55 protein-coding genes are annotated in these 57,671 nt (G+C 61.7%); 34 read left to right on the top strand and 21 right to left on the bottom strand.

Annotation, left to right across the window (positions count from 1 at the left end; all coding sequences use genetic code 11):
- Positions 1–150: 150 nt before the first annotated feature.
- Complete coding sequence (locus tag V2B23_RS24435) at positions 151–1,146, bottom strand: helix-turn-helix domain-containing protein (RefSeq protein WP_430952665.1); 996 nt, start codon at positions 1,144–1,146, stop codon at positions 151–153.
- Positions 1,147–1,359: 213 nt separating this feature from the next.
- Between V2B23_RS24435 and V2B23_RS24430 the strand changes: the two genes are divergently transcribed.
- Positions 1,360–2,289 (top strand): DMT family transporter, encoded by a 930-nt coding sequence (locus V2B23_RS24430; RefSeq protein ID WP_430952664.1) that lies wholly within the window; start codon positions 1,360–1,362, stop codon positions 2,287–2,289.
- Here the strand turns inward: V2B23_RS24430 and V2B23_RS24425 are convergent.
- Positions 2,234–2,755, bottom strand: a complete 522-nt coding sequence (locus V2B23_RS24425; protein WP_430952663.1) for a 2'-5' RNA ligase family protein — start codon at positions 2,753–2,755, stop codon at positions 2,234–2,236. The two genes, V2B23_RS24430 and V2B23_RS24425, sit on opposite strands and share 56 nt — an antisense overlap.
- A 19-nt stretch (positions 2,756–2,774) precedes the next feature.
- On the opposite strand from V2B23_RS24425, the gene V2B23_RS24420 reads away from it, so the two are divergent.
- The 4 genes from V2B23_RS24420 (at position 2,775) to V2B23_RS24405 (ending at position 6,646) form a co-directional block, all read left to right on the top strand.
- Complete coding sequence (locus V2B23_RS24420) at positions 2,775–3,872, top strand: isocitrate/isopropylmalate dehydrogenase family protein (RefSeq protein WP_430952662.1); 1,098 nt, start codon at positions 2,775–2,777, stop codon at positions 3,870–3,872.
- Between the two features lie 181 nt (positions 3,873–4,053).
- A complete protein-coding gene (locus V2B23_RS24415; protein ID WP_430952661.1) occupies positions 4,054–4,932 on the top strand; it encodes an ABC transporter substrate-binding protein in 879 nt (292 codons plus the stop codon).
- Entirely contained in the window at positions 4,932–5,888 is a 957-nt protein-coding gene (locus tag V2B23_RS24410; RefSeq protein WP_430952660.1) for an amino acid ABC transporter permease, read from the top strand. The genes V2B23_RS24415 and V2B23_RS24410 overlap by 1 nt, the downstream gene beginning before the upstream one ends.
- Positions 5,885–6,646: an amino acid ABC transporter ATP-binding protein gene (locus V2B23_RS24405; protein WP_430952659.1), complete on the top strand. Its 762-nt coding sequence runs from the start codon at positions 5,885–5,887 to the stop codon at positions 6,644–6,646. The genes V2B23_RS24410 and V2B23_RS24405 overlap by 4 nt, the downstream gene beginning before the upstream one ends.
- A gap of 3 nt (positions 6,647–6,649) precedes the next feature.
- On the opposite strand, the gene V2B23_RS24400 is transcribed toward V2B23_RS24405, so the two are convergent.
- A complete protein-coding gene (locus tag V2B23_RS24400) occupies positions 6,650–7,495 on the bottom strand; it encodes a class I SAM-dependent methyltransferase (protein ID WP_430952658.1) in 846 nt (281 codons plus the stop codon).
- Between the two features lie 306 nt (positions 7,496–7,801).
- Here V2B23_RS24400 and rpsA point away from each other — a divergent pair, with 306 nt between their 5' ends.
- Complete coding sequence (gene rpsA, locus V2B23_RS24395) at positions 7,802–9,289, top strand: 30S ribosomal protein S1 (RefSeq protein ID WP_033230824.1); 1,488 nt, start codon at positions 7,802–7,804, stop codon at positions 9,287–9,289.
- A 186-nt stretch (positions 9,290–9,475) separates the two neighbouring features.
- On the opposite strand, the gene V2B23_RS24390 is transcribed toward rpsA, so the two are convergent.
- Positions 9,476–9,697: a hypothetical protein gene (locus tag V2B23_RS24390; protein WP_033230823.1), complete on the bottom strand. Its 222-nt coding sequence runs from the start codon at positions 9,695–9,697 to the stop codon at positions 9,476–9,478.
- A 152-nt stretch (positions 9,698–9,849) separates the two neighbouring features.
- Between V2B23_RS24390 and coaE the strand changes: the two genes are divergently transcribed.
- Entirely contained in the window at positions 9,850–11,064 is a 1,215-nt protein-coding gene (gene coaE, locus V2B23_RS24385) for a dephospho-CoA kinase (RefSeq protein WP_430952809.1), read from the top strand.
- A gap of 3 nt (positions 11,065–11,067) precedes the next feature.
- Here coaE and V2B23_RS24380 read toward each other — a convergent pair whose 3' ends face one another.
- Positions 11,068–11,586 (bottom strand): DUF402 domain-containing protein, encoded by a 519-nt coding sequence (locus V2B23_RS24380; RefSeq protein WP_430952657.1) that lies wholly within the window; start codon positions 11,584–11,586, stop codon positions 11,068–11,070.
- Positions 11,587–11,658: 72 nt separating this feature from the next.
- Here V2B23_RS24380 and uvrB point away from each other — a divergent pair, with 72 nt between their 5' ends.
- The 3 genes from uvrB to V2B23_RS24365 all read left to right on the top strand — a co-directional run bounded on the left by uvrB (position 11,659) and on the right by V2B23_RS24365 (position 15,355).
- Positions 11,659–13,821 carry an excinuclease ABC subunit UvrB gene (uvrB, locus tag V2B23_RS24375; RefSeq protein ID WP_430952656.1) on the top strand — a complete coding sequence of 721 codons (2,163 nt, stop codon included), beginning with the start codon at positions 11,659–11,661 and terminating at the stop codon, positions 13,819–13,821.
- 46 nt (positions 13,822–13,867) lie between these two features.
- The gene (locus V2B23_RS24370) at positions 13,868–14,743 is read left to right on the top strand and encodes an SCO6745 family protein (RefSeq protein ID WP_430952655.1); all 876 of its coding nucleotides are present in this window, start codon (positions 13,868–13,870) and stop codon (positions 14,741–14,743) included.
- A 159-nt stretch (positions 14,744–14,902) separates the two neighbouring features.
- Positions 14,903–15,355 (top strand): universal stress protein, encoded by a 453-nt coding sequence (locus V2B23_RS24365; protein ID WP_033230819.1) that lies wholly within the window; start codon positions 14,903–14,905, stop codon positions 15,353–15,355.
- A gap of 6 nt (positions 15,356–15,361) precedes the next feature.
- Here the strand turns inward: V2B23_RS24365 and V2B23_RS24360 are convergent, their stop codons facing one another.
- The 9 genes from V2B23_RS24360 to V2B23_RS24320 form a co-directional block, all read right to left on the bottom strand.
- Entirely contained in the window at positions 15,362–15,844 is a 483-nt protein-coding gene (locus tag V2B23_RS24360) for a hypothetical protein (RefSeq protein WP_430952654.1), read from the bottom strand.
- Between the two features lie 50 nt (positions 15,845–15,894).
- Positions 15,895–18,177 carry a HelD family protein gene (locus V2B23_RS24355; RefSeq protein WP_430952653.1) on the bottom strand — a complete coding sequence of 761 codons (2,283 nt, stop codon included), beginning with the start codon at positions 18,175–18,177 and terminating at the stop codon, positions 15,895–15,897.
- Between the two features lie 134 nt (positions 18,178–18,311).
- Positions 18,312–19,181, bottom strand: coding sequence for a DoxX family membrane protein (locus V2B23_RS24350; protein WP_430952652.1), 870 nt, complete (start codon positions 19,179–19,181; stop codon positions 18,312–18,314).
- 352 nt (positions 19,182–19,533) lie between these two features.
- Positions 19,534–20,472, bottom strand: coding sequence for a DUF5996 family protein (locus tag V2B23_RS24345; protein WP_430952651.1), 939 nt, complete (start codon positions 20,470–20,472; stop codon positions 19,534–19,536).
- A gap of 179 nt (positions 20,473–20,651) precedes the next feature.
- A complete protein-coding gene (locus V2B23_RS24340) occupies positions 20,652–21,089 on the bottom strand; it encodes a hypothetical protein (RefSeq protein WP_430952650.1) in 438 nt (145 codons plus the stop codon).
- 100 nt (positions 21,090–21,189) lie between these two features.
- On the bottom strand, positions 21,190–21,558 hold the full coding sequence (locus V2B23_RS24335; RefSeq protein ID WP_430952649.1) for a nuclear transport factor 2 family protein: 369 nt from the start codon (positions 21,556–21,558) through the stop codon (positions 21,190–21,192).
- Positions 21,559–21,736: 178 nt separating this feature from the next.
- Entirely contained in the window at positions 21,737–23,179 is a 1,443-nt protein-coding gene (locus tag V2B23_RS24330; RefSeq protein ID WP_430952648.1) for a phospholipase D-like domain-containing protein, read from the bottom strand.
- On the bottom strand, positions 23,176–23,415 hold the full coding sequence (locus V2B23_RS24325) for a hypothetical protein (protein ID WP_430952647.1): 240 nt from the start codon (positions 23,413–23,415) through the stop codon (positions 23,176–23,178). The genes V2B23_RS24330 and V2B23_RS24325 overlap by 4 nt, the downstream gene beginning before the upstream one ends.
- A gap of 298 nt (positions 23,416–23,713) precedes the next feature.
- Positions 23,714–24,400: an MBL fold metallo-hydrolase gene (locus tag V2B23_RS24320; protein WP_430952646.1), complete on the bottom strand. Its 687-nt coding sequence runs from the start codon at positions 24,398–24,400 to the stop codon at positions 23,714–23,716.
- Between the two features lie 180 nt (positions 24,401–24,580).
- Here V2B23_RS24320 and uvrA point away from each other — a divergent pair, with 180 nt between their 5' ends.
- Entirely contained in the window at positions 24,581–27,541 is a 2,961-nt protein-coding gene (uvrA, locus tag V2B23_RS24315) for an excinuclease ABC subunit UvrA (RefSeq protein ID WP_430952808.1), read from the top strand.
- An 80-nt stretch (positions 27,542–27,621) separates the two neighbouring features.
- Here uvrA and V2B23_RS24310 read toward each other — a convergent pair whose 3' ends face one another.
- A complete protein-coding gene (locus V2B23_RS24310; RefSeq protein ID WP_430952645.1) occupies positions 27,622–28,329 on the bottom strand; it encodes an alpha/beta fold hydrolase in 708 nt (235 codons plus the stop codon).
- 86 nt (positions 28,330–28,415) lie between these two features.
- Between V2B23_RS24310 and V2B23_RS24305 the strand changes: the two genes are divergently transcribed.
- Complete coding sequence (locus V2B23_RS24305) at positions 28,416–29,120, top strand: helix-turn-helix transcriptional regulator (protein WP_430952644.1); 705 nt, start codon at positions 28,416–28,418, stop codon at positions 29,118–29,120.
- 4 nt (positions 29,121–29,124) lie between these two features.
- Here the strand turns inward: V2B23_RS24305 and V2B23_RS24300 are convergent, their stop codons facing one another.
- Both V2B23_RS24300 and V2B23_RS24295 read right to left on the bottom strand, forming a co-directional pair.
- Positions 29,125–29,544 carry a DUF1801 domain-containing protein gene (locus V2B23_RS24300; RefSeq protein WP_430952643.1) on the bottom strand — a complete coding sequence of 140 codons (420 nt, stop codon included), beginning with the start codon at positions 29,542–29,544 and terminating at the stop codon, positions 29,125–29,127.
- A 22-nt stretch (positions 29,545–29,566) separates the two neighbouring features.
- A complete protein-coding gene (locus V2B23_RS24295; RefSeq protein ID WP_033230796.1) occupies positions 29,567–29,932 on the bottom strand; it encodes a DUF1844 domain-containing protein in 366 nt (121 codons plus the stop codon).
- A gap of 386 nt (positions 29,933–30,318) precedes the next feature.
- Here V2B23_RS24295 and infC point away from each other — a divergent pair, with 386 nt between their 5' ends.
- The 6 genes from infC (at position 30,319) to pheT (ending at position 36,261) form a co-directional block, all read left to right on the top strand.
- Complete coding sequence (infC, locus tag V2B23_RS24290; RefSeq protein WP_430952807.1) at positions 30,319–30,966, top strand: translation initiation factor IF-3; 648 nt, start codon at positions 30,319–30,321, stop codon at positions 30,964–30,966.
- Between the two features lie 44 nt (positions 30,967–31,010).
- Positions 31,011–31,205, top strand: coding sequence for a 50S ribosomal protein L35 (rpmI, locus tag V2B23_RS24285; RefSeq protein WP_033230795.1), 195 nt, complete (start codon positions 31,011–31,013; stop codon positions 31,203–31,205).
- 62 nt (positions 31,206–31,267) lie between these two features.
- Positions 31,268–31,657, top strand: a complete 390-nt coding sequence (gene rplT, locus V2B23_RS24280) for a 50S ribosomal protein L20 (protein ID WP_033230794.1) — start codon at positions 31,268–31,270, stop codon at positions 31,655–31,657.
- A gap of 23 nt (positions 31,658–31,680) precedes the next feature.
- Positions 31,681–32,505 carry a TrmH family RNA methyltransferase gene (locus tag V2B23_RS24275; protein ID WP_430952642.1) on the top strand — a complete coding sequence of 275 codons (825 nt, stop codon included), beginning with the start codon at positions 31,681–31,683 and terminating at the stop codon, positions 32,503–32,505.
- 133 nt (positions 32,506–32,638) lie between these two features.
- The gene (gene pheS, locus V2B23_RS24270) at positions 32,639–33,709 is read left to right on the top strand and encodes a phenylalanine--tRNA ligase subunit alpha (protein ID WP_033230792.1); all 1,071 of its coding nucleotides are present in this window, start codon (positions 32,639–32,641) and stop codon (positions 33,707–33,709) included.
- Between the two features lie 65 nt (positions 33,710–33,774).
- A complete protein-coding gene (pheT, locus tag V2B23_RS24265) occupies positions 33,775–36,261 on the top strand; it encodes a phenylalanine--tRNA ligase subunit beta (RefSeq protein WP_430952641.1) in 2,487 nt (828 codons plus the stop codon).
- A gap of 76 nt (positions 36,262–36,337) precedes the next feature.
- Here the strand turns inward: pheT and V2B23_RS24260 are convergent, their stop codons facing one another.
- Positions 36,338–37,387 (bottom strand): Lrp/AsnC family transcriptional regulator, encoded by a 1,050-nt coding sequence (locus V2B23_RS24260; protein WP_430952640.1) that lies wholly within the window; start codon positions 37,385–37,387, stop codon positions 36,338–36,340.
- A gap of 102 nt (positions 37,388–37,489) precedes the next feature.
- Here V2B23_RS24260 and V2B23_RS24255 point away from each other — a divergent pair, with 102 nt between their 5' ends.
- From V2B23_RS24255 to V2B23_RS24190, 14 genes are all read left to right on the top strand, one after another.
- On the top strand, positions 37,490–38,809 hold the full coding sequence (locus V2B23_RS24255; RefSeq protein WP_430952639.1) for a flavin-containing monooxygenase: 1,320 nt from the start codon (positions 37,490–37,492) through the stop codon (positions 38,807–38,809).
- Positions 38,809–39,720, top strand: a complete 912-nt coding sequence (locus tag V2B23_RS24250; RefSeq protein ID WP_430952638.1) for a bile acid:sodium symporter family protein — start codon at positions 38,809–38,811, stop codon at positions 39,718–39,720. The genes V2B23_RS24255 and V2B23_RS24250 overlap by 1 nt, the downstream gene beginning before the upstream one ends.
- Positions 39,717–40,652 carry an SDR family oxidoreductase gene (locus V2B23_RS24245; RefSeq protein WP_430952637.1) on the top strand — a complete coding sequence of 312 codons (936 nt, stop codon included), beginning with the start codon at positions 39,717–39,719 and terminating at the stop codon, positions 40,650–40,652. Before V2B23_RS24250 ends, V2B23_RS24245 begins: the two co-directional genes overlap by 4 nt.
- A gap of 32 nt (positions 40,653–40,684) precedes the next feature.
- A complete protein-coding gene (locus V2B23_RS24240; RefSeq protein WP_430952636.1) occupies positions 40,685–41,230 on the top strand; it encodes a hypothetical protein in 546 nt (181 codons plus the stop codon).
- A gap of 54 nt (positions 41,231–41,284) precedes the next feature.
- Entirely contained in the window at positions 41,285–42,340 is a 1,056-nt protein-coding gene (argC, locus tag V2B23_RS24235) for an N-acetyl-gamma-glutamyl-phosphate reductase (protein WP_430952635.1), read from the top strand.
- Entirely contained in the window at positions 42,337–43,596 is a 1,260-nt protein-coding gene (gene argJ, locus V2B23_RS24230; RefSeq protein ID WP_430952634.1) for a bifunctional glutamate N-acetyltransferase/amino-acid acetyltransferase ArgJ, read from the top strand. Before argC ends, argJ begins: the two co-directional genes overlap by 4 nt.
- Positions 43,593–44,507, top strand: a complete 915-nt coding sequence (argB, locus tag V2B23_RS24225; protein ID WP_430952633.1) for an acetylglutamate kinase — start codon at positions 43,593–43,595, stop codon at positions 44,505–44,507. Before argJ ends, argB begins: the two co-directional genes overlap by 4 nt.
- Positions 44,504–45,703 carry an acetylornithine transaminase gene (locus tag V2B23_RS24220; RefSeq protein WP_430952632.1) on the top strand — a complete coding sequence of 400 codons (1,200 nt, stop codon included), beginning with the start codon at positions 44,504–44,506 and terminating at the stop codon, positions 45,701–45,703. Before argB ends, V2B23_RS24220 begins: the two co-directional genes overlap by 4 nt.
- Positions 45,704–45,708: 5 nt before the next feature.
- Positions 45,709–46,647 carry an ornithine carbamoyltransferase gene (argF, locus tag V2B23_RS24215; RefSeq protein ID WP_430952631.1) on the top strand — a complete coding sequence of 313 codons (939 nt, stop codon included), beginning with the start codon at positions 45,709–45,711 and terminating at the stop codon, positions 46,645–46,647.
- Positions 46,644–47,123, top strand: coding sequence for an arginine repressor (locus V2B23_RS24210; protein ID WP_033230782.1), 480 nt, complete (start codon positions 46,644–46,646; stop codon positions 47,121–47,123). Before argF ends, V2B23_RS24210 begins: the two co-directional genes overlap by 4 nt.
- A 47-nt stretch (positions 47,124–47,170) precedes the next feature.
- Positions 47,171–48,370: an argininosuccinate synthase gene (locus V2B23_RS24205; RefSeq protein WP_033230781.1), complete on the top strand. Its 1,200-nt coding sequence runs from the start codon at positions 47,171–47,173 to the stop codon at positions 48,368–48,370.
- Positions 48,371–48,372: 2 nt separating this feature from the next.
- Positions 48,373–49,791, top strand: a complete 1,419-nt coding sequence (gene argH / locus V2B23_RS24200) for an argininosuccinate lyase (RefSeq protein ID WP_430952630.1) — start codon at positions 48,373–48,375, stop codon at positions 49,789–49,791.
- 145 nt (positions 49,792–49,936) lie between these two features.
- The gene (locus tag V2B23_RS24195; protein WP_430952629.1) at positions 49,937–52,918 is read left to right on the top strand and encodes an acyl-CoA synthetase; all 2,982 of its coding nucleotides are present in this window, start codon (positions 49,937–49,939) and stop codon (positions 52,916–52,918) included.
- A gap of 60 nt (positions 52,919–52,978) precedes the next feature.
- Positions 52,979–53,185: a Trm112 family protein gene (locus V2B23_RS24190; protein WP_430952628.1), complete on the top strand. Its 207-nt coding sequence runs from the start codon at positions 52,979–52,981 to the stop codon at positions 53,183–53,185.
- Here the strand turns inward: V2B23_RS24190 and V2B23_RS24185 are convergent.
- From V2B23_RS24185 to V2B23_RS24175, 3 genes are read right to left on the bottom strand one after another with little or no spacing between them, the layout of a single operon-like run.
- Positions 53,182–53,808 carry a TetR family transcriptional regulator gene (locus V2B23_RS24185; RefSeq protein ID WP_430952627.1) on the bottom strand — a complete coding sequence of 209 codons (627 nt, stop codon included), beginning with the start codon at positions 53,806–53,808 and terminating at the stop codon, positions 53,182–53,184. The genes V2B23_RS24190 and V2B23_RS24185 overlap by 4 nt on opposite strands.
- A complete protein-coding gene (locus V2B23_RS24180; protein WP_430952626.1) occupies positions 53,805–54,560 on the bottom strand; it encodes an ABC transporter permease in 756 nt (251 codons plus the stop codon). Before V2B23_RS24180 ends, V2B23_RS24185 begins: the two co-directional genes overlap by 4 nt.
- On the bottom strand, positions 54,557–55,291 hold the full coding sequence (locus tag V2B23_RS24175) for an ABC transporter ATP-binding protein (protein ID WP_430952625.1): 735 nt from the start codon (positions 55,289–55,291) through the stop codon (positions 54,557–54,559). Before V2B23_RS24175 ends, V2B23_RS24180 begins: the two co-directional genes overlap by 4 nt.
- Positions 55,292–55,375: 84 nt before the next feature.
- Between V2B23_RS24175 and V2B23_RS24170 the strand changes: the two genes are divergently transcribed.
- Both V2B23_RS24170 and tyrS read left to right on the top strand, forming a co-directional pair.
- Positions 55,376–55,987, top strand: coding sequence for a DNA-3-methyladenine glycosylase (locus tag V2B23_RS24170; protein ID WP_430952624.1), 612 nt, complete (start codon positions 55,376–55,378; stop codon positions 55,985–55,987).
- 19 nt (positions 55,988–56,006) lie between these two features.
- Positions 56,007–57,284, top strand: coding sequence for a tyrosine--tRNA ligase (gene tyrS / locus V2B23_RS24165; RefSeq protein WP_430952623.1), 1,278 nt, complete (start codon positions 56,007–56,009; stop codon positions 57,282–57,284).
- Positions 57,285–57,671 lie beyond the last annotated feature (387 nt).

The following is a 57,671-nucleotide window of genomic DNA, read 5'->3' as shown; positions in this document are numbered from 1 at the left end:
ATGGCTTTCGGTGTGTAAAGGTCACCGAGAAAGCCTCGAGCAGACCGCGGCGCGGTCGCTTGAACATGCACACGTCACTTCTCGGCGAGTATCTACAGGGTAACTCTGCGCGCGAATTGTGGGGAAAGTCTTATATGGGGAGATTGTCCGTCAGTTAAGTTGCGTGGCGGCCCGGAACGTTCGGCGGTACGCCTGCGGTGTCGTGCACCGCAGCCGGAGAAAGTGTTGGCGAAGGACTGCGCCACCGCCGAAACCCACCCGCTCGGCTATGACGTCGATGGGCAGATCACTGTTTTCGAGTAATTGCTGCGCCGCGAGGACGCGCTGATCGCTGAGCCAGCGAGCCGGGGTTGCACCTGTTTCTGATTGGAAACGGCGGGCGAAGGTTCGAGGCGACATATTGGCGCGCGCCGCGACCCGCGTCACTGTGAGGTTCTCGGCAAGGTGTGCCGTCATCCAGTCGAGTAACGGACTCAGCGTTGTATCGGGAACTGTGGCAAGGGGACTGGCGACGTACTGAGCTTGTCCACCGTCGCGGTGTGGCGGAACAACCATGCGTCTGGCGATCCCGTTCGCGACGCGACTGCCCTGCTCTTTCCGGACTATATGCAGACACAGGTCGATTCCCGCAGCCGTTCCGGCGCTCGTGAAAACAGGATCCTCGTCGACGTACAACACGTCGGGATCGACCTTGGCGTCTGGATAGGCGTCGGCCAATCGCTTGGCGTGGCGCCAATGGGTGGTACACCGCTTTCCGTCAAGTAAGCCTGCTGCTCCCAATATGAAGGCGCCGGTACACAGGCTTGCCACTTTCGCGCCGCGGCTCACCGCTTCCTGGAGTTTGAGAAGGAGCGGATCTGCGCTCGAATCGGGGCGCGGGGCGCACATGTAGTCGTCGTCTGCGGCGTAGGTCCCGCCGGCCGAGACGATGATCAGATCCGCGTCGTCGAGAGTGTCCAGGTTGTACGGAACGTCGATGCCGTATCCGAACCGAGTTCGGATCGGGCTTGGAACTGCCGCGACCAACGAGAAATCGTACGTCGGCAAATTCTCGTCCGAGCGATCGAATCCGAACACCTCGCAGGCCACCCCGAGTTCGAAAGCCTCGGTCATCGGCATGAGTGGAACCACCACTTTTTCGAGCATGTGTCGAGTCTGACAGAAAAATGGCATCATGGCAGAAAATCGTTCAACTATGGCATTTCTGCCACTATTGCGGCATCTCCACGTGCGTCAAGCTTTGTACATGGCAATCATCATCGTCAGTCTGATCGTCCTCATCGCCCTCAACGTTCTGGCTCTGACCGGGCGCACGCCCGACACCCGCCACGACGTGAGCCCCCACGGTGAATTCACCTTGTGAGGGCGAGCCTTCTCTTTCAGTACGTCGCCGCCTCGATGGTGTGGGGCGCAAGCTTCCTTTTTATGAAGATCGGCCTCGAAGGATTGTCCTTCACTCAAGTTGTCTTGTGGCGCTTGGTTTTCGGAGCACTGGCGTTGGCGCTCGTTTCAGCGCTCAATCGGATCGGATTGCCGCGGGACCGTCGCACGTGGAAGCACATGTCATTTCTCGCCGCGATGCAATGTGTGGTTCCATGGCTGTTGTTCAGTTGGGCTGAACAGAGCATGTCGTCGGGGCTCGCCAGCATCTACAACGCCACGACACCGCTCATGACCATGGCGGCGTCCCTCGCATTCCTGCCCGGGGAAACCTTGACGCGATACAAAGCCACCGGCCTCATGCTCGGATTCGTGGGTGTTCTGATTGTGCTGTCCCCGTGGAACATCGGAGTTGGTGGAAGCGTCAGCGCACAGATCGCCTGCCTCGGAGCGACCGCGTCGTATGGCGTTTCGTTTGTCTACCTCCGTCGGTTCGTCCTTCCGCTCGGTGTTGATACCCGCACCATCGCGTTGCTGCAGATCAGCATCGGGGCATTGTTCATGGTGCTCGCGTCACCGGTCATCGCGAACACACCGATGCGCCTGACACCGGCAGTCATCGGGTCGATGATCGCCCTGGGCGCGTTCGGAACGGGATTGGCATTCATCTGGAACACCAATGTCGTGCAGGGGTGGGGCCCGACAGCGGCATCGACTGTCACGTACCTCAGCCCAGTCGTCGGCGTCGCGCTCGGCGCGATAGTGCTCGGCGAGAACATCGGCTGGAATCAACCGCTAGGAGCGCTGATCGTGATCGCGGGAATCCTGGTCACCAGGAGGGCAACTCGATCGCTCACCCAGGGGGAGTCAGCGACCACTCCACTCTCGCATCGCCGTCCCACCGTCTGATCGGTCCGCAATCGCCGGCGATGACGTCCTTGCTCAGTAGGGAGATCGCGCCACCCAGTTGATCCGGCTCGATCCTCCGAGCCAATGTCACATGCGGAGTCCAGGTGCCCGGCTCGATGTGCCCGGGAATACCACTGGACCCGGCTGCGGCGTCGAAGACATCACGGTGAAGTCGCAGGAGAGCTCTCGACGGGATGACCGAACGAGCCAATACGAACTGCCTACCGCCGAACACGATGTAACCACCCAATCTGATCTCGAAGGGTGGTAGCGAGAACCGTCTGGTCAGGACTTCGTCGACCTCAGGTGGAATCGAGCGCGCGACGAACAACGTGATGTGCGGTCGATTGCTCTCGCGCACCATCTTTCCCTGACTCGGGAGACCTGCGTCAGCGAGCGCAGACCACTGACCGCGTATCGCAGACTCGCTCGACTCGCCGAGCAACAACTCCACCGACTGGACCATGATGGGTAATGATTGCCCGATGACAGGTACGAGTGCAATCGGATCGTCGGGCCTGCGGCTGGGACTCATGCGCGGCGACGGAATCGGTCAGGACATCGTCCCAGCCACTCGGGAGATCGTGGACGGCGCAATGTCGTCGGTTCACGCCCAACCGGTGGAGTGGGTGGAACTGCCGCTCGGCTTCGAAGCCATCGACAGTCACGGGACACCGATTCCCGACGAGACCCTCACTGCGCTCGAACAGCTACCCGGCTGGATCCTCGGACCACATGACAGCGCGTCGTACCCGAGCGAGTTTCGTGGACAGCTGACACCTGGCGGTGTGATCCGAAAGAAGTTCGAACTCTTTGCGAACATCCGTCCGGCCGCCGTTCTGAGCGGAGTGAAGGCGACCGTTCCTGACTTGGACTTGGTGATTGTTCGCGAGAACACCGAGGGGCTGTACGCAGACCGCAACATGGCTGTCGGTAGCGGTGAATTCATGCCGACACCGGATCTCGCACTCGCAGTTGGAGTTTTCACCCGCGCAGCGTGCGAGCGAATTGCCCGAACTGCGTTCGCTCTGGCGACACGTCGACGCAATCACGTCACTATCGTCCACAAAGCGAATGTCCTGACCCTCACCACCGGGCTTTTCCGCGACGCCTGCCTCGCTGTGGCCGCCGATTATCCTCACGTTGTTGTCGACGATGAACATGTCGATGCCATGGCCGCACTTCTGGTTCGGCGAGGTGGAGATTTCGATGTCGTGGTCACCGAGAACATGTTCGGCGACATCCTGTCGGACCTCGCAGGAGAGTTGGCCGGCTCGCTCGGGACAGCGCCGTCGATCAATGTGTCGGACACTCAGGTCATGGCGCAGGCTGCGCATGGAGCGGCGCCGGACATAGCGGGCAAGAACCGAGCCAACCCCACAGCCCTGTTTCTTTCGAGCGCGATGATGCTGGACTGGCTTGCAGATGTCCGTCGCGATCACGTGTTGTCGGCTGCGGCGAGTCGAATCAGAAATGCGGTGAACGCCACTATTTCCTCGGGAATCGCGACCGCTGACCTTGGCGGCCTTGCGTCGACCAGCGAATTCGCCGAAGTGGTGTACGCACATACACTTCGTCGCTGATTCTTGTATCGCACGGGTGGGGAAGGAGTTCGGAATCGCTAGTCGTGGAAGTCCTGCCGTACCCTACCGTTCTACTGAATTTCGAATGAACGTTGCTCGATGCGGCGATCGACGAGTGGAGAGCAGAGTCGTGGTCGGTGAAAACGCGCGAGCAAGAGTGTTTCGTCGCGGGGGAGTACGCATGCATCTGGTTCGGCTCCTGTTGGTCGGCGTGATTGTCGCGCTCTGCGGGGGATGTGTGGTCAATGACGAAGGTCTTGTGCCGGAAGGTCCTCCACTCACGGTGCAGAAGGTGCCTGAGATTGCGGCACTGTTGCCGCCGAAGGTCGCTGAATCCGGGAAGCTCCAGATCGGGGTGAACATTCCCTACGCCCCCAACGAATTCAAGGATGCGAACGGCAACATCGTCGGATTCGACGTCGATCTGATGAAAGCTGTTGCGGCAGTGCTCGGAGTCGAGCCGGTCTTCAACCAAGCAGACTTCGACAAGATCATTCCCGCAATCCAATCGGGGAGCTACGACATGGGAATGTCGTCTTTCACCGATTCCAAGGAACGTGAGAAGACTGTCGACTTCGTGACCTACTACAGCGCAGGCATTCAATGGGCGCAGCGCCCGGACAATCCTGTCGACCCGAACAATGCGTGTGGGTTGCGGGTCGCTGTGCAAACCACGACCACCGAGGACATCGACGAAGTGCCTGCGAAGAGCGAGGCATGTGTTGCCGCAGGCAAACCGCCGATCGAGAAGGTCAAATACGACAGCCAGGACGATGCGGCGAATGCGCTCATCCTCGGCCGCGTCGACGCACTGTCCGCGGACTCGCCGGTCACCGGTTACGCGATCAAGCGCAGCAAGGGCCGGATGGAAGCGGCGGGTGAGCCCTTCGATTCGGCACCGTACGGTTGGCCGATCGTCAAGGGCTCGGAGCTGGGTCCCGCTCTGCAGCAGGCCATGCAATACCTGATCGACAACGGCGTCTATCAACAGATCGCTCAGACGTGGAGCGTCGAGGCCGGCGTCATCGAAGTATCCAAGATCAACGGCGCGGAGAGCTGATGAACATGACAACAACCGAGAGTGGCGATCCGGCGCCGATCAAGGCGATTCCACTGCGTAGGCCAGGGCGCTGGATCGCTGCAGTCGTAATCCTTGTGCTGGTGGGGCTGTTTCTCTACGGTTCGGCGACCAATGAACAGTTCGGGTGGGCGACATACCGTCAGTACCTCTTCGACGCGCGCATTTCCAAGGCGGCCTGGGTCACTATTCAATTGACGGTTTTGTCGATGGCGGCGGCGATCCTCCTGGGCATCGTCCTGGCTGTCATGCGACTATCACCGAACCCGGTGTTGAAGTCCGCGGCCTGGGTCTATTTGTGGGTCTTCCGCGGCACCCCCGTTTACGTCCAGCTTGTTTTCTGGGGACTCTTTCCCTCCATCTACAAGAGCATCGATCTCGGTGTTCCGTTCGGGCCCCAGTTCGTGCATTTCGACATGCAGGATCTACAGGCTGCGTTTCTCTTCGCAGTCGTCGGACTTGCGTTGAACGAGGCGGCGTACATGGCCGAAATCGTCCGTGCAGGTATTGCCTCGGTCAATGAAGGTCAGACCGAAGCGTCCGTAGCTTTGGGAATGACGTGGGGCCAGACGATGCGGCGAACGGTTCTTCCCCAGGCCATGCGCGTGATCATCCCGCCGACGGGCAACGAGTTGATCAGCTTGCTCAAGACGACTTCTCTGGTGACAGCTGTGCCCCTGAGTACCGAACTCTACGGTCGCGCGAGAGACATATCCGGTGCAAATTTCGAGCCGATTCCGCTCTTGATGGTTGCGGTGACGTGGTACCTCGCAATGACCAGTGTCCTGATGGTCGGGCAGTACTACGTCGAGCGCCACTACTCGAAGGGTTCGACGCGGACTCTGACCACCCGCCAGCTTCAGGCACTCGCTGACGCGCAGGGTAAAGCAACGGTAGTGGAGACACTCCCCGACATCCCAGGAGGAGAACGCAGATGACACCGATGGTGAAAGCGGACCGAGTCTGCAAGAACTTCGGCGCCCTAGAGGTTCTCAAAGGTGTGTCTCTCGAAATCGATCGCGGGCAAGTACTTTGCCTCGTCGGTCCGTCAGGGTCGGGCAAGTCGACTTTCTTGCGCTGCATCAACCACCTCGAGCAGGTCAATGCGGGACGTCTGTATGTCGACGGCGACCTGGTCGGCTACTCGGAGAAGAACGGCAAGCTTTACGAACTGCACCCACGGGCGGCGGCGAAGCAACGTCAGGACATCGGCATGGTGTTCCAGCACTTCAACCTGTTCCCGCATCGAACAGCGCTGGAGAACATCATCGAAGCGCCCACCCAGGTGAAGCGCGTGAGCAAGAAGAAGGCGATCGAGCGGGCAAAGGATCTGCTCGATCAGGTTGGTTTGAGCGCCAAGGCAAACGCATACCCCGCTCAGTTGTCCGGTGGACAGCAACAGCGCGTAGCCATTGCGCGGGCACTCGCGATGGACCCGAAACTGATGCTCTTCGACGAGCCGACGTCGGCGCTCGACCCGGAACTTGTCGGTGAAGTTCTGACAGTCATGAAACAACTCGCGAAAGACGGAATGACGATGGTCGTCGTCACTCACGAGATGGGCTTTGCTCGTGAGGTTGCCGATCAGCTGGTGTTCATGGATGGCGGAGTTGTCGTCGAATCCGGTGAGCCGCGACAACTTCTGGCCAACCCGCAGCAGGATCGCACCAAGGCATTCCTGTCGAACCTTCTGTAGCCGTCAGGGTTTGACGGCGCTGAATATCGCGGTGCCCGGAAAGAGCTGGCCGCGTAGGGGACTCCACTGTCCCCACTCGCGGTCCAGCCACTCCGGCCACTCCGGTTCGATGATGTCGTGAACCTGCAGGCCGGCTGCCACCAGTTCGCGGACGCGGTCTCCGATCGTGCGGTGGTGTTCGACGTAGGTAGGCACTCCGTTGTCGTCGACCTCGACGTAGGGGGTGCGGTCGAAGTAGGGGAGTGTCGCGGTCAGTCCCTTGGGACCTGGATCGTCGGGGAAGATCCAGCGAATCGGATGGTTGACGGCAAACACCCACTTGCCGCCCGGCCGCAGAACTCGCGCGACCTCGTTCATCACCTGCTGCGAATCGGCCACGAACGGAACGGCTCCGAAGGCGGAGCAGACGATGTCGAAGCTCGCGTCGGCAAACGGTAGCAATTCGGCGCTCGCCTGGATCAGCGGTACGCGTGGTCCGCCTGCAGTCATGGCGTCGACTCCGCGCGTGAGCATGCCCATCGAAATGTCGAGTCCGACGGCGCGGGCGCCGTGACCGGCCAGCCACCGGGCGCAGGGTGCGGATCCGCACCCTACTTCGAGGATGTCCTTGTCGACGATGTCGCCGAGCAGATGGTGATCGCCTTCGTGTAGACCCTCGGGGCACCAGACGAATTCACCGTCTGCGCTGTTCACGCCCAGAAATTCGCCATGAGTGCGGTGATAGTCCTCGGCGTCTGCGTCCCACCATGCGCGGCTGGCGCGGTCGCTCGCATCGGAGTCGACCCTGACCCTGCCGACTCCGCTGGTCCCGAGAATGGAATTGGCGGCGGCGTGGCGATCGTCAGACATATCGAACAGACTAGAGCGCTACCAGCGGCGACAGGGTACCCGGGTTTGCCCGCTCGCACCGCCGACGCGTAGTCTTACCCACGCGAGTGTCTGTCATTCAGTCGAATATCTGTACTAGGCCTTTACCGAGGCCTTGGATCGGCGTGAACGAGAGATCTTGCGGTGCTCCGTTCGGGTGCGGAATGTGTTTCGGTTTCCGGTTGTTAGTTTCTGTGCAACTGGGTACTGCATTTCGGTACCTCAATGTTGCATCTCGTCCGACAAAATCCATCAACCGACCACAACTCGTCCGGAGCAATTCAACATATGCCCTCCACAACCGTCACCTCGCCGCAGGTTGCCATTAACGACATTGGCTCTGCCGAGGACTTCCTCGCCGCCATCGACGCAACGATCAAGTACTTCAACGATGGCGACATCGTCGAAGGCACCATCGTCAAGGTCGACCGCGACGAGGTTCTGCTCGACATCGGTTACAAGACCGAAGGTGTCATCCCTTCTCGTGAGCTCTCCATCAAGCACGACGTCGACCCTAACGAGGTCGTCTCCGTGGGAGATGCGGTCGAGGCTCTCGTCCTCACCAAGGAGGACAAAGAAGGTCGACTGATCCTGTCGAAGAAGCGTGCTCAGTACGAGCGTGCCTGGGGCACCATCGAGGAGCTCAAGGAGAAGGACGAGGCCGTCAAGGGCACCGTCATCGAGGTCGTCAAGGGCGGCCTCATCCTTGACATCGGCCTTCGTGGCTTCCTCCCCGCCTCGCTCGTCGAAATGCGTCGCGTCCGCGACCTCCAGCCGTACGTCGGCAAGGAGATCGAGGCCAAGATCATCGAGCTCGACAAGAACCGCAACAACGTGGTCCTGTCGCGCCGTGCATGGCTCGAGCAGACTCAGTCCGAGGTTCGCAGCGAATTCCTGCACCAGCTCCAGAAGGGCCAGGTCCGCAAGGGCGTCGTGTCCTCCATCGTCAACTTCGGTGCATTCGTGGACCTGGGCGGCGTAGACGGTCTGGTTCACGTTTCCGAGCTGTCTTGGAAGCACATCGATCACCCGTCCGAGGTTGTCGAGGTCGGCACCGAGGTCACCGTCGAGGTTCTCGACGTCGACCTGGACCGCGAGCGCGTCTCCCTGTCGCTCAAGGCAACGCAGGAAGATCCGTGGCGTCAGTTCGCCCGCACGCACGCCATCGGCCAGATCGTGCCCGGCAAGGTCACGAAGCTGGTTCCGTTCGGTGCATTCGTGCGCGTCGAAGAGGGAATCGAAGGCCTCGTTCACATCTCGGAGCTCGCTGAGCGCCACGTCGAGGTTCCGGACCAGGTTGTCGGCGTCGGCGACGATGCACTCGTCAAGGTCATCGACATCGACCTCGAGCGTCGTCGTATCTCGCTGTCGCTGAAGCAGGCCAACGAGGATTACAACGCCGAGTTCGATCCGTCCAAGTACGGCATGGCCGACTCGTACGACGAGCAGGGCAACTACATCTTCCCCGAGGGCTTCGATCCCGAGACCAACGAATGGCTCGAGGGCTTCGACAAGCAGCGCGAAGAGTGGGAGAACCGCTACGCCGAGGCTGAGCGTCGTCACAAGATGCACACCGTTCAGATGGAGAAGACCGCTGCAGACGAGGCCGCTGAAGCTGCCACCGCTGCTGCCGGCTACTCCTCGGAGACGGCTTCTGCAGACGACGAAGAGGCTCCGGCCTCCGCAGGCTCCGCTCCGGCAGAGTCCGCTGGCGGATCGCTTGCAAGCGATGCACAGCTCGCCGCACTTCGTGAGAAGCTGTCGGGCAACGCATAAGGATTACCGCTTGATCTGATCAAGCGAGATCTGTGAAAGAACCCCGCTCCTGCGCAAGCAGGAGCGGGGTTCTTTTGTTGTGTGGCACAAGTATTGGCGTCGCACCGGTTTTGTATCGGAGGAAAATGCGACAGCCACCAGTCTGGCGACTGGTGGCTGTCGGGTGAAAGCTGCGGTGCTGCTACGTCAGGCCGTGGTAGCCGGAGCCGGGACCCAGTACGTCGCGGTGGCTTCGGCTGTGCGCTTGCGCATCGACGCGAAGCTGTGACGGCCCTGGCTCACGAGGACGGTGAACCACGTTCGCCGATGTTCGGCCAACGCAAAGGCAACCTCGGGAAATTCGATACAGTGCACGCCGTTCGGCATTCCGAGGCGATGCTGACCAAGATGGTCACGATCTGCTCGCATGGCGTCCACTTTCTCGAGAAGGTGCAGGGCGTTCGCTAGAACTTAACCACACGGATTGCCTCGATTGTGGTATTTACGTCTCGAGTTGTGTGGCGTGTTCGATTTCAGGACTCGAATCTCGTGCCGTGAGCATAGGTGAGAGACTGTCGGTTGTGTTGAGAGTTGGCCTCACTGGAGGCATCGGAGCCGGCAAGTCGACTGTGTCGAAAATCCTCACCGAACTGGGAGCAGTGATCGTTGATGCCGATCTAATTGCCCGAGAGGTCGTCGAACCCGGCACCCCGGGGTTGGCTGCGTTGGCGCAGGCGTTCGGTGACGGCATCATCGCGTCCGACGGCACCCTCGATCGACCCGCGCTTGCGGCGTTGGCGTTTGCCGACGACGCTTCCCGCGGCACTCTCAATTCGATCCTGCATCCGTTGATCGGCCGTCGTACGGCCGAAGCCCTTGATGCTGCGCCGGCGAATTCTGTTCTGGTACAGGACATCCCGCTGCTGGTTGAGGCAGGAATGGCTCCGGCGTTCAATTTGGTCGTCATCGTGTACGTCGACGCCGAAGAACGCGTCAGGCGGTTGGTCGAGTCGCGGGGGATGCCCGAGAGCGATGCCCGGGCGCGGATCGCGGCGCAAGCGACCGACGATCAGCGCCGCGCCGTTGCGGACGTCTGGCTCGACAACAGCGGTGATCCAGGAGCCCTTGACGCTGTGGTCCGTGAACTGTGGGCCGATCGAATCGCACCGTTCGAAGAGAATCTGCGCACCGGAACAGTGGTTCGTGCGCTTCCTGAGCTGAGCCCCGCGGATCCGCAGTGGCCAGTTCAGGCCGATCGGCTGATCAAGCGGTTGGCGCTGCTGTGCGGTGATCGAGCCACGCGTATCGATCACATCGGTTCCACTGCAGTACCGGGACTCGACGCGAAGGACGTGATCGATCTTCAGATCACTGTCGAACACATCGGGATTGCGGACGACTTGGCCGCTGACCTTGCAACCGGCGGTTTTCCGCGTCTCGAGAGCATCGTCGCGGACGATCCGAAGCCTGCCTATGTCGGGGGTGAAACCGATCCGAGCGTGTGGGCGAAGCGGATTCACGCCAGCGCAGATCCGGGTCGGCCGGCGAACATCCACATTCGCGTCGACGGTTGGCCTGGTCAGCAATTTGCCGTGTTGTTCCGAGACTGGCTGCGGGCGGATGACGAGGCCCGCGCGGAGTATGCCGCGCTGAAGGTCCGGGCCGCGGAGCACGCGTCCGGAATCGATGATTACGACAAGGCGATGGATGCGTACCTCGCGGTCAAGACCCCCTGGTTCGACGCGGCGTTCCACCGTGCGTGGGAATGGGCAGCCAAGTCGGGCTGGACGGCCTGACGCCTAACGCCAGGTGATCGGCATACCCAACGACGACAGCCACGCGCCGAGATCGTGACCGTGGGCGGCGATGCCGTCGATGGTGCGGGCAGCGGTCAGCATTGCCTGTTCGGAAGTCTGGGCGTCGAGTATTCCGGATGCGTGCGCTGCCAGGAGTTCGTCGACGTCGAGGAGTTCGGTGCTGCGGCCGGTCTGCACAATCAGATCGAGATAGTGGTCTTCGGATCTCCATGCATGCTCACCGCGCGTGAATGTGCCGATGTCGATGTAGTGATCCTGGTCCCGTTCGTGCCCCGGCGTGAAGTGGAAGATCGACGCTCGGATTCCGAGGTCGGGGAGCATCCACGACTCCAGATAGTGGAATTGTGGATGGTCTGCGTGTCGGCCCATGTACAGGCCCCATGGCTCTTCGCGGTAGGTTTCGACCTGGCGAACGAAGCCCTTGGGATCGATATTGGTTCGGGCCTCGAGGTCGAATGTTTCGACTTTGGGCGGGTGAATGTGGATGCGCGCTTCGCTCATGATGCATGAACCTACCGCTGCGACGAGCTTGTGCCCACGCATGATGTCGGTGGGTGCGCATACCCTGGTTTCATGGCGTTTGCTTCCGAACATCCAGTCGTCGCACATTCCGAGTTTCGTCCGGTCAGCGACATCGAGCGCTCCGACGGCCGGTTCGAGGTCGTCAGCGAATACGAGCCTGCCGGCGATCAGCCCGCAGCCATCGCCGAGCTCGAGAAACGGCTCGAGGCGGGCGAGAAGGACATAGTGCTTCTCGGTGCCACCGGCACCGGAAAATCTGCGACGACGGCCTGGCTGATCGAACGAGTGCAGCGGCCGACGCTGGTGATGGCGCCGAACAAGACCTTGGCTGCTCAGTTGGCCAACGAGCTTCGCGAGATGTTGCCGAACAACGCGGTTGAATACTTCGTCTCGTACTACGACTACTACCAGCCTGAGGCATATATCGCTCAGACGGATACGTATATCGAGAAAGACTCGTCGGTCAACGACGACGTCGAACGCCTGCGCCACTCCGCGACGTCGAGCCTGCTCTCGCGACGGGACGTTGTTGTGGTTGCGTCCGTGTCGTGCATCTATGGTCTCGGCACGCCGCAGTCTTATCTCGATCGATCCATCTCACTCGACGTGGGCGTCGAGGTTCCGCGTGATGCGTTTCTGCGCCTCCTGGTCGACGTGCAGTACAACCGCAACGATGTTGCGTTCACCCGTGGTTCGTTCCGCGTCCGGGGCGACACGGTGGAAATCATCCCGTCGTACGAAGAGTTGGCGGTTCGGATCGAGTTCTTCGGCGACGAAATCGAGGCGCTGTACTACCTTCATCCGCTCACCGGCGACATCGTCCGGAAAGTGGATACGGTTCGGATCTTCCCCGCAACCCACTATGTTGCCGGACCCGAGCGGCTCGAGCGTGCAGTCAAGGACATTGAGCAAGAGTTGGAGCAACGCCTCGAAGAGTTGGAGGGCAAGGGCAAACTGCTCGAGGCGCAGCGGCTACGGATGCGAACGCAGTACGACCTCGAGATGATCAAACAGGTCGGATTCTGCTCCGGAATCGAGAACTATTCACGGCACATCGACGGTCGTGGACCCGGTACCGCGCCGGCTACGCTGATCGACTACTTCCCCGAGGATTTCCTACTGGTCATCGACGAGTCGCATGTGACCGTTCCGCAGATCGGCGCCATGTACGAGGGTGACATGTCGCGTAAGCGCAACCTGGTGGAGTTCGGTTTCCGGCTACCGTCGGCGACGGATAACCGGCCGCTGACGTGGGAAGAATTCAGTCAGCGGATCGGTCAGACCGTCTACCTGTCTGCAACGCCGGGCAAGTACGAGTTGGGGCAATCTGGCGGTGAGTTCGTCGAGCAGGTGATTCGTCCGACAGGCCTCATCGATCCCGAGGTGATCGTCAAGCCGACCAAGGGGCAGATCGACGACCTGGTTCACGAGATCCAGGAACGCGCGGCAAAGGACGAGCGCGTTCTTGTCACGACCTTGACCAAGAAGATGTCGGAAGACCTCACCGATTATCTGCTCGAACTCGGAATCCGGGTTCGCTATCTGCACTCCGACATCGACACGTTGCGTCGCGTCGAATTGCTGCGGCAGTTGCGACTGGGGGAGTACGACGTCCTGGTCGGCATCAACCTTCTGCGTGAGGGCCTCGACCTTCCCGAGGTGTCGCTTGTTGCCATTCTCGATGCCGACAAGGAGGGGTTCCTGCGGAGTTCCACCAGCCTTATCCAGACCATCGGCCGCGCTGCTCGTAACGTGTCCGGCCAGGTTCACATGTACGCGGACAAGATCACCGCCTCCATGGCGCAGGCAATCGAAGAGACCGAGCGTCGCCGTGAGAAGCAGGTCGAATACAACAAGAAGATGGGGGTTGATCCGCAGCCTCTCCGCAAGAAGATCGCCGACATCCTCGATCAGGTCTACGAGGAAGCCGAGGACACCGCAGCGTCCGTCGACATCGGTGGTTCCGGACGTAACTCGACGCGTGGCCGTCGAGCGCAGGGCGAAGCAGGCCGCGCGGTCAGTGCAGGCGTGTACGAAGGCCGCGACACCAAATCGATGCCCCGGGCCGAATTGGCAGACCTGGTCAAGGAACTCACCGATCAGATGATGAATGCCGCTCGGGACTTGCAGTTCGAGTTGGCCGGTCGTTTGCGTGATGAAATCTCGGATCTCAAGAAGGAGCTTCGAGGCATGGACGCGGCCGGTTTGAAGTAGTTCGGTGGGATGTGTGTGAATCGGGAACGCCCGCTACGGTTCACATATGGATGCACAGACTGCCGGCAAGACCGGCCGTACTCTCGAACTTCTCCATTCGTTGGCTTACTTCGTTCCGGAGACGGAAAAGGAATTGGTTGCGCTCGGGCTCGAACCCGGCCGGATGGTGTACTTCGCGGGTCGAGCTGCGCCCTTGGGTACTCCGCCTGCCACCGTAGTGACGTCGGCGTTCTACAACTTCAATCCGGAGTTGGTCGCCAGCGTGATTCCGCGCGCGTGGGACCTCGCGAAACCGTCGGAGATTGTTGCTGCGCGCTACCGCGCTATCGACGCCGCGTACGTTCGTCTCCTCGGCGAAGAGGTGACGTCCTCACCGGACATGGCTGAAGCTGCCGAGTTGGTTTCCATCGCAGCGCGGAACATCCCCGGCGTCGAGGGGCGTCCGCTGTACGCCGGTTGGGCTTCCGTCGAGTGGCCGACCGTGCCGCACCTCGCATTCTGGCACGCGCTGACTTTGCTGCGGGAGTACCGCGGTGACGGCCACATCGCCGCTCTGCAGACTGCCGGGCTGAACGGGTTGGATGCCTTGATCACCCACACCGCCACCGGTATCGGATTCCAGCAGAAGTTTGCCCAGAGTCGTCGAGGGTGGTCTGCGGAGCAGTGGGCGCAAGGCGTCCAGGATCTTCAGGATCGAGAGTTGCTCGATCGTAAGTCGGGAGCACTGACCGAGGACGGGCAGGAACTGCGCGACGTCGTGGAGGACTTGACGGACGATCTGGCTTTGGCGCCGTGGGACGCCTTGGGCGAATCCGGAGCCGACAGGCTTCTCGAATTGGCGGCGCCGTGGCGTGCTGCGTTGACTGAACAGGACGTGTTTCCCGCCGCGCTTTTCGGTCCGCGATTCGGAAACCTGCGCTGATCCGGAATTCAGTGTAATTTTTTGATGTGACTGCAGATCACATTCACTGCGGTGTTGTGGTGTGTATGGCAAACGGCACTTTTACCGAGTTCTGCCCGCTAATGTCAGCAGCGCTGACTATCCCGTAACCGCTGACTATTTCGTAACCATGGAGGATGAATGAGTGCCTACCGGACCGTTGTCGTAGGAACCGATGGCTCCGAGTCGTCACTGAAAGCAGTCGACCGGGCCGCAAGCATTGCCGCCGACGCCAGTGCACAGTTGATCATCGCGTGCGCGTACTACCCCGCAGACCCCAAGGACGTCAGCGCTGCGGCCGATGTACTCGGCGACGAGGCATACCAGGTCACAGGTTCGACACCTACCTACGAAATCCTCCGAACCGCCCGAGAGCGCGCACATGCGGCCGGCGCGGAGAAGGTCGTGGAACGGGCAATCGTCGGAGCACCCGTCGAGTCCTTGCTCGCTTTGCTCGACGAGGTCGAGGGTGATCTGCTGGTCATCGGTAACCGTGGACTCAACACACTGACCGGCCGTCTACTCGGATCGGTACCGTCGGATGCTGCACGAAAGGCAACATCCGACGTCCTGATCGTTCATACCGTTCGCTGAAAGATTTCAGCAGTACTCGGTCTCGGCCGCATCGACGATCAATGTTCCCAATCGATAGGGATCGGCACTGATCGGCGATGCGGCCGAACTGTTTTCGGTGCTCTCCACGTCTTGGAGTTGGCCTGGTCGGCTGGTGGCGCCGTTGTGCGTCACGCTGCGCAAATTCTCGACGATCATCGTTCGATCCGTGCCCACCGCCAGCTGGCGGCAGATTCCGTCCCCGAGTGCCTGCAGGGTGTCGTCGGTAAGCGGTGTGGTGACGCCGTCTGCCGTGATCGCGTCCCGGAACCGTTCGAGTGCCTGAAGCTCGGGTGAGTCGGCCATGGCAGTGGCCGGTGCGGCGTTGTCGGCGGTATCCGACGGCGAAGACTCGGCCTGAGCGCATCCGATCAGCGTCCCGGCGCACAGGCCGATCAGCGCAGCTCCGACGACCTGTGGGCGGCGACGGAGTAGCCACTGCGGCATGCGTGCGGCGATCGGAGCGGTCACGAGAAGATTTCCTTCAGTAGAAGTGGCACGAGAGAACCTACTCGGTCGCATCACATCACGGGTGTGAATGCAGCTTCGGCGATGTTGTCGAGCACAGCCGGAAGCGATTCGATGTGAATGATGCCGAGCCGCTGTGTTGCGCGGGTCAGTGCGACGTACAGGTCGTTCATGCCACGCGGCGATTCCTCGAGGATATCTGAGGGTTCGACGATGAAAACGGTGTCGAATTCCAGACCCTTGACGTCCTTGACGGAGAGCACACTGACAGAGTCGCCGGCGAGGCCGGACAGGTTCTTCACCGTCTCGTGCCCGGCGATCACTGCGGTCAGGCCTGTGTGCGACTCGTGCTCGATGCAGCGACGCACCGTTTCCTCGAGATTCTCCGCAGTGGTTTTCAGTGACCACGGTGCAAAACCGCTGTCTCGAACCGACCGGGGTACTGCTTGCGTGGGATCGATTTTTTCGAGCACCCGGTGTGCCACATCCATGATTTCCGACGGGGTTCGGTAGTTCACGGTCAGCTGCGTGAGCTTCCACCGCTGTGCGACGTACGGTTCGAGGATTGTCTGCCATGACGACGTGCCGGCGGGATCACCCGTCTGCGCAGTGTCGCCCACTAACGTCATCCAACGATTCGGTATGCGGCGCATCAACATTCGCCACGCCATGGCCGACAACTCCTGAGCCTCGTCGACGATCACGTGACCGTACGTCCAGGTTCGATCACCCGCGGCGCGCTCGGCAGTGGTCTGATGCTGGCCCAGGTCGTGACGCTGCGCGAGTTGACTGGCGTCGATCAGGTCGTAGGCCATCAGGATTTCGGGGTCCATCTCGTCTTCGAGATCCTGCGGCGCCGACCCTGTCAGAATATCGAGAGCGCCCTGTGCGTCGGCAATCTGAGCGCGCCATTGTCGTTGTGCCCGTTCGCGTTCCGCGGCATCGTCAACGCCGAGAATTTCGGCCAGCTCGTCGAGTAGCGGTGCGTCGGCAGCGCTGAATCCGGGGCCGACGCTCTGCAACAATTCCGAGCGCTGGTTGTCGTCGAATTGTGGAGCGGCTTTTTCCAGTCGTCTCGGTGACGTCCAGAGTTCGGCGAGAATCTGTTGCGGCGACAACTCGGGCCATAGCGAGCCGATCGCGGACATGATGTCGGCGTCTTCGCGCATCTCGTCACGAATGTCGGCGATGTCGTCTCGACTCAGGAGCGAACCGCCGTCCACCAGATTTCCGCCGATGATCTCAGCCATCTGCAGAGCCAGCGCTTCGATGACCGCGGACACGAAGATCGGCCTGGCCAAGTTGTGCGGACGGCGGGATGAGCGGGCACGGCCACGGGCCTTGGTGACTGTCTTTCGATCCAGTTTCAGGTCGTAGGTGTCGAAGCGGAGAACAATCGGCGAGGACGGTACTTCCTGGCGATCACGGACAGCGTTCTTGAGTACGTCGAGGATGTCGAGTGAACCCTTGATCTCCCCGGCCGCAAGCGAATCGATTCGCGTTGCGCGCACTCCGGGATACAGGTCGCCGATGGTGGAGAGTAGAACGCCGGTTTCGCCCAGTGACGGGAGTACCTGACTGATGTAGTCGAGGAACGTTGCGTTGGGGCCGATGATGAGTACGCCGGCCTTCGCCAACTGCTGGCGATACGTATAGAGCAGGAACGCTGCACGGTGGAGCGCCACAGCGGTTTTGCCGGTACCGGGGCCACCCTGAACCACGAGCACACTCTTGTGTTCGGATCGGATGATCGAATCCTGCTCGGTTTGGATGGTTTCGACGATGTCGTTCATCTGGCCGGTGCGGGCAGCGTTCAATGCGTCGAGTAGCGCGCTCTCACCGGCCACGCCACCGGCTTCGGTGACAACACCGGCAGCGCGAGCCGCGTCGAGGTCGAGGTATTCGTCGTTGATCCCGGTGACCGCGCGGCTACGGCTACGGATGTGGCGTCGACGCTTCACGCCCTCCGGCGCCGCCGGTGTCGCGAGGTAGAACGGGCGGGCCATCGGGGCGCGCCAGTCGAGGAGGAGCGTCTCGTAGTCGTTCTCGGTGTCGAGAATGCCCAAACGCCCGACGTAGCGATGTTCTTCGTCGAAATCGATTCTGCCGAAACACAGTCCATTTTCGGCCGCGTCGTACTTGGCTAGATCCTCGGTGTACATCGCGTTGAACGATTCACGTTCACTGCGTGCCTGCGGGGTTCCACCGCTTTCCAGCAAGACGGTGCTCAGGCGCGATTTGGCATGCTTCCGGAGCTCGTCGAGACGGGAATACAGCATCGTCACGTACTGCTGCTCGAGCTGTTGCTCGGTGTGTGACGGGTCCGCGTCGGGCAAGGGTTCTCCTAGGCTTGGTGACAGTAGTTCGAGCACCGCAAAAGTGCCAAGACAGTCTAGTTCGCTTAGGTGAATGGGGTGTATCCAACGAGGTCAGGCCACCCGAGGGTGGCCTGACCGGACGTTCGAATGCGTCAGTGCGTCAATTCGTCGCGCTTCTCGCGGGCCTTCGCCAGTGCGATTTCGGCGCGTTTGCGGGCTCGTTTGCCGAGGACCTCTGACTGCTCGGATGCAGTCTCCGCCCACTCGTTGCTTTTTTCGAGCGCAAGTTCTGCGAACTCGGCGCCGCGCTTTCCGGCCAACTCTGCCAGTTCCGATCCGCGCTCTCTAGCCGTCTCTGCCAGTTCCGCACCGCGCTTCTGTGCAACCTCGAGAATCTCGGGGCCACGTTCCTTGGCGATCTCGAGCAATTCGGAACCGTGTACCTTTGCAGCTTCGGCTAGTTCGGTGCCACGCTCCGAGGCTACGGCGAGAGCATGCTCGAGGCGTTCGCCTGTGTGCTCGTCGTGGTTTGCGGCCGCCAAGGGGAGTGTCGCCGCGATCGATGCCTGCGCCTTCCTCGCAGCGCGTCGACCGCGCCAACCGAGTGACGGTTTGCCTTCGGTATCGACGGACGCGATCATCAGGCCGCCGAGCAGGCTGACGTTCTTGATGAAGTTGGTGCGCTGCATCGCGCGAAGTGTTGGGTCGGTCTCGTTCCAGAAATCATGGCCTGCAACTGTGGTGGGAATCAGGCTTCCAGCCAGTGCCAACGATGCGATGCGTGGAGCCTTACCGCTTGCCAGCAATGCCCCACCGCCGATCTGGATCACCGCGTTGAGCTTGATCAGTGTCTCTGGATCTGCGGGCAATTTCTGTGTCACCGCGCCGGGGAGTGTTTCCACTGATTTGTCGATCAGTGGAGTTGCTTTTGCCGCGCGTTGCGCAGGATTGCGGAGCGCATCGATCCCCCCGGCAATGAAGATGGTGGAAAGAAGTGGACGAGCAATTCGACGTACCAGCATGTTCCAAGCCTCCCGATGTAGGTCCTTTCCACCCTAGCGATTCGAACGGAACCCGGGAGAGGTTACGTTTGGCCAGCCCCTGTGGGAAGACTGCAAAAACCACGTCGAACAGCGAAGAATTGACCGAAACTCGGCCGCGACACACCTTGAGACGACGGCGTGGGAGGTTTGACAATGGATCGCAACGTCGACGTCGTGGTGGTCGGTGGGGGCCCAGCAGGCATGACCGTCGCAACGCCTGCGGGGTTTTTGTTTTCATCCGCGAGCACGGAACCACCTCGACGATGCAGAACCCGGGAACCGATCGACTCGTCCAAGCACGACGCATGGGCGGCGGACCGGAGCGCGACAGTTATCGCCGCGCCGCCCAGCGATGCGGGTCGCTCTCCAGCGCGGCTCTGTCCCAGTGGCCCGAATCGGCGGCGGCAGCATATGTGGTCTGCAGGAACGCCAGAAGTGTCGCGTCAGGGTCGGTGGCAGTTCGGACTGCTTCGTACGGCAGAAGAAACTGACCGAAATCGTTGCTGTAGAACGCTGCCGACGGTTCGACGCGATAGTCCTCGAACGCCGCAGGCGCGGGGTACGAGTACGAATAGAACGCGCCTTCCTCTCCGCCGCCCGGCCAGAAGCCGCAGCTGCTCAATTCGTGAGAGTAACCTTCCACCATCACCCAGTCTCCGCAGTTGGGGGCTCCCCCCGGATGTGGTGGCGCAGTGCGACCGGAGAAACGAGTACATGCGAGGTCCATTGCGCCCCAGAAGAAATGGACCGGCGATACCTTTCCGATGAATCCCGCGCGGAACGACGCGATGACGCGGTCGGCCTGAACGAGTTGCCGCCAGAACAAGTGGACGGCTGCGGCGTCGTAGGTGCAGTGCACATGATCGTCGGCAAACGGAAGTGCCGGATCAACCTCATTCGGTGTTGGCGCAATGTCCACTGAAATACCCAGGGTGCGTAGCGCTTCCATCGTGCGTGCATAGAATGTCGATACCGATTGAGGTTCGAGCGGAATCTCGTGCGACGCCCCGGAACTGTCGCGGATGCGTAGTTGGTGCTCGCAGAAATCGAATTCGATATCGAAAATGCGGTCGCCGTAGGGGATGGACGACGTCGTCAACCCTCGGGGAGTGACGTACAGGGTGACCTGCCACCAGTGGTTGACTAGCGGCGAACACGCGAGTCGAATCTTCCCCACGATCTGCACCCACATGTGCAGGGTGTCGCGCGTGTCGGTCCAGTCGTCGACGCGTAGCGCGGGCCACTCCGCCGGTGTGTTGGATGTTGTCATTCGACGTCCTCCGCGCTCGATCGACAATCGGGCCTACTTCGGAGTCTGGCACGAGTGGGTTCGACGTGTATACAACCGCGTTGGGTCACACCAGCGTGCGCCTCGAGACGACAGCGAAGTTCAGCGGGATCTTCGGCGACCCCGGCGGCAGTGTCCAGCCGTTGGCACAGGGGATGAGGTCAGGGGCGTGCTTCGTGTCCGGGATATCCGTGAGTTCGCCGGGCTTCTTTCATTTCGGACTCGAAGACGTGTCGGCTCCCGTTGCACAGCTCGTTGCGCACGAGCATTTCGGACTTTCGGAACGCGGACCAGAAGTTGTCGTCGAACTCCTCGACGATTTGGAAGGTCCATCGTCCGTGAAGAACGTTGCGTCCGACCAGCTCGGTTTCTATTTTCTCTGCGAGGTCGTCGCGGCCGGCGTCGCGCAGTTTCTGGACCGCTTGGTCGAGCATCAGGTCGGCATGCCCGATCAATTGGTGAAAGTCGTACAAGCGTCCACGGGCGCGTTCGACGGTCTCGAGAGCTTCGGAGAGTTTGCCTGCGGCGGCAACCTCGTCGTCGCTCGCTTCGTGGGGCCGTGAATTGTCGGGTGGATCGGGTATCTGCTGATTCGGCATGGCTCGCACATACCCATCGCACACAAATACCGAACATCGTCATTTCGAGATAGTGGTCTTCGTCGAAAGCTTCAACCCGCTACCGAGGGTGCCGGGTGGCTCAGGCGGGCTGGTTTGCACTCGGAGTGATGGTGAGGCGTTCGAGTCGACCGGAGTCGTCCAGTTGGAAGCAGTAGTCGAGGTCGACCAGCCCACCGGGGAACGTTCCTTCGAGCCGGCACCTGACCGAGGTCGTTCTAGTGGCGGCGTCGCTGGTCGTGGATATCGGCGTTGTGGTGTACGTGTACTGACTTGCGACTCGACCCAGCCATGCCCTGATCTGGGTGACACCGATGTAGTCGTGCCCGTCGTCTGTGACGTGTGCATCTTCGACAAATAGCGACACCGCGGCTGTGCGATCCTCCGCTTCAGCGAGGGTCAGGTAGGCGCGTACGGCGTCTGGGCAGTCTGCAATCAGCGGATTCGTCATGGCAGTTCCTCCAGGGAGTTTTGGTGTGGTCGAAAAAAGGCTCGCTGCGGCGTCCTCGCGAGTGCCGTGTCGGCCAACGCTCCGAAATCGGAACGCTTCGTATCATCGAGCTACTCACGACGCAGGCTCGCTGTCCGAGTTGCTTTCCGATCGACAGCATCGAAGATCGGTTCGAGTCTCAGCGTTTGTCGAGGAGACGGCGAATCCCGCCGATTCGGTCGCTCAGCCTCGGCGGCGTGCGCTCCGGATCCATCAGTGCATTTTCAGCGAGCACGTGGTCTTCGCTGTCGACTGTGTTCCGGTCGAATTCACGCAGACTGCGGCCGTCTGAGGACGCAAGTGCGCGAACCGTCGTCAACAGTGAGTGCTCCCGCAACGTGTCGTCGACCTCATTCTCGGTGACGTCGAGGTGCTCGCTGAGCAGTCGGCGCCGCAGTCCGACGATCGAGGCCCGCAACTCGACATCTGAATCGTCGTCGGATTCGACGGCGATGTCACACTCGGTGTCGAAGCCCATCGAACGGTTGTTGAGGTTCGATGACCCGATTCGCAGGAGTCGATCATCCATCACCAGGATCTTTGCGTGCACGTAAATAGTTGCACCAGAGGAGGTCACGGGATAGAACGCACCGAACCGGTCATGGACGTCAGCAGTCCACAACAGATGCAACAGGTCGTGGCGTGCCCCGTCCATCGCCTTTTTTTCCAGCCATCCGTCGGCGTTGCGCGGAATGACCAGAACGATCTCCGGTCCGTCGGCCTCACGCAGGCGCGCGGCAATCGCCTCGGCCAGCGTGCGTGAGGCGAGGTACTGGCTTTCGATGTACAGCATGTGTTCGGCACCGGCGATGGCCGCGAGATAGAGCGCCTCGATCTCGCGTACCTCCGTGCGTTCGCCGAGTTCCGGCAGCGTTCTGGCGATGGCTACGTCGACGACGCGCAAAGTGGGAGCCAAATTGACAGGCCACGGCGTCGTAGTGCTCTGGACCGGTGCCAGGTCCTCGCCGGTTGCGGATTTCCAGCGTGCCCGCGCCAATTCACCGATGGCCGCAGCTGCACTGCCGTCTACCGCTGTGGTCGCGTCATGCCAAGGGCCGTAACGCCTTCCGCTCGGTGTGATTCGGTAGTCGTTGCGGTCGACGTGATCCGAGGTGTCCCAGCGGTCCACCGTCATGTCGATGCCGCCGCAGAACGCCAGAGCATCGTCGATGACGATGATTTTCTGATGGTGTGCGGCGCCCACGGGGTGGGCGCCGTCGATTTCGAACCGAAGACGCTCGTTGGTCAACCAGTTCGACACGAAGACGGGAGTCATGCCGCGTCCGATTGCGGTGAAGGCCCCTATGTTCCATTTCAGGACGAGGATTTCGAGGTCGGGTTTCTCGCGGACAAGCCAGCGTAGGAACATGCCCAGCCGATTTGGGCCGTCGAGCGTCTTCTCGCGCGGCTCGAGTTTGATGCGCGTGTCGAAGTCCCAGCCGATCAACATGATTCGTTTTTCCGCTTGTAGCATCGCGGACTTCGCATGATGAAAGTAGTCAGCGGCATCGACAATGCAGGCAAGATTGTCAGCCGGCTCGATGCGCCAGCAGGTTTCGCCCGGAGCCAGAATTCTGCTCACACAGCGACCATATCGGCGTGGGCAGTTTCCGACCCTGCTTCCTTGGATACTTCTCGCGCCACGACGTCGACATGTGTGGCGAGCAACTCCGAAAGCTCTTCCCCTGCAACGGTGCTGGCTACCAACCCGAAGATTCTCACCTCGGATGCTCCGTAGCGGCGGCGCACCGACTCCCGCTCAGTGCGCTTCGCGCTCGACACGGACCGCAGTTGCCGACTGTGGAGCGGTGCGGTCATGTGGGCTCCTTGGAAGTGACGGTTCGCGATGATGATACCGCTCAGCTAAAGAAGCCGAGGAGCGGTCCTTAGCTCCGCGTTCCAGGTATCGCGGCCATGAGTGACGGACCCTGGGTAGGCGTTGCGGCCCAGTTAGCTGCGTGACAGTAGAGCTAGTCCGATTGTCGACCACTTGAAGTCGAAGGCCATTCCGTCCGAGTCGGTTGCTGAACGACTTCTCGGCCTGATCACGTCCGTCGACGGGTGGTCATCCCCAACGCGCGTGGCGGGGCAGCGCTGGGGATGTGCGGTGCAAGGGTCACCAACCGCGCTCGCGCCATTCCTGCAGGTGCGGACGCTCGGCGCCCAGCGTCGTGTCCTTGCCGTGGCCGGGGTAGACGATGGCGGAGTCGTCGTAGCGTGCGAAGAGCTTGGTCTCGACGTCGCTGAGCAGTGAGGTGAATTTCTCGGGATCAGCGGTCTTGCCGACTCCGCCTGGAAAGAGCGAATCGCCGGTGAAGATGTGAAGCTGACCGGACGGTTCGGTGAGCACGAGTGCGATGGAGCCGGGGGTGTGGCCGGACAGGTGGATGACATCCAAGCTCAGGTTGCCGACCGTGACGCTGTCGCCGTCCTCGAGCAGTACGTCCGGGGTCACGGGAAGTGCTTCGGCGTCGAGGGGGTGCGCAGCGGTTGGCACGTTGGTGGCAGCGTGGACGTCTTTCAGTGCCAGCCAGTGGTCGCCGTGCTGGTGTGTGGTGACGATGGAGTCGAACACCGGAGCTTCCTGCTCGATCAGCGCAACGATTTTCTCGGCTTCGTTGGCCGCGTCGATCAGGAGTGATTTCCCGGTTGCGGAACAGACCACGAGGTAGGTGTTGTTGTCCATGGGGCCGACTGACATCTTCGTGATGGTTGCACTGTCGATGGTGCGTCGTTGAGGCGCAGAATCGGGGGAGAGCTGACCGGTATAGGAGTTGTCGATCACGATGGGCTGATTCGTCATGATTCGCAGGCTACCTTCGAATAGGGGCTGGTAGAACGCTGGGTTCGTGCTTGCAGTCAAAACTTGTCGGTGGCTCGGCCTACCATGGCGTCGTTCGAGGACTCGCTGCGTTTGAGTGCTCGAGATGTCGGTGATGTCGCTGGTGGACAGCCCAGATGAATGACGATGAAGGGAATTGGTGTGTCGGATCGCCTGATCGTGCGGGGTGCGCGAGAGCACAATCTGCGAGGAGTCGACCTGGATCTCCCGCGAGACAGCATGATCGTCTTCACGGGTTTGTCGGGTTCGGGTAAATCCAGCCTTGCGTTCGACACGATCTTCGCCGAAGGACAGCGTCGGTATGTCGAGTCACTCTCGGCGTACGCGCGTCAGTTCCTGGGCCAGATGGACAAACCCGACGTCGATTTCATCGAAGGCTTGTCGCCTGCGGTGTCGATCGATCAGAAGTCGACCAACCGGAACCCTCGATCAACCGTCGGAACCATTACCGAGGTCTACGACTACCTTCGTCTCCTCTATGCCCGCGCGGGTTCCGCTCACTGCCCGGTATGTGGTGAGAAAATCGCGCGTCAGACGCCTCAACAGATCGTCGATCAGGTCCTCGACATGGAGGAGGGCATCAAGTTTCAGGTCCTCGCTCCGGTGGTGCGCACCCGCAAGGGTGAGTTCGTCGACCTTTTCGAACAGCTCAACACGCAGGGTTACTCACGTGTACGGGTTGATGGTGTCGTCTACCCCTTGACCGATCCGCCGAAGCTGAAGAAGCAGGAAAAGCACGACATCGAAGTTGTCGTCGATCGTCTGCAGGTGAAGGCAAGCTCCAAGCAGCGACTCACGGATTCGGTCGAGACCGCTCTCCGCCTTGCCGAGGGCATTGTTGTTCTCGACTTTGTCGACCGTGAAGAAAACGCGCCTGACCGGGAGCGGCGATTCTCCGAAAAGCTGGCGTGCCCCAACGCCCATCCACTCGCGATCGACGATCTCGAGCCGCGTTCGTTCTCGTTCAACTCGCCGTACGGAGCCTGCCCGGAGTGCACGGGTCTGGGTATTCGTAAAGAGGTAGACCCCGAACTTGTTGTTCCCGATGCGGAATTGAGTCTCGAGGACGGAGCTATCGCGCCGTGGTCGATGGGGCAGAGTTCCGAGTACTTCGGGCGCTTGCTGTCCGGCCTCGGCGACATCCTCGGCTTCGACATGAAGACGCCGTGGAACAAGCTTCCAGCCAAGGCGCGCAAGGCAATTCTCGAGGGCAGTGAGGAACAGGTCCACGTCCGGTACAAGAACCGGTACGGGCGTACCCGTTCTTACTATGCGGAGTTCGAGGGCGTCATGCCCTTCCTGCATCGCAGGCTCGAGCAGACCGAATCTGATCAGATGAAGGAACGCTACGACGGCTACATGCGCGACACCCCGTGTCCCGCGTGTGGCGGTGCGCGACTGCGTCCGGAAATCCTGTCGGTGACCATTGCCGCCGGAGATTTCGGCAGCAAGTCCATCGCGGAGGTGTGTGAACTCTCGATCTCCGACTGCGCAGATTTCCTGAACAGTCTCACGCTCGGTTCACGCGAAGAAGCCATCGCGGGACAGGTGCTCAAGGAAGTTCAGGCCCGCCTCGGATTCCTCCTCGACGTCGGCCTCGAATATCTCTCGCTGTCGCGTGCCGCTGGCACCCTGTCCGGCGGCGAGGCCCAGCGAATCCGGCTGGCAACGCAGATCGGTTCGGGTCTTGTCGGTGTGCTCTACGTGCTGGACGAGCCGTCCATCGGTTTGCACCAGAGAGACAACCGTCGCCTGATCGAAACGCTGACCAGGCTTCGCGATCTCGGCAATACCCTGATTGTGGTCGAGCACGACGAAGACACGATTCGTACCTCCGACTGGGTGGTCGACATCGGTCCGTACGCCGGCGAGCACGGCGGCCAGGTAGTTCACAGCGGACCCTACGAAGAGCTGCTCACCTGCGACGAGTCCATTACCGGCGCGTACCTGTCCGGGCGAAAGTTCATCGAGGTCCCCGAGATCCGTCGCCCGGTCGATCGTAAGCGGCAGGTCACCGTTGTCGGTGCGCGTGAGCACAACCTCGACGGCATCGACGTGAGCTTCCCGTTGGGTGTTCTCACCGCCGTCACCGGCGTTTCCGGTTCGGGGAAGTCGACGTTGGTGAACGACATCCTGGCCACCGTCATGGCAAACAAGCTCAACGGTGCTCGTCAGGTGCCGGGCCGCCACACCCGAATCAACGGACTCGATCAACTCGACAAGTTGGTTCAGGTCGATCAGTCGCCGATCGGCCGTACCCCGCGGTCCAACGCGGCCACCTACACCGGTGTGTTCGACAAGATTCGTACGCTGTTCGCTGCGACCACCGAAGCCAAGGTGCGAGGCTATCAGCCGGGCCGTTTCTCGTTCAACGTCAAGGGCGGTCGCTGCGAGGCATGCTCTGGTGACGGCACACTCAAGATCGAGATGAACTTCCTGCCCGACGTGTACGTACCGTGCGAAGTTTGCCACGGGGCTCGGTACAACCGCGAGACTCTCGAGGTTCACTACAAGGGCAAGTCCATCGCCGAGGTGCTGGACATGCCCATCGAGGAGGCAGCGGAGTTCTTCCAGCCGGTCACCTCGATTCACCGGTACTTGAAGACTCTGGTGGACGTCGGTCTCGGTTACGTGCGACTGGGACAGCCGGCACCGACGCTGTCCGGTGGTGAGGCTCAGCGCGTGAAGCTTGCTGCCGAGCTTCAGAAGCGTTCCACCGGACGTACCGTCTACATCCTCGACGAGCCGACAACCGGCCTGCATTTCGAAGACATTCGCAAGTTGCTGATCGTGATCAACGGATTGGTCGACAAGGGCAACAGTGTCATCGTGATCGAGCACAACCTCGACGTCATCAAGACATCGGACTGGGTTGTCGACATGGGTCCCGAAGGTGGATCCGGCGGCGGAACCGTTGTGGCAGAAGGAACACCGGAAGAAATTGCTGCCGTGCCCGAGAGCTACACCGGCAAGTTCCTCAGCGAGGTGCTCAGCGCGCAAAAGGCTCCCGTGAAGACGAAGACTGTGGCGAAGAAGCGCGCGGCGAAGGCTGCCGCCCCCAAGAAGGCTGCGCCGCGGAAGAAGTCCGCCTCGGTGGCCTGACCAGGTGAGATAGGTGTGATGTCAGTGATGCCGGGACAGTCTGTCTGTCCCGGCATCACTGCTATGCCGGCGTCGTGAGGCTACGCGTCTGCAGCGTCGAGGATGGCGTGAGCCAACTCCTTCGGGCGTGACCACATCGGCCAGTGTCCGGTGGGGAGATCGACGTACGTCACCGGCAACTTCGCCAGTTCGACGGCAACGGGCAATCCGCCGTCGGCCATCTGTTTGATGACGTCGGAGGGAAAGCTGCTGCACACCACAGTGGTGGGAACCGAATAGCGTCTCGGATCGGTCAGGACGATCTGATCTCGAGCTGCGCCCGCAGGTTCGGGGACAGCGCGATCACGAAACGCCGTCAGTGCGTCGTCGTCGAGTCCCTCGATGCTGCTCCCGTCTGCTTCCAGTTCGGCCCAAGTCGGCAGTGGAACCTCGACCGCGTCGTCGGCGAGATCGGGTCGAAGAGCGGTGCCGTCCGGCATCGGACCGCTGTCGACGTAGACGATGCGCGCAATCTGGTCGGGCACGCGATCGGTCGCGGCGTAGCCGGACGCTCCGGCACCACTGTGTACGACGAGGATCGTGCGTTGGTCCGACCGCGAGACGGCGTCGACGATTGCGCTGACGTGGGAATCGAGAGTCACGGTGTTCCGGGGCGAGTCCATCGACTCGAGTCCCGGAAGTGTTAGTGCGGTGACGCGGGTGTCAGGGCGTTCCAGGTGGGGGAGTACCGCATCCCACGCCCATGCGCCGAGCCAGAATCCGGGAACCAGAATGATGTGAGTTTTCATGAGCCCATAGTGGCGGGCTATCGGTGACAACTGCGTGTCACCGATTTTGTCACCGTTTGGTATCGAAATTTGCGACAATCGGAAACGTGAATCGAGCGGCCAGATTGCACGCACTCCTCGAAGAGTTGCGTCGTCGTGGCGATCGCGGGTCAAATGCTGCGCAGTTGGCTGCGCAATTCGGTGTCACGCCGCGCACAGTCAAGCGTGACATCGAGACATTGACGGAGTCGGGGTCCGCGATCGAAGGTCGCTGCGGACCTGGCGGCGGCTACCGTCTGATTGGCCGCGCGACGCTACCTCCGGTGAATTTCACTGTCCCGCAGGCAGTGTCGATCGCCTTGGCCTTGACTGCCGTCGGAGACGCCCCGTTCACGGACGACGGACGGGCAGCCCTGGCCAAACTCCTCGACGTCATGGACGCCGACAGTCGGGCCAGAGTTGAGGAACTCAGCGGGCGCGTCTGGGTCCGGCATGGCGAAGAATCCGATGACGAGTCAGGAGTGAACCGGCGCGCGATCGAGCAGGCATTGGAACGTAAGTGCGTTGTGTCGTTGCGGTACATCGACGGAGACGGTGCCGAATCGACGCGTGCGGTCGAGCCACATTTGCTGGCTCACACCCGAGATCGGTGGTTCGTGATCGGTTGGTGCCGAACGAGGGACGCGGTTCGGTGGTTTCGTCTCGATCGGATCCAGAAAGCAACGCTGACCAAGGAGCTTTTCGTTCCCCGGGAGACTGCGCTGTTCGGAGAGCCGCCGCCGACGGCGCGGTCGGCGGCCAACGTGAGTTGACGGCTCAGGAGCTCATATTCCGTGCCGCAGCAACGGATTCCGCGACAAGTTCTTCCAAGACGGAGCGATCGACGTCACTGAGTCGTTTGACATAGAGGCAACCTTTGCCGATCTTGTGCTTGCCTAGGCGGCCGAGTGTCTCGGCGTGCTCGTCGAAGTTCAGTGACAAGTAGAGAGTCAATGCGGTGGCTCGGGGTGAGAACCCGATCAGTGCGGTGTCACCTTCGTGTCCGCTTGCGTAGCGATAGTGGCGGGCGCCGAATCCGATGATGCTGGTGCCCCACATCACCGGCGGTTCTCCGGTCGCAGCCGACAGTACGGAAATCAGTTCCGTACTGTCGGCGCGTTTGACCGGGTCGGCAATTCGATCGACAAAGGCGCCGACGTCGTCTGGAGTCGGTTGCGTTTTGTTCGCGGTTGCCATGTTTGCGGTCGCAGTTCGCGGCTCAGTAGACCGGACCGGTGAACTTCTCGCCCGGGCCCTTGCCGGGCTCGTCGGGGTGCGACGACGCTTCCCGGAACGCGCGCTGGAGGGCCTGCAGGCCTTCGCGAATGGGACCGGCGTGGGGGCCGAGGTATTCGACGGATGCGGTGACCAGTCCGGCCAGTGCGGTGATGACGCGGCGCGCTTCGTCCAGGTCCAGGTACGGGCTGGCCGACGGGTCGGCGTCGGACAGTCCGAGCTTCTCTGCTGCGGAGCTCATCAGCATCACGGCGGCGCGGCTGATGACCTCGACTGCGGGAACCTCGGAGAGTTCGCGGACATCAGGGTTCGCGTCGGTGTTCTGATCTGCTTCGAAGTTCTCACTCATGTCTGCAAGGATTCCATCACTGTCCGCAGCAGTTCAATCTGGCCTTGTCTTGTGCAGGCGCGATTAGATTCATCGCCGTCGGCCTGATACTCTTGTGCCAACGACCGCCTCCGACATGTTCGGGGGCAGCAAGTGGAGCCCGACTCCCACCTCTGCACGGCAGGTAAAACTGCAGTTCAGTGGTTCCGGTCACCTGAAGGAAGAATCTATTCTTCTTCAGGTTCCTCGTCTAGTCGAGGAGATTGTTCCTGGCGTGAGCTGGGTTTGATCTGATCGGTCGACATCGGGCCCCGCGGAGAAATATCACCGCGGGGTTTTTTGTTGGGGTTTGGGTAGAACTAGCTGCGTGCGGTCATAAGACCGCACCGTTCAACCTAGGAGGCCCCATCAGCACTGAGACCCGCATCAACGATCGAATCCGCGTTCCCGAGGTCCGTTTGGTCGGACCTGGCGGTGAACAGGTAGGCATCGTGCGTGTTGAAGATGCACTCCGCTTGGCTCTGGAAGCCGACCTCGACCTTGTCGAGGTAGCTCCTGATGCCCGTCCGCCGGTCTGCAAGATCATGGACTACGGCAAGTTCAAGTACGAAGCTGCACAGAAAGCCCGTGAGTCTCGCAAGAACCAGACTCTTACGGTCATCAAGGAGCAGAAGCTTCGCCCCAAGATCGACGCCCACGACTACGAGACCAAGAAGCGCAACGTTGTTCGCTTTCTCGAAGCTGGTTCCAAGGTCAAGGTCACGATCATGTTCCGCGGTCGTGAGCAGTCACGCCCCGAACTCGGCTACCGCCTTCTGCAGCGTCTGGGAGCAGACGTCGCGGATCTCGGATTCGTCGAGACCTCGGCCAAGCAGGACGGTCGCAACATGACGATGGTTCTGGCGCCACACAAGGGTGCCAAGACTCGCGTCAAGGCTCAGGAAAGCGCTCAGGCGCCAGTCGCTCAGGCGGCTCCGAAGCCGGCGCCCGAAGCCCCGGCAGCGCCGGCAGCCCCGGCAGCCGACGAAGCGGCTCCCGAAGCTCCGACCAGCTAGTCGATTCCCTAAGCATCATCACGTAACAAAGAACTGAGGACTCCATGCCCAAGATGAAGACCCACAGCGGCGCCTCGAAGCGATTCAAGGTATCCGGTTCCGGCAAGCTCCTGCGCCAGAAGGCCGGCCGTCGCCACCTTCTCGAGCACAAGGCCAGCAAGGTCACCCGTCGTCTCGACGGTGTCGCTGTCGTCAGCCCTGATGACGCACCGCGCATCAAGCGCATGCTCGGCATCTGAGTCGTCCCCCTTACTGACCACCCGGGGCCGAATCTCAGCCCCTAGATTGACAGGATTTTCACGTGGCACGCGTAAAGAGGGCGGTCAACGCCCAGAAGAAGCGTCGTTCAATTCTTGCTGCATCCAGCGGCTACCGTGGACAGCGTTCGCGTCTGTACACCAAGGCCAAGGAGCAGCAGCTCCACTCGATGGTGTACGCATACCGCGACCGTCGTGCACGCAAGGGTGAGTTCCGCAAGCTGTGGATCACGCGTATCAACGCTGCAGCTCGGGCCAACGACATCACGTACAACCGCCTGATCCAGGGCCTGCGCCTGGCTGAGGTCGACGTCGACCGCAAGATCCTCGCCGAGCTCGCCGTCTCCGATGCAGAGGCCTTTGCCGGCCTCGTTGCACTCGCGAAGGCCGCTCTGCCGGCTGACGTGAATGCGCCTGCCGGAGAAGCAGCCTGATCGACGCATCACAGCAACGGCCCGTGGATCCGCTCACCGAGCGGACTCCGCGGGTCGTTTCTGCTGTCAAGCTCCTGCGCACAGCAGAACGACGTAAAGCAGGACGATTCCTGGTCGAGGGCGAAAACTCCGTCACGGAGGTTTTGAAGGCCAACAGCTCTACAGCCACCGTGGTCCGCGACCTCTTCTACACCGAGGCCGCTGCCGATCGGTATCAACACGTCATCGATCTGGCGTTGAGCTCCGGAGTTCGCGCTGCGCTCGTCACCGACCGCGCAGCCAAGGCATTGAGCGACACCGTGACTCCGCCCGGCCTGGTTGCCGTGTGTGATCTCCTCGATGTTCCGCTGTCGGACGCGATCCGCCCGGATACCAAGCTCTTGGCTGTTCCGGTCGAGGTCAATGAACCCGGCAACGCTGGCACGGTAATTCGGATTGCCGACGCAGTTGGCGCTGATGCCGCGATTCTCGCCGGCGACAGTGTGGACCCGCACAACGGCAAAGTCGTTCGTTCGTCGGCGGGCAGCCTGTTCCATCTTCCGGTTGTTCGTGAACGCGATACCGATTCGGTGATCGAACAGATCCGCGCCGCCGGTATTCAGATACTGGCGACTGCTGCCGACGGAGAGATCGACCTCGACAACGCAGACGAGTTGTTGAGCAAGCCGACGGCCTGGCTGTTCGGAAACGAAGCGCACGGTCTTGATCCAGCCGTAGCGGCCCGCGCTGATTACCGTGTCCGTATTCCGATCCACGGGCGCGCCGAAAGCCTTAATCTGGCGACTGCAGCCGCTATCTGCCTCTATGCGAGTGCGCGGGTGCAAAATCGCGACACCGATCAGGGCTGACAAATAAGACGGAAGTGACCTCTCGGAATTCCGTTTGCGGAAGCCTGAGAGAATGCAAGAGCGTAACAATGCTCGACACAATGCTCGACCGCAGTAGAGAAGCAAACCGAGAAGCGACAGGAGTGTCACAGCCGTGGCCAAAAATGAGGGCGCGACCCCGCCGGACGTCGATGCGAGTGCGCTCACCGAAGAGGCGCTGACCGCGGCCGCGGAGAACGCAGAGAAGGCGCTCGCGGAGGCAGCGGACCTGGATGCATTGGCTCAGGTCAAGGTTGAGCACATGGGGGACAAGTCCCCGATCGCCCTCGCTCGCCGTGGTCTCGGCAGCCTTCCCGGTAAGGAAAAGGCCGAAGCGGGTAAACGCGTCAACATCTTCCGCACTCGCATCAGTTCGGCGTACGACGCGCGACGCGAGGTCCTCCTTGCCGAACGTGACGCCGCGGTGCTGGTTGCCGAGGCAATCGACGTCACCCTGCCGTCCGATCGTTATCCAGTGGGTGCCCGTCATCCCATCAGCTTGATCTCCGAGCAGGTCGCCGACGTATTTGTCGCGATGGGCTGGGAGGTCGCCGAGGGGCCGGAGGTCGAGACCGAGCACTTCAACTTCGACGCTCTGAACTTCCTGCCGGATCATCCCGCGCGGACCATGCAGGACACGTTCCACCTGGCTCCGGAGAACTCGCGTCAGGTGCTGCGCACGCACACCTCGCCGGTGCAGGTGCGCACGATGCTCACGCGTGAGGTTCCGATTTACGTCGTCTGCCCCGGTCGTACGTTCCGTACCGACGAACTCGATGCGACGCACACCCCGGTGTTCTCTCAGGTCGAGGGCCTTGCTGTCGACAAGGGCCTGACGATGGCCAATCTTCGGGGAACTCTGGACGCGTTCGCGCGCGCATTGTTCGGTCCCGAGACTCGGACGCGTATGCGCCCCAACTACTTCCCGTTCACGGAACCGTCGGCCGAGGTCGACGTGTGGTTCGCGAACAAGAAGGGTGGCGCAGGGTGGGTCGAATGGGGTGGCTGCGGCATGGTCAACCCGAACGTGCTGCGCGCCAGCGGAATTGATCCCGACGAGTACTCGGGATTTGCGTTCGGTATGGGTCTGGAGCGGACTTTGCAGTTCCGCAACGGTATCCCGGACATGCGTGACATCGTCGAAGGCGACGTGCGTTTCACGCTGCCTTTCGGTGTTGCCGGCTGACCGGTCCGGCATTCGGACCTTTTCGACCAACAGACTTATCGAGAAAACGAGAGAGCTGAGCTGACGTGCGAGTAGCGCAATCCTGGCTGACCGAGATCCTGCAGCGGGCAACTCCGGAGTGGGAGGTCACTCCCGAAGAGTTGGACGCGGGGTTCGTCCGGGTAGGACTCGAAGTCGAGGAACTCGACACACTCGAGGCAATCGACGGCCCCCTGGTGGTCGGCAAGGTCCTCGAGATCACCGAACTCACCGAGTTCAAGAAGCCGATCCGTTTCTGCCAGGTCGAGGTCGGCGAAGCAGAGCCTCGCGGCATCGTCTGTGGTGCTCGCAATTTCGCCGAGGGTGACCTCGTCGTTGTTGCGTTGCCCGGCGCTGTCCTACCTGGCGGCTTCGCCATCGCGAGTCGTGAGACGTACGGCAAGATTTCCGACGGAATGATCTGCTCAGTCGCGGAACTCGGCATCGGCAAGGATCACTCGGGCATTCTGGTGCTCGAGCCCGGCACTGCTGAGCCCGGCGCGGACGGCAACGAGTTGCTCGGACTCGGTGACACGATCATCGAACTGAACATCACCCCGGACCGTGGTTACTGCTTCTCGGTGCGCGGCCTTACCCGTGAACTCGCGTGCGGCTTCGATCTCGAATTTGCCGATCCCGCTTCGGTTCCCGCTCACCCCGCTGAGGGGCAGGCCTGGCCGGTGCAGCTCGAACCGGAGTCCAAGGCGACGCGTTTCGTGATGCGCAAGGTCACCGGTATCGACCCCAAGGCAGTCAGCCCGTGGTGGATGCAGCGACGGTTGCTGCTCTCGGGTGTTCGCCCGATCTCTCCCGCTGTTGACGTCACCAACTACGTGATGCTCGAACTGGGTCAGCCGCTGCACGCATTCGATGCGAATGCGGTGAAGGGTGACCTGGTGATTCGCCGCGCGAAGGCCGGTGAGAAGCTCACCACTCTCGATGAGGTCGAGCGCACCCTCGATCCCGAGGATGTGGTGATCGTCGACGATTCCGGCGTCATCTCGTTGGCTGCAGTCATGGGCGGCGCGACCACCGAGGTCGGGTCCGAGACCACGGACATCCTGCTCGAGGCAGCTACCTGGGATCCGCTTGCGGTCTTCAAGACTGCGCGTCGGCACAAGCTGTCCAGTGAGGCCAGCAAGCGTTTCGAGCGCGTTGTCGACCCGGCGATCCCGGTTGCGGCAGTCGACCGCGCAGCAGCACTCCTCGTCGAGATCGCTGGTGGCCGTATCGAACCCGTCCTCACCGATGTCGGTGCGGTTGCGCCGCGTGAAGCGATTCGGATGGACATCGACCTTCCCGATCGGGTAGCCGGAGTCAGCTACCCCAACGGCACGGCTGCCCGTCGTCTCACTCAGGTCGGTTGCACTGTCGAGGTGGGAGTCAGCGACGAAGGGCACGGCCAGTTGGTCGCGACCCCGCCGTCGTGGCGTCCGGACCTGGTTCAGCCTGCTGATCTGGTCGAAGAGGTCCTGCGTCTCGAAGGCCTCGAGCAGATTCCGTCGGTTCTCCCGGCCGCACCTGCCGGACGTGGACTGACGCCGAAACAGCGCCGCAAGCGTACGGTGTCCAAGGCGATTGCACATGCCGGATTCGTCGAGGTGCTGCCGCCGGTGTTCCTGCCCACCAACATCTTCGATGTCTGGGGCCTGGACAGTGACGATCCGCGTCGCAACACCAGCAAGGTGCTCAATCCGCTCGAGGCGGATCGCCCCGAACTGGCTACGACGCTCCTGCCGGGCTTGTTGGAGGTATTGGCTCGCAACGCTTCTCGTGGCCAGCGTGATCTTGCGCTGTACGGCATTGCCCAGGTTGTGCTTCCGGGGCCGGATACCAAGCCTGTCGACGCATTGCCGGTCGACCGTCGCCCGACGGACGATCAGATCGCAAACCTGATCGCGTCACTGCCCGAGCAGCCCGTACACGTTGCGGCTGTACTCAGTGGTTTGCGTGAGCTCAACGGCCCGTGGGGTCCCGGCCGCGCCGCAGAGGCATCGGACACGTTTGCTGCAGTGCGAGTCATTGCAGCGGCAGCCGGCGTCGAGGTTGAACTGCGTGCGGCGCAGTACCTGCCGTGGCATCCGGGACGTTGCGCCGAGGTTATTGTCGACGGCAACGTTGTCGGGCATGCCGGCGAATTGCATCCGGCTGTTCTCGAGCGTGCCGGACTTCCTGCCCGCACCTGCGCACTGGAAATCGATCTGGACGCGTTGCCGTTGGTCGAGAACCTGCCCGCTCCGCGTGTGTCGCCCTTCCCGGCTGTTCTGCAGGACGTTGCCGTTGTTGTCGACCGCAGCGTTCCGGCTGCCGAGGTTCAGGAAGCTCTACGCGTCGGCGGCGGCGAACTTCTCGAAGATATCCGTCTCTTCGACGTCTTCGAGGGCGAGCAGGTTGGTGAAGGCCGCAAGTCGCTGGCGTTCGCACTTCGCTTCCGCGGCGTGGATCGCACCCTGACCGAGGACGAGGCCAGTGCCGCGCGTGACGCAGCAGTAGCGGCAGCGTCCAAGGCTGTTGGCGCGCAGATGCGCGGCTAACAGCACGAGTCGTCAAGGGACCCGAGGCCGCACAGGCCTCGGGTCCTTTTCTCCGTTCAGCCGTTTTCGAGAGTGTTCAGGCTTCTCGGGGAAGCCAGACGTCCGGCGCGATGGTGTCCGTCCGGCGACCCCGCTGGTCGAGCACGTGACCGAGCAGTTTGCGGAGGTAGAGCACGATCGACCGTTCCCCGATATACAACTCGGGGAACTCTCTGCGAATGCGGATCTCGAAAGTGTCGAGTTCTGCAGGCGAATGCAGCCACAACTGCACCACCAGATTCTCACTACCCACGACGGCAAAACAGTTCCGCACCTCAGGTGCTCGACTCAGGAGCCGACCCACCATGTCCAGATGCTCGGCGTCGACACGGCACCACAGCGTTGCGAGTATCGGTAGTCCCGCGATGGGCCGGGCAAATTCGCATCGTAATGCCACCAAACCCGATGAGGTCAATCGGTCGATTTGCCGTTTGCATGCGGCTGGACTGATTCCGATCGAATCGGCAAGTTCCCGCATCGGGGTGCGCCCGTCGTGAGCGAGCGTGGTGAGAAGTGTGCGGTCTTGTTCCGACACCGCGGCTACTCGCGAACGTGAGCGTCGCCCACTCGATTCGCCTGCAGCAAGGATGCCGCGCTCGGATGGCGCAAGCGCATTGAGTCGCCACCGGCCGCCCTCGGTGAACCAGCGCGTGATGATCGACGTTCGCAAGCCCTGCACGCCGTCGATCGTGGCGATCTGTTGGGAGATGAACTGCGACATGGATGCCAGATCCGGTGTTCCGGCAGTGACCAGGAGATCGGCTCTGCCCGTTGAGATTTCGATGGTTACCGCGTGGGCCGAGCTCGTCAGGTGGTCGGCAATGGCTTCGAGTTGTGACGGTGCGCAGTCGATTTCGACAGCAGCTGTCACGATGGCGTCGAGGACGCGTGGTCCAGGGGTAACTGTTACCCAGGCCAGTGCGGAGTCGGAGAGGCGGTTCCACCGGCGGGCGATTGTCGCAGCATCCAGTTCGAGTGGCGCGGCAAGTGAGAGCCACGTGGAGCGCGGGGCGAGTTGGAGCGCATTGATTATCCTCAAGTCTATTTCATCGATATACAGACCTTTGTCGGCATAATCAGCATTCATTCCGTCATTATCCGGCATATCAGCGTTAATTTCGGACTATCTGCCACTCTCGAGCGACAAGAAGGATCTGCGTCGAGCAGGCAGGGCGGACGGAAACAACGGATGAGCACAGAGAACAAGTACGCGGTGATCGGTGCGGGACCGTCGGGTTTGGCCGGGGCTCGCAACCTCGATCGGGCAGGCATCGAGTTCGACGGTTTCGAGAGCCACGATGATGTCGGTGGTCTCTGGGACATCGACAACCCGCACAGCACTGTGTACGAGTCGGCTCACCTCATCTCGTCGAAAAGTACTACAGCGTTCACGGAATTTCCGATGGCGGATTCGGTGGCCGACTATCCTAGCCACGTGGAGCTCGCCGAGTATTTCCGCGACTATGCAGATGCCCACGACCTCCGAAAACACTTCAGATTCGGAACCACCGTCGTCGAGGTCACACCAACGGACTCGCTCTGGCAGGTGACGACCCGCGGACGAGACGGGGAGACCACGTCCGCGAAGTATCGGGGTGTAATCATCGCCAACGGAACGTTGTCCAAGCCGAATATGCCCACGTTTCGCGGGCAGTTCAGCGGCGAACTCCTGCACACGAGCGAGTACCGGAGCGCAGAGATTTTCCGCGGCAAGAGGGTACTGATCATCGGGGCGGGAAACAGTGGGTGCGATATCGCCGTCGACGCCGTTCACTACGCAGATTCCGTGGATCTGAGTGTCCGACGCGGATACTATTTTGTTCCGAAGTACCTGTTCGGGCGTCCTTCGGACACGTTGAACCAGGGAAAGCCGTTGCCGCCGTGGATCAAACAACGACTCGACACTCTGGTGCTCAAACAGTTCACCGGCGATCCGGTGCGCTTCGGGTTTCCGGCGCCCGACTACAAGATCTACGAGTCTCATCCGGTGGTGAACTCGTTGATCCTGCATCACATCGGTCACGGCGACGTGCAGGTTCGCGCTGACATTGACGGGTTCGACGGGGACAGTGTCCATTTTGTCGACGGATCGGTGTCGGACTACGACCTCGTGCTGTGTGCGACCGGCTACCACCTCGACTACCCGTTCATTGCCCGTAAACATCTGGATTGGGCAGGGGCAGCGCCGGATCTGTTTCTCAACGTCGCAAGCCGGCGTCACGACAATCTGTTTGTCCTCGGGATGGTCGAAGCGTCGGGCCTCGGGTGGCAGGGTCGCTTCGAGCAGGCCGAGATGGTCGCGAAACTGATCAAAGCGCGGACCGACGCTCCCGCGGCGGCACGTGAATTCGATGCGGCCTCAGCTGGTCCGCCGCCCGACCTGTCCGGGGGATATCGGTATCTGACGTTGGGCCGGATGGCCTACTACGTGAACAAGGATGCCTACCGCGCGGCGATCAAGCGTCACATCGGTCTGCTCGACACAGCATTGACGGAAGGCGGGCAGTGATGCCGATCGACGAGGTGGTTCTCAACTTCAATCCCGGTTCGTTGATGATTCTCAACGTGGTGCTGGCCGCGATCATGCTCGGGATCGCGCTCGACACGTCGGTCGACGACTTCCGGCGAGCGTTGACCAAACCAAAGGCGATGGCGGTGGGCATCGCGGCGCAATTTGTATTGCTGCCCGCCGTGACATTTGTTCTCACACTGATTCTTTCACCGGCTCCGTCGGTTGCGCTCGGCATGATCTTGGTGGCGTGCTGCCCACCAGGCAACATCTCGAACGTCCTGACTCACCGCGCCGGCGGTGACGTCGCACTGTCGGTGTCGATGACGGCCGTGTCGAACGTGCTCGCGATCTTTCTGATGCCACTCAACTTTGCCTTCTGGGGGAGTAGACGCCCGGAGACCGACGCGTTGCTCGCGTCGGTGGACCTGAACGCACTCGAGATGGTCGTGCAGATCGCGCTCATCATCGGCGTCCCGTTCGTCCTCGGAATCTGGGCTGCCCGGACGTTCCCGGACTTGGCCGCGAAGGCCCAACCCTGGGTGAAGAACGGCGCGCTGATCGCACTGCTGATTTTCATCGTGGCAGGAGTAGCGGGCAACGCGTCGTACTTCGTCGACTACATCGGTGTGGTGCTGATTGCTGTGTTCCTGCACGACGCTGTCGCGCTCGGCCTGGGATACGTGTGTGGTGTCGCGACCGGGTTGAACGAATACAGCCGTCGCGCAGTCTCGTTCGAAGTCGGTATCCGTAACGCCGGCCTCGGGCTCGGGTTGGTCTTCACGTTCTTCGACGGCCTCGGCGGCATGGCGATCGTTGCCGGCTGGTGGGGGATCTGGGACATCATCGCAGGATTGGCGCTCGCGACACTGTGGTCGAAGCGGCGAATCCGTACGGAGGTAGCAGCGTGAGCACCGCACTGATCACAGGTGGAAACGGATTCCTCGGCACTGCAGTCGTAGCGGCCTTGACGGCGCAAGGCGTCACGGTTGTCAGTGCTGATCTGTCCGTGCCCGAGGTGGCCGCAGACCAAGTACGCCGAGTACAAGCGGACGTCCGCAGCGCTACGGAGTTGGCCGAAGTGTTTGCCGAGCACCGCCCCGACGTCGTGGTGCATCTTGCATCCATCGTCAATCCGGGCAAGCACACCACCGCAGAACAGGAGTACAGCGTCGATGTCGACGGGACGCGGAATGTACTGGCTGCGTGCGTCGAGTTCGGCGTGCGGCGAGTCGTTGTGTCGTCGTCCGGTGCGGCGTACGGCTATCACGCCGATAATCCGCCGTGGATCACCGAGGACGTCGCGGTCAGGGGCAACGACGCATTTACCTACAGCCGCCACAAGCGGCTCGTCGAGGAAATGCTGGCGGAATACCGAATGGTGCACCCGGAACTCGAGCAGGTGATCTTCCGTATCGGCACGATCCTCGGGGAGACGGTGAACAACCAGATCACCGCACTGTTCGACCGCCCCCGGCTTCTCAAGGTCGCCGGTAGCGACAGTCCATTCGTATTTGTCTGGCACACCGATGTGGCGGGTGCCTTCGCCGAAGCGGTGACGGGCGAGCAGGTCGGCATTTTCAACGTTGCCGGAGACGGAGCGTTGACGGTCGATGATCTGGCAGCACAGATGGGGAAGGGAACTCTGACACTGCCGGCGTGGCTGTTGCGTGGTGTTCTGCGCGTCGGGCGGCGTCTCGGCGTGACGGAGCACGGTCCGGAACGGGTCGGTTTTCTTCAGTACCGGCCGGTTCTCGACAATCGGCGGCTCAAGGAGCAGTTCGGTTACGTTCCCGCGTATTCGAGTCAGGAGGCGTTCACCGCGTATCTCGCGTCACGCTGACGTTCCTGGTGGCCGCCGTGGAAGGATCGAGGTTGTCCGTCGGCGTTTTCGAGAAGGGACTGACGATGACCGAGCACGGTGGTTCAGTACATGATGTGGTCGAAGCTGCACACGCACTCGACGACAAGGATTTTCTGGCGGTCATTCGTGCGGTCGCGGAACGTCGCCCCAGTTTGTCGGTTCTGCTCTCCGTCGTCGATGCGGCTGCCGCGAGCATCGACCAGAGTCGAGCACAAGCCGAATCAACGGCCACCGATGCCGAGGTGGTCGAACTTCCCGACACCGTGGTGGAAGTTGACGAGATCATCGACGTCCCGGTGGTGTCCGTGAGCGGCGCAATAATCCCTGAAGCCGATTACGCCCAGCCTGATTACGCCCAGCCTGATTACACCGAGGCGGGAGTTCCCACCTTCGATCGCGTTCGGGAGAAGATCGAGGGACGGTTCGGTACGTCGATCGGTTCGGCGGAGTTGGCGCACGAAAGCCCGGTGGGCAAGACCGTCGACGAACAGTGGGACGAGCGTCAGAAGGCTGCAAAGGCCAAACTGGAAGAGATTCGGCGCTCGATGGGTAAATAACAACCCGGGTAAGTAATTATGCATTCCCTTGCACAATGATGCATAATGATGTGTATGACTGAGGACATACGCAAGCCGATCAGAGTCGCCGTCGCCGGTGCCAGCGGGTATGCCGGTGGTGAGGTTCTGCGTCTGCTTCTCGGACACCCCTCGTACACCGACGGCAGCCTGGTGATCGGTTCGCTGACTGCCGGTGGAAACGCCGGTTCGACGCTCGGTGAGCATCACCCCCACCTTCTTCCGTTGTCGGCTCGGGTTCTCGAAGAGACCACTGTCGACATTCTGGCCGGGCATGACGTGGTGTTCCTGGGCCTTCCGCACGGAAACTCCGCGCAGTATGCCAAAGCGCTGCCCGAGTCGACCGTCATCATCGACTGCGGCGCAGATTTCCGGCTTCAGGACGGCGCGCTGTGGGAAAAGTTCTACAACAGCCCCCATGCCGGAACGTGGCCGTACGGCCTCCCTGAATTGCCCGGCAACCGGGAGAAGCTGATGGGCGCAACGCGTATCGCCGTACCGGGTTGCTACCCGACGGCCGCAAGTCTTGCCTTGGCGCCCGCAGTTGCGGCCGGAATTGTCGGCTCGCATGTCAATGTTGTTGCCGTGAGCGGCACTTCGGGCGCCGGCCGGGCTCCCAAGGCTGATCTGCTCGGCTCCGAGGTGATGGGTTCGGCCCGTGCATACGGTGTCGGCGGCGTACATCGCCACACTCCCGAGATCATCCAGAACCTGAAAGCCGCAGGCGGACAGGACATCAGCGTTTCGTTCACTCCTGTCCTCGCTCCGATGCCTCGTGGCATCCTCGCAACCTGCACTGCCGCCACCACGGCCAGCGAAGCGCAGGCGCGGGAAGTATACGAAAACGCCTACAAGGACGAACCGTTCATCCATGTGCTGCCTGCTGGAGTGTTCCCGCAGACCGGCGCAGTGATCGGGTCCAATGCCGTACAGATCGGTATCGCCGTTGACAGCGACGCCGGTCAACTCGTTGTGATTTCAGCAATCGACAATCTCACCAAGGGCACGGCCGGTGGCGCAGTGCAATCGATGAATCTTGCCCTTGGTCTACCCGAGACCGCAGGTCTCTCTACCGTGGGAGTAGCTCCGTGAGCACCGACAATCCGCAGCAGGTCGACGACGCAACCGAATCCGACGTGGTGCACGTCGCCGGGGGCCGTCTGCTGCGTACTCAGGGTGTGACGGCACCTGCCGGATTCCGCGGCGCCGGAATTGCCGCCGGTATCAAGAAGAGTGGCAAGTCGGATCTCGCGCTCGTGCTGAACGAAGGACCTGATCTTGCGGCTGCGGGAGTGTTCACCCTCAACAAGGTGAAGGCTGCGCCGGTTCTGTGGTCGCAGCAGGTCTTGACGACGGGCAAGCTGCGCGCAGTGGTGCTCAACTCCGGCGGCGCCAACGCGTGCACCGGTGCCGGTGGATTTCAGGATGCGCACAAGACCGCTGAGGAAGTGGCGTCGGCGCTGAGCAATTGGGGAACCGAGACGGGCGCGATCGAGGTTGCGGTGTGTTCCACCGGACTAATCGGTGACCGGCTGCCCATGGACAAGCTGATTCCCGGTGTCACCGAGGTAGTGCACGAACTGGCCGGCGGTATTTCCGGTGGTACCGACGCGGCGTACGCGATCATGACCACCGACACCGTGCCGAAGCAGGCGTCTTTGCACCACGCAAACAAGTGGAATGTCGGCGGTATGGCCAAGGGCGCAGGCATGCTCGCGCCCGCACTGGCGACGATGCTGTGTGTCGTCACGACCGATGCGGTTGCCACCGCCGAGAAGCTCGACACCGCGCTGCGCGCCGCAACTCACATGAGCTTCGATCGTCTCGATGTCGACGGTGCCACGTCGACTAACGACACTGTGCTGTTGCTGGCATCCGGTGCCAGTGGCGTTGCCCCCAGTCAGGACGAATTGAACGCTGCCGTGCTGGCAGTGTGCGACGACCTCGCCGATCAGATGATGGCCGACGCCGAGGGTGTCACCAAACGTGTGAAGGTGACGGTTCGCGGCGCTGCTTCCGAGTCCGACGCGTTGATCGGTGCGCGGACCATCGCGCGTGACAGCCTGGTCAAGACCGCGCTGTTCGGTTCCGATCCCAACTGGGGCCGCGTGCTCGCGGCCGTCGGTATCGCTCCCATCGAACTTGATCCTGATCGAATCAGTGTGTCCTTCAACGGAAGTCCCGTTTGCATCGACGGCGTCGGCGCACCGGGCGCGCGCGATGTCGATCTCAGCGGCATCGACATCGAACTCGACATCAATCTCGGGATCGGCGACGAGTCCGTGACGATTCGCACGACGGACCTGTCGCACGCGTACGTCGAAGAGAACTCGGCGTACTCGTCATGACCGATCTGTTGAGCTCGATCAGCGAGCATCAGAAGGCGCACGTCCTGGCCGGAGCGTTGCCGTGGCTGCAGCGTTTCCGCGACAAGATCGTTGTCGTCAAGTACGGCGGCAATGCGATGGTCGACGACGAACTCAAGACCGCGTTTGCCGCGGACATGGCGTTTCTCCGTACTGTCGGCATTCACCCCGTCGTGGTTCACGGCGGTGGACCGCAGATCAACGCCATGCTGGCGCGTCTGGGCATGAAGGGCGAATTCCGCGGTGGATTCCGGGTCACGACACCCGAGGTCATGGACGTCGTCCGGATGGTGCTCTTCGGCCAGGTGGGCCGTGAGCTCGTCGGACTGATTAATGCGCACGGACCGTACGCGGTCGGAATTTCCGGCGAAGACGCACATCTGTTCACCGCGACGCGTCGAACCGTTGCGGTGGAAGGCGAGCAGACCGATATCGGCCTGGTCGGAGACGTCACCACGGTCAACCCCGACGCGGTGCTCGATCTTATTGCGGCAGGACGCATTCCGGTGGTTTCGACTATCGCCCCCGACGTGGACGGTGTTGTTCACAACATCAATGCTGATACGGCTGCAGCGGCGTTGGCCGAAGCGATCGGTGCGGAAAAGCTCGTAGTCCTGACCGATGTCGAAGGGCTGTACACGGATTGGCCGGACCGTTCCTCACTCGCGAGCGAAATCGACACCGACGCACTGGCAAAGCTTCTGCCGAGTCTCGACGCCGGAATGGTGCCGAAGATGGAGGCCTGCCTGCGCGCTGTTCGCGGGGGAGTTCCGTCGGCGCACGTTATCGACGGACGGCTGGCGCATTCCGTTCTACTCGAACTTTTCACAGGTGAGGGCATCGGCACGATGGTTGTGCCCGGCGCCGACATCACCGAGGGAGCCAAATCATGAGCACGATCGAATTGCAGCAGCGGTGGTCCGCTTCGCTGATGAACAACTACGGCGTACCGCGGGTAGCTCTTGTGCGCGGTGACGGCGCCGTTCTCACCGATGCCGACGGTAAGCAGTACGTCGATTTCCTGGCCGGTATCGCCGTCAACATTCTCGGTCACGCGCATCCTGCGATCATCGAGGCTGTCACGAATCAGCTGTCGACCCTCGGGCATGTCTCCAATCTCTATGCGAGTGAGCCTGCCATCGAACTGGCAGAGCAGTTGCTCGGACATCTGGGCAATGTGTCGGGTCGGGCGTTTTTCTGCAACTCGGGCACCGAGGCCAACGAAGCAGCCTTCAAACTCGCCCGCGCCACGGGACGCAAGAAGATCATCTCTGCCGAGAACTCCTTCCACGGCCGGACGATGGGCGCGTTGGCATTGACCGGTCAGCCGGCCAAGCGGGCGCCGTTCGAACCGATGCCTGCCGGCGTCGAATACGTTCCCTACGGCGATATCGAGGCTCTCGACCGGGCCGTCGATTCCGATACCGCAGCAGTGTTCCTCGAACCGATCATGGGTGAGAGCGGCGTTGTCGTGCCGCCGGAGGGATACCTGGTCGAAGCTCGCCGGATCACCGCCGAGCGGGGCGCTCTGCTGGTACTGGACGAGGTGCAGACGGGCATCGGCCGGACCGGCTGGTTCTACGCTCATCAGGCTGTCGGCATCGTTCCGGACGTCATCACTCTCGCGAAGGGACTCGGCGGCGGAATGCCGATCGGCGCCTGCATCGCGACGGGTGCTACCGCAGAGCTGTTCGGCCCCGGCAAACACGGGACGACGTTCGGCGGAAACCCGGTGTGCGCTGCGGCGGCACTTGCCGTGCTGAAGACCGTTGCGGACGAAGACTTGATCTCGCGCGCAGACAGCCTGGGCAAGTCCATCACCGCAGGCATCGAGGAACTGGGCCATCCGCTGGTCGACTACGTTCGCGGTTCCGGCCTTCTCTTGGGTGTGGTGTTGACGCAGGACGTTGCGCCCGCCGTGGAAAATGCGGCCCGTGAAGCCGGGTATCTTGTGAATGCAGCGAATCCCGGAGTCATCCGGTTGGCACCGCCGCTGATCCTCACCGACGAGCAGGCCGAGGCGTTTGTGGCGGCACTACCTGCCATTTTCGATCACGCATTATCGGCTGATCAGCCGGGGGAGAAGTGACTACCATGGTGAAACACTTTCTCAGGGACGACGATCTGACTCCTGCGCAGCAGGCCGAGGTCCTCGCTCTGGCTGCCGAGCTCAAGAAGAATCCGTTCTCGCGCCGCCCACTCGAGGGACCGCGTGGCGTCGGAGTGATCTTCGAGAAGAACTCGACCCGCACGAGGTTTTCCTTCGAGATGGGCATCGCACAGATGGGCGGCCATGCCGTTGTCGTCGACGGTCGGAGCACGCAGCTCGGCCGCGAGGAGACGTTGGCCGACACCGGACGCGTCCTCTCCCGTTACGTCGACGCCGTTGTGTGGCGCACGTTCGGCCAGAAGCGCTTGGAGCAGATGGCAACGGGCGCAACAATTCCCATTGTCAACGCACTTTCCGACGAGTTCCATCCGTGTCAGGTCCTGGCGGATCTGCAGACATTGGCCGAGCACAAGGGCGAGTTGACGGGACTGAACCTCACCTACCTCGGTGACGGTGCAAACAACATGGCCCACTCGCTGATGCTCGGCGGAGTCACGGCCGGTATCAACGTCACCATCTGTGGTCCGGAGGGTTTCGAGCCGGCCGAGTGGATTCTTGCCGCAGCACGTAAGCGGGCCGAGGAAACCGGTGCCACGATCACGGTGACCCGAGATCCGCGGGCGGCGGCTGCGGGTGCAGATGCACTCGTGACCGACGCGTGGACGTCGATGGGTCAGGAAAACGACGGTCTCGATCGGGTCGGTCCCTTCCGCCCCTATCAGATCAACGCCGAACTGTTGGCACTCGCCGACCCCAAGGCCGTTGTCCTGCACTGCCTTCCCGCCCATCGAGGTGAAGAGGTCACCGACGAGGTGCTCGACGGCCCACAGAGTGTTGTGTGGGACGAGGCCGAGAACCGTTTGCATGCCCAGAAGGCCCTACTGGTTTGGCTGCTGGAGCAGAGAACCGCAGGCGCGGCGTGAGCATCGCTCCTACTCGGGCCGGTCGCCAGTCGCGCATCATCGCGCTGCTGGCGGCGCACCCGGTTCGCAGCCAGACGGAACTTGCGTCGCTGCTGGGAGAAGAAGGCATCGAGGCGACACAGGCGACCCTCTCGCGTGACCTCGAAGAGCTGGGAGCGGTGAAACTGCGGGCAGCGGACGGCGGCGCCGGTGTGTATGTGGTGCCCGAGGACGGCAACCCCGTACGCGGTGTTTCCGGCGGCACCGATCGCCTGTCGCGGCTGCTCGGAGAGCTGTTGGTCTCCACGGACTCCAGCGGCAATATGGCGGTACTCCGGACCCCACCGGGAGCTGCGCACTACCTGGCGAGTGCACTTGATCGTGCCTCGCTGACCGATATCGTGGGGACTATCGCCGGGGATGACACCATCTTCGTGATGGCCCGGGAACCGCTTTCCGGAGCGGAACTCAGCGCCATGATCGAATCCCTCGCCTGACCCCTTATTCTTGATAGAAGATTTTCAACCGAAGGAGCACACACACCATGGCCGATCGCGTCGTACTCGCCTACTCGGGCGGGCTGGACACCTCTGTTGCCATCAGTTGGATCGGTAAGGAGACAGGCGCTGAAGTTGTCGCCGTCGCCATCGATCTGGGACAGGGCGGCGAGGACATGGAGGTCGTGCGTCAGCGCGCACTCGACTGCGGCGCAGTCGAATCCGTTGTCGTCGACGCCCGTGACGAGTTTGCGGACGAGTACTGCCTTCCGACCATCCAGGCCAACGCCCTGTACATGGATCGCTACCCGCTCGTGTCCGCGATCAGCCGTCCGCTGATCGTCAAGCACATCGTCGAGGCCGCACGCTCGCACGGCGGAACCATCGTTTCGCACGGTTGCACCGGTAAGGGCAACGACCAGGTTCGTTTCGAGGTCGGCTTCGGCGCCCTCGCGCCCGACCTCTCGGTCATTGCACCGGTTCGTGACTACGCGTGGACCCGCGAGAAGGCAATCGCCTTTGCGGAAGAGAACAATATCCCGATCAACGTGTCCAAGAAGTCGCCGTTCTCGATCGACCAGAACGTCTGGGGCCGCGCCGTCGAAACCGGATTCCTCGAGGACCTGTGGAACGCGCCCACCAAGGACGTCTACGACTACACCGAGGATCCGACGGCCAACTGGAACGCACCGGACGAGCTGATCATCAGCTTCGACAAGGGTCGCCCGGTCGCCATCGACGGTCGCCCAGTCTCCGTCCTCGAAGCAATCCAGGAACTGAACCGCCGCGCCGGCGCTCAGGGTGTCGGTCGTCTCGACGTCGTCGAGGACCGTCTCGTGGGCATCAAGAGCCGTGAGATCTACGAAGCTCCCGGTGCGATGGTGCTCATCACCGCTCACCAGGAACTCGAGCACGTCACCCTCGAACGCGAACTCGGTCGCTACAAGCGTCAGATGGAGCAGCGTTGGTCCGAGCTGGTCTACGACGGCCTGTGGTTCTCGCCGCTCAAGGATGCTCTCGACACGTTTGTCGAGAAGACGCAGGAACGCGTCACCGGCGACATCCGTCTCTTCCTGCACGGTGGAGCCATCACGGTCAACGGCCGTCGTAGCCCCGAGTCGCTGTACGACTTCAACCTGGCAACGTACGACGAGGGTGACAGCTTCGACCAGTCCGCATCGAAGGGCTTCGTCGAGATCCACGGTCTGTCGTCGAAGGTCGCCGCGAAGCGCGATCTGGGTCTGTAAGGATGACAGCGCACGGCACGAACGAAGGTGCTCTGTGGGGCGGGCGGTTCGAATCCGGACCGGCCGCCGCCATGGCGGCGCTGAGTAAGTCGACTCACTTCGACTGGGTTCTGGCTCCGTACGACGTGCGGGCATCGCAGGCTCATGCTCGCGTGTTGAACAAGGCCGGTCTCCTCAGCGAAGCCGATCTTGGAACCATGCTCGACGGTTTGGAGCGCCTCGCCGCTGATGTCGCGAGTGGTGCGTTCGGGCCGAGCGAGTCCGACGAGGACGTGCACGGTGCACTCGAGCGCGGCTTGATCGAACGAGTCGGTCCCGGGGTCGGTGGGCGTCTGCGCGCCGGTCGTTCGCGCAACGACCAGGTGGCGACTCTGTTCCGTATGTGGCTCCGTGATGCGGTGCGCCGCGTCGCGGACGGGGTGCTCGACGTCGTCGACGCACTTGCCACTCAGGCCGGTGCACATCCTGACGCAGTCATGCCGGGTAAGACGCACCTGCAGGCCGCTCAGCCGGTGTTGCTCGCGCATCACCTCCTGGCCCATGCGCATCCGTTGTTGCGTGACGTTGCGCGTCTGCGTGACTTCGACGTGCGCGCTGCCGTGTCCCCGTACGGTTCCGGTGCGCTCGCCGGTTCCTCGCTCGGACTCGACCCTGAAGCCATTGCGGCTGAACTGAAGTTCGACAGCTCTGCGGAGAACTCGATCGATGCGACGGCGTCGCGCGACTTCGCTGCCGAGGCGGCTTTCGTGTTGGCGATGATCGGCGTCGACCTGTCGCGGATGGCCGAAGAGGTCATCATCTGGAGCACACCGGAATTCGGCTACATCACGCTCGCCGACGCGTGGTCGACCGGATCGTCGATCATGCCGCAGAAGAAGAACCCGGATGTTTCCGAGCTCACGCGCGGTAAGTCGGGTCGTCTGATCGGCAACCTCACGGGATTGTTGGCGACACTCAAGGCTCAACCCTTGGCGTACAACCGCGATCTGCAAGAGGACAAAGAACCGGTTTTCGATTCGGTTGCGCAACTTGAAATGTTGCTCCCGGCCATCACCGGTCTGGTGCAGACACTCGAGTTCCACACCGAGCGCATGGCGGAGTTGGCTCCGGCCGGCTTCACGTTGGCCACCGACATCGCGGAATGGATGGTCCGTCAGGGCGTTCCGTTCCGTGTCGCACATGAGGCCGCAGGCGCATGTGTACGCGTCGCCGAGGCGCGTGGCGTTGGACTCGAAGATCTGACCGATGAGGAACTGGCCGGAGTCGACGCGTCGTTGACGCCTGCTGTTCGGGAAGTGCTGACCGTCGAGGGTTCCATCGCCTCACGCAACGCACGAGGCGGAACCGCAGGTGTCCGGGTGGCCGAGCAACTGAACGGTGTACGCACGCTGGCTCAGTCGCTGCGGGAGTGGCCCCTTTAAAGTCAGTTATTGGTTGTCGGTGTCGTCGTACGCGGTCAGAGAGGATTTTTCCTCACTGGCCGCGTACGTGTTCTCGGGGGCAGTAGGCTTGTTTAGCTCGACACGATTGCGACAGAGTTTTCGACGCGAGTTACTTGGGAGTGAAATGGTGGGATTGAATTCCAAGTCGGTGCTGGGCCCGATTCGGCGGGTGGTCGCGACAGCGCAGAACGGCCTGGAGGTTGTTCGTCTGGGCGGACTCGAGACGGATCTGACGACCTCGCCGTTCGAGATCGTCGAACGTGCGCCGATGTACCGTCTGCGGCGGTATTTTCCCGACGCGGATCCAGGCGAGACCGGTCCGCCGATCGTGTTGGTCCCGCCGATGATGATGTCGGCCGGTGTGTACGACGTGACGCGCGATCAGGGGGCAGTCGGCATCCTGCACGAGATGGGACTTGATCCGTGGGTTGTCGACTTCGGTGAACCTGACGCCCAGGACGGTGGCTGGGGCCGTAATCTTGCCGACCACATCATCGCGCTCAGTGAGGTAGTCGATCACGTTCATCGGCATACGGGCAAAGACGTTCACCTGTCCGGATATTCGCAGGGCGGAATGTTCGCGTACCAAGCTGCGGCATATCGGCAGAGCCGAAACATCGCCAGTCTCATCACTTTCGGAAGTCCCGTCGACACCCTTGCGGCGCTCCCGTTCGGTATTCCGGCCGGGATAGCCACGTGGGGAGCAGACTTCCTCGCGGATCACGTCTTCAACAGGCTGGCAGTCACGGGGTGGATGGCTCGGACAGGCTTCCAGTTGCTCGATCCCGTCAAGACGCTCAAGTCGCGTGTCGACTTCCTGCTTCAACTTCACGATCGTGAGGCGCTCCTGCCGCGGGAGCAGCAACGACGCTTCCTGGCGACGGAGGGATGGGTCGGCTGGTCCGGGCCCGCTGTTGCCGAACTGCTCAAGCAGTTCGTCGTGCATAACCGGATGATGTCCGGTGGGTTTGTCATCAAGGATCAAGCGGTGACGCTTGCGTCGATCACCTGTCCCGTACTGGCTTTTGTCGGTGAGGTCGACGACATCGGGCAGCCGCAGGCCGTCCGCGGTATCACGCAGGCAGCGCCGCGAGCTGACGTCTACGAATCAACCTTGCGTGCTGGGCATTTCGGCCTCGTGGTCGGTTCCGTCGCCGCAAATCACACGTGGCCGACAACGGGCGAATTCGTGCAGTGGATCGAGCAGGGCGGGACTCGGCCGGCGCGCGTCGACCGGATGCCGCAGGGTCCGTACCCCGAAGACGAGACCGGGGTGTCGATGAGCAATCGGATCATTCACACCGTCGCGTCGGTAGCGGAGGTCGGCGTCGGCGTGACCAAGGGCATCAGCGATCTGGCCAGCGGAGCGTTGCGTGGGACTTTCGAATTGTCCGGCGAGGCTGCTCGGGCTCTGCCCAGGTTGGCCAGGCTCAATCAAATTCAGCCGCACACCAAGATTTCGCTCAGTGCGCTCTTGGCCGAGCAACGCCGTAAGGCTCCGGCCGGCGAGTGCTTCCTCTTCGACAACCGCGTGCATACCTACGAAGCCGTCAACATTCGCATCGACAACGTTGTTCGCGGTTTGATTTCGGTTGGAGTGCGCCCGGCAGCGCACGTCGGCATTCTCATGGAGACCCGGCCGAGTGCTCTCGCTGCCATCGCAGCGCTGTCGCGACTCGGAGCTGTTGCAGTCATGCTCCCACCCGGCGGCGACCTTGCGACGGCGGTGAAACTCGGGAATGTCGACCGGATTATCACCGATCCGGACAACGTTCAGGAAGTGTTGGCAGCTGGGCGTCCGGTACTGGTACTCGGCGGTGGTGACGCGCGTGGGTTGAGCGTCGATCCTGCGCACGACGTCATCGATCTCGAACAGATCAACCCGACGACGGTCAGTCTGCCGGGTTGGTACAGGCCCGATCCGGGGATTGCGCGCGAACTTGCTTTCATCATCTTCGCCGAATCCGGTGGCCGGCTCGAAGCCAAACAGATTACCAACTACCGGTGGGCGTTGTCGGCATTCGGTACGGCCTCGGCCGCCGACCTCGATCGCGGCGATACGGTGTATTGCCTTGCACCGCTTCATCATTCGTCGAGTTTGCTGGCGACTATCGGCGGCGCAATGGCTGGTGGCAGCCGGATCGCGCTGTCGAGAGGGCTGGACCCGGCTCGATTTGTCGAGGAGACCCATCGCTACGGCGTCACCGTCGTGAGTTACACGTGGTCGATGATGCGCCAGATTCTCGACGAGGATCTTCTCCTGCTCGACGGTACTCATCCCGTTCGGCTGTTCATCGGATCCGGAATGCCGCCGGGGCTGTGGAAGCGCACCACCGAGGCATTCGATCCTGCCCAGATCCTCGAGTTCTACGCCTCCACCGAAGGTGACGTGATCCTCGCGAATGTGGCCGGATCGAAGATCGGGTGCAAGGGGCGTCCGTTGCCCGGTAGCGCGCGGGTGCGCCTTGCGGCGTACGACCCGCTCAGCGGCCGACTCCTCGAGAACGAGGACGGATTTGTCCGCGAGTGCGCCGACGACGAAGTCGGGTTGTTGCTCGGTCGTGCAGGATTCAACGCCGATCTGTCCGGTGGTGCCATGCGCGGGCTCTTCGAGGCCGGCGATTCCTGGATTCCGACCGAAAACCTCTTCCGACGCGATTCCGGTGGCGACTACTGGCTGGTCGACCACAAGAACACGGTGATCTCTACGGTGCGCGGACCCGTGTTCACCGCCCCGATCGTCGACGCACTGTCGAGTGTCTCGCGGGTGGATCTTGCAGTGGCGTACGCGGTAGGCGAGGCCCCGTTCCAGTTGGCTGTCGCCGCGGTGACCTGGTTGCCCGGCCGTAATTTCCGTGCGGCCGAACTTGCCGAGACGTTGGATCACCTCGCCTTCGATGCTCGTCCGGACATCGTGCACGTGGTCGACGAAATCGCCGTTGGTTCGTCGTTCCGGCCCAATCCGGCCGTGCTCGCCGCGGCCGGGCTTCCGGCTCCGGGACCGCGGACCTGGTATCTCGACTCCGAAACCCAGTCGTACAAGCGGCTCACCAAGGCGGTTGCGGCGCAATTGATGCCAACCAGGATGGGTACGGGTTCGCGGTGAGTATCGGCTCAGCGGGTAGCCTGAACCCGATCGGTTCGTGTTCGGTTCGAGAGGATAAACGTGGCTATTGATTCGACGTTGCTCAGCATTTTGGCCTGCCCGCAAGACAAGGGTCCACTGCTGCTGGTCGGGGACGAGCTGCTCTACAACCCTCGCCTGCGACGCGCCTACCCGATCGAAAACGGTATTCCGGTGTTGCTGATCGACGAAGCGCGTGATGTTTCGGACGACGAGCATGAGCAGTTGCTCGCCAAAGCAGAAGGTTAGATCGGTAGTTCGGGCTGAATCGGCAATTCGCCGGTGAGGTACCGCTGGAGGTTCGGAGCCACCAGCGGTACCAGTGCGTCGACACTCAGCGATTTCAGCGGTTCAAGCTCGAGAATGTAGCGAGTGACCAGGAGTCCAGCGATCTGTGACGCCACCAATTCGGCGCGAATAATTCCTGTCCCGGCCGGTGAATCCACCCGCGGGATGATGTCCCGTAAGACGATGTTCAGAAGGAAACTCTGAATCAGTCGGGTTCCCTCGCCGGAAATCGCCGAGCGGAATGCGGCCAGAATCGCGGCCTGATGCTCCGATTCCCAGACGCCGAGGACGGCGGTCAACAGGCTCGTACCCAGTCGGTCACTTGTCGACGAATGAACCGGGGCTAGAACTTTCTTCGGATCCAGCGGTAGGGCGATTGCGGCGGTGAACAATTGCTCCTTGCTGCCGAAGTAGTGATGTATCAGGGCCGGATCGACTTGGGCTTCGGTTGCGATGGCGCGGACCGTGGTTCGCGAATATCCGGTTTGTGAGAATGCGCGTCTGGCGCTCTCGAGGATCTGCGTGCGGGTGTCGGACTTCCCCGGACGTCGCCCCGGCCGCAGCGGTATGTTGTTGCTGCTCATGGGGTTCGGCGGTCAAGTGTTGCAGCAGCCAGGGTGAGGGCGGCTGCGGCAAAGAGAGCCATCACCGCGAGATCGCGCCACATTTGGCCGGTTGCGTCAGCATGTGTGGATACTTGTTGAAGTGCGTCGACGGCGTAGCTCAACGGTAGGACGTTGCTGATCCATTCGAGCCATGTCGGTAGTTGGTCGCGTGGAACCAGGAGTCCGCAGAGGAACAGTTGGGGAACCACGACCACCGGCATGAACTGGACGGCTTGGAACTCGGTCTTTGCGAAGGCGCTGGCCAACAGGCCGAGGGCAACCCCGAGTATTGCGCCCAGTACGGCGATGACTATCACCCAGCCGAGGCTTCCGGCGATAGTGAGACCCAGAAAGCCGAAGGCAACGGCGCATGCGAGGGCAGCTTGGGCTGCAGCCGACAGCGAAAACGCCGCCGCGTACCCGGCGAGAAGGTCAAGTTTGCCCATCGGGGTGGTGAGCAGTCGTTCGAGGGTTCCGGAACTGCGCTCACGCTGCATAGCGATGGAAGTGACCAGAAACATCACGACAAAAGGCAGTATCCCGAGCATGGTGATGGCGACCCGTTGGAAAAGCGGCACTGCACCTGGCGCAGTCGGGACGTCGACATAGAGGAAGTAGAGCAGGATCATCAGCAATGACGGAACCAACAAGATCATGGCAACCGTGCGGCGGTCCTGGCGCAGTTGCATGAGGATGCGAACCGTCGTTGCTCCGAAGATGGTGACACTCATGATATTTCGCCTCCCACCGGCGAGGTCCGGATGAGCTCCAGGAACGCGTCTTCGAGGCGTTCGCACCTGGTCTTGGCGCGAAGTTCATCGGGCGTCAGTTGCGCAAGTAGGTATCCGTCGCGCATCAGTATCAGCTCGGCGCAATGATCTGCTTCGTCCATGACGTGACTGGAGATCAACAGCGTGGTTCCGCCCTTGGCGAGTTCGGCAAATCTTTCCCAGAGTTCAACTCGTAGGACCGGGTCGAGTCCTACGGTCGGCTCGTCGAGAACCAGCAGATCGGGATCGGCAACCAAAGCGCAGGCCAGTGACACGCGTCCGATCTGTCCGCCGGACAGGTCTGCCCCGATCTGGTTCGCATAGCGAGTGAGCCCGACGGCGTCGACTGCCGTGCGCACATCGGCACCGGACTTGCCGTACAGCGAACCGAAATACTGGACGTTGCGAGTGACAGTCAGGTCGCCGTAGACGCTGGGGGATTGGGTGACGTAACCGACGTGTCGACGTAGTGCCGGTGTTCCGGCCTGATCGCCGAGAACTCGCACGTCGCCGCTCTTGACGATCTGAGTTCCGACGATCGAGCGCATCAGTGTTGTCTTGCCGCAGCCCGACGGGCCGAGCAGACCGGTGACCGATCCGGCGGATACCTGCAGATCTATGGAGTGGAGAACGTCCTGTTTTCCACGGGTGACAGTGAGTCCTCGGATGTCGATGGCAGGTGCTGTGGTCACGGTGAACCTCGATTCCGTTAATTCATCACATGTTGAATTGTGAAACCGGACGCGCCTCGACGTCAAGAGGAAAGGCACAATCGAATGGTGAGCATCAAGCAATTGGCGAGCGTGAATTCTCCGCTGGAGGCAGGACTGATCATTCTCGGTTCGACACTGTCAGTCGACGACGTCAGCCTTCGGATCGTCGAAGTCGAGGCCTACGGCGGGGAGAAGGACGGACCGTGGCCCGACCCGGCAGCACATTCCTATCGGGGGCGTACATCGCGTAATCGGGTGATGTTCGAGCGCGCCGGTTTGCTGTACGTGTATCGCAGCTACGGGATGCATTTCTGCATGAACATCTCGTACGGGCCGACCGGAGTGGCCGGTGGAGTCCTTCTCCGGGCAGCTGAGGTCGAAGCTGGTCACGATGTTGTATCGGGCCGGCGTTCGCCGGACCGTCCGCGTCGCGATTGGGCACGCGGCCCCGGTAATCTCGGGTCGGCGGCGGGAATTACGTTGGCGGACAACGGGGCTGATGTCTTCGATCAGGATTCACGAATTCGATTGGACGTGAGTGAGTCGGACGACTGGGTAGCGGGGCCCCGGGTTGGTGTCAGCTCGGCAGCGGAGATCCCGTGGCGGCTGTGGATTCCTGATTCGCCGGCCGTCTCGGCCTACCGTCGAAGCCCGCGAGCGCCCGCACTTTCGTGAGGGTGGGATGATCTAGCCCGTGACTGAGAATATTCTCGACGAACTGACCTGGCGTGGGCTCATCGCCCAATCAACCGATCTCGACGCTCTGCGTAAGGATCTCGAGGCCGGACCGGTCACGCTCTATGCGGGGTTCGACCCGACTGGGCCGAGCCTGCATGCCGGACATTTGGTTCCCCTTCTTGCGCTCAAGCGTTTTCAGCGTGCCGGAAACCGCCCGATCGTTCTTGCCGGCGGCGCAACCGGTCTGATCGGTGACCCCCGCGACGTTGGGGAACGCACGATGAACTCGGCCGATACGGTCGCAGACTGGGCCGGACGCATTCGTAGCCAACTCGAACGATTTGTCGACTTCGACGATTCTCCGACGAGCGCCGTCATCGAGAACAACATGAACTGGACCGGCAAGATGTCGGCCATCGACTTCTTACGCGACGTCGGTAAGCACTTCTCCGTGAACGTCATGCTCGCGCGTGACACCGTCAAGCGTCGTCTCGAATCCGACGGGATGTCGTACACCGAGTTCAGCTACATGCTGCTTCAGGCAAACGACTACCTGCACCTCCGACGCGACCTTGGCTGCACATTGCAGGTGGGTGGCTCGGATCAGTGGGGCAACATCATCGCCGGCGTCGAACTCAACCGTCGCGTGGACGGCGAAAGCGTCCACGCGATGACCGTCCCGCTCGTGACCTCCGCCGACGGAAAGAAGTTCGGCAAGTCGACCGGCGGCGGCAGCCTGTGGCTCGATCCGGAAATGACCAGCCCGTACGCCTGGTACCAGTACTTCGTGAACACCGGCGACGCCGATGTCATCAAGTACTTGCGTTGGTTCACGTTCCTGAGTGCAGAGGAATTGGCAGAACTCGAGACCTCAACCGCGGAACGCCCGCACGCTCGTGAAGCGCAGAAGCGTCTCGCGGCCGAGATGACAACGCTGGTGCACGGCGAGCACAACACACGCGCAGTGGAGTTGGCCAGCCAGGCGCTGTTCGGAAAAGCCGAACTGACGGAACTCGACGAATCCACACTTGCCGCTGCTTTGAAGGAAGCCTCGGTCAGTGAACTGGCACCGGGGGAGCCTCGGACGATCGTCGACCTCCTTGTTGCCAGCGGATTGTGCGAAAGCAAGGGTGCTGCCCGGCGCGCGGTGAAAGAGGGTGGCGCTTCGGTGAACAACCAGAAGGTGTCAGCCGAGGACTGGGAGCCGGCCGCCACCGATCTCCTGCACGGCAGCTGGTTGGTTGTACGACGTGGAAAGCGCAACTTTGCCGGCGTGAAAGTACTGTCGAGCTGACGTGTGTGGGGTCACAGTTGCCTAAAGTGACTCCTGAGCCCGCTGGTGGCTCGCCTGCAAGCGAGCTACCAGCGGATTTAACACAATGATCATCTGCGACCTGGGAGTTTGACGCTCCGTTTTCCGTCGCGTAACTTTATCCAAGTCAGAGCGACACGGACACCAACCCCGACCGAGAGGCCGGGGACACGCGGTAGGACGAAGTCGGAGACAAGCACTTGCACTGGGAACTTGCTTCCCGGTGGTGCACAAGCTAAGATTGTAACCCTTGCCCCGGAGCATTCGACACTAGTTGATGCGAAGGTGTGCACGTGTTCTTTGAGAACTCAACAGTGTGTCGATGAATGTCAGTGCCAAAATTAATTTGGTACTTCACATGTCGAATGA

It is taken from the genome of Rhodococcus sp. 24CO (genome assembly GCF_050586165.1).
Classification (GTDB): Bacteria; Actinomycetota; Actinomycetes; order Mycobacteriales; family Mycobacteriaceae; genus Rhodococcus_F.
Note: the sequence above shows the minus strand (reverse complement) of the source record. Positions and strands in the feature narration are given on the sequence as shown.

Excerpts from the sequence above, each read along its gene's own strand:
- V2B23_RS24435 (WP_430952665.1), bottom strand. The coding sequence starts at position 1,146 with ATGCTCGAAAAAGTGGTGGTTCCACTCATGCCGATGACCGAGGCTTTC.
- V2B23_RS24425 (WP_430952663.1), bottom strand. The coding sequence starts at position 2,755 with ATGGTCCAGTCGGTGGAGTTGTTGCTCGGCGAGTCGAGCGAGTCTGCG.
- V2B23_RS24420 (WP_430952662.1), top strand. The coding sequence starts at position 2,775 with ATGACAGGTACGAGTGCAATCGGATCGTCGGGCCTGCGGCTGGGACTC.
- V2B23_RS24415 (WP_430952661.1), top strand. The coding sequence starts at position 4,054 with ATGCATCTGGTTCGGCTCCTGTTGGTCGGCGTGATTGTCGCGCTCTGC.
- V2B23_RS24410 (WP_430952660.1), top strand. The coding sequence starts at position 4,932 with ATGAACATGACAACAACCGAGAGTGGCGATCCGGCGCCGATCAAGGCG.
- V2B23_RS24405 (WP_430952659.1), top strand. The coding sequence starts at position 5,885 with ATGACACCGATGGTGAAAGCGGACCGAGTCTGCAAGAACTTCGGCGCC.
- V2B23_RS24400 (WP_430952658.1), bottom strand. The coding sequence starts at position 7,495 with ATGTCTGACGATCGCCACGCCGCCGCCAATTCCATTCTCGGGACCAGC.
- rpsA (WP_033230824.1), top strand. The coding sequence starts at position 7,802 with ATGCCCTCCACAACCGTCACCTCGCCGCAGGTTGCCATTAACGACATT.
- V2B23_RS24390 (WP_033230823.1), bottom strand. The coding sequence starts at position 9,697 with ATGCGAGCAGATCGTGACCATCTTGGTCAGCATCGCCTCGGAATGCCG.
- V2B23_RS24380 (WP_430952657.1), bottom strand. The coding sequence starts at position 11,586 with ATGAGCGAAGCGCGCATCCACATTCACCCGCCCAAAGTCGAAACATTC.
- uvrB (WP_430952656.1), top strand. The coding sequence starts at position 11,659 with ATGGCGTTTGCTTCCGAACATCCAGTCGTCGCACATTCCGAGTTTCGT.
- V2B23_RS24370 (WP_430952655.1), top strand. The coding sequence starts at position 13,868 with ATGGATGCACAGACTGCCGGCAAGACCGGCCGTACTCTCGAACTTCTC.
- V2B23_RS24365 (WP_033230819.1), top strand. The coding sequence starts at position 14,903 with ATGAGTGCCTACCGGACCGTTGTCGTAGGAACCGATGGCTCCGAGTCG.
- V2B23_RS24350 (WP_430952652.1), bottom strand. The coding sequence starts at position 19,181 with ATGCTGGTACGTCGAATTGCTCGTCCACTTCTTTCCACCATCTTCATT.
- V2B23_RS24345 (WP_430952651.1), bottom strand. The coding sequence starts at position 20,472 with ATGACAACATCCAACACACCGGCGGAGTGGCCCGCGCTACGCGTCGAC.
- V2B23_RS24340 (WP_430952650.1), bottom strand. The coding sequence starts at position 21,089 with ATGCCGAATCAGCAGATACCCGATCCACCCGACAATTCACGGCCCCAC.
- V2B23_RS24335 (WP_430952649.1), bottom strand. The coding sequence starts at position 21,558 with ATGACGAATCCGCTGATTGCAGACTGCCCAGACGCCGTACGCGCCTAC.
- V2B23_RS24325 (WP_430952647.1), bottom strand. The coding sequence starts at position 23,415 with ATGACCGCACCGCTCCACAGTCGGCAACTGCGGTCCGTGTCGAGCGCG.
- V2B23_RS24320 (WP_430952646.1), bottom strand. The coding sequence starts at position 24,400 with ATGACGAATCAGCCCATCGTGATCGACAACTCCTATACCGGTCAGCTC.
- V2B23_RS24310 (WP_430952645.1), bottom strand. The coding sequence starts at position 28,329 with ATGAAAACTCACATCATTCTGGTTCCCGGATTCTGGCTCGGCGCATGG.
- V2B23_RS24300 (WP_430952643.1), bottom strand. The coding sequence starts at position 29,544 with ATGGCAACCGCGAACAAAACGCAACCGACTCCAGACGACGTCGGCGCC.
- V2B23_RS24295 (WP_033230796.1), bottom strand. The coding sequence starts at position 29,932 with ATGAGTGAGAACTTCGAAGCAGATCAGAACACCGACGCGAACCCTGAT.
- rpmI (WP_033230795.1), top strand. The coding sequence starts at position 31,011 with ATGCCCAAGATGAAGACCCACAGCGGCGCCTCGAAGCGATTCAAGGTA.
- V2B23_RS24260 (WP_430952640.1), bottom strand. The coding sequence starts at position 37,387 with ATGAATGCTGATTATGCCGACAAAGGTCTGTATATCGATGAAATAGAC.
- V2B23_RS24255 (WP_430952639.1), top strand. The coding sequence starts at position 37,490 with ATGAGCACAGAGAACAAGTACGCGGTGATCGGTGCGGGACCGTCGGGT.
- V2B23_RS24250 (WP_430952638.1), top strand. The coding sequence starts at position 38,809 with ATGCCGATCGACGAGGTGGTTCTCAACTTCAATCCCGGTTCGTTGATG.
- argC (WP_430952635.1), top strand. The coding sequence starts at position 41,285 with ATGACTGAGGACATACGCAAGCCGATCAGAGTCGCCGTCGCCGGTGCC.
- argB (WP_430952633.1), top strand. The coding sequence starts at position 43,593 with ATGACCGATCTGTTGAGCTCGATCAGCGAGCATCAGAAGGCGCACGTC.
- V2B23_RS24220 (WP_430952632.1), top strand. The coding sequence starts at position 44,504 with ATGAGCACGATCGAATTGCAGCAGCGGTGGTCCGCTTCGCTGATGAAC.
- argF (WP_430952631.1), top strand. The coding sequence starts at position 45,709 with ATGGTGAAACACTTTCTCAGGGACGACGATCTGACTCCTGCGCAGCAG.
- V2B23_RS24205 (WP_033230781.1), top strand. The coding sequence starts at position 47,171 with ATGGCCGATCGCGTCGTACTCGCCTACTCGGGCGGGCTGGACACCTCT.
- argH (WP_430952630.1), top strand. The coding sequence starts at position 48,373 with ATGACAGCGCACGGCACGAACGAAGGTGCTCTGTGGGGCGGGCGGTTC.
- V2B23_RS24195 (WP_430952629.1), top strand. The coding sequence starts at position 49,937 with ATGGTGGGATTGAATTCCAAGTCGGTGCTGGGCCCGATTCGGCGGGTG.
- V2B23_RS24185 (WP_430952627.1), bottom strand. The coding sequence starts at position 53,808 with ATGAGCAGCAACAACATACCGCTGCGGCCGGGGCGACGTCCGGGGAAG.
- V2B23_RS24180 (WP_430952626.1), bottom strand. The coding sequence starts at position 54,560 with ATGAGTGTCACCATCTTCGGAGCAACGACGGTTCGCATCCTCATGCAA.
- V2B23_RS24170 (WP_430952624.1), top strand. The coding sequence starts at position 55,376 with ATGGTGAGCATCAAGCAATTGGCGAGCGTGAATTCTCCGCTGGAGGCA.